General features: G+C 72.7%; 57 protein-coding genes (2 of these 57 running past the window's edge). 47 read left to right on the forward strand and 10 right to left on the reverse strand.

All coding sequences use genetic code 11. The features are described from left to right. The 14 genes from ABEB12_RS03515 to ABEB12_RS03580 all read left to right on the forward strand — a co-directional run. Window position 1, forward strand: partial view of an NAD(P)(+) transhydrogenase (Re/Si-specific) subunit beta gene (locus ABEB12_RS03515; protein ID WP_185058928.1) — a 1-nt sliver only. It extends 1,385 nt beyond the left edge of the window; only 1 of the gene's 1,386 nt is visible here; its start codon lies off the left edge, out of view; the stop codon is cut by the window's left edge — 1 of its three bases falls inside, at window position 1. A gap of 165 nt (window positions 2-166) precedes the next feature. Next, a complete protein-coding gene (locus ABEB12_RS03520; protein WP_185058929.1) occupies window positions 167-577 on the forward strand; it encodes a DUF1707 domain-containing protein in 411 nt (136 codons plus the stop codon). Between the two features lie 159 nt (window positions 578-736). Continuing rightward, complete coding sequence (gene infA, locus ABEB12_RS03525; RefSeq protein WP_185058930.1) at window positions 737-958, forward strand: translation initiation factor IF-1; 222 nt, start codon at window positions 737-739, stop codon at window positions 956-958. Between the two features lie 25 nt (window positions 959-983). Beyond that, window positions 984-1,097, forward strand: coding sequence for a 50S ribosomal protein L36 (gene rpmJ / locus ABEB12_RS03530; RefSeq protein ID WP_010148647.1), 114 nt, complete (start codon window positions 984-986; stop codon window positions 1,095-1,097). Between the two features lie 160 nt (window positions 1,098-1,257). Next, a complete protein-coding gene (gene rpsM, locus ABEB12_RS03535) occupies window positions 1,258-1,638 on the forward strand; it encodes a 30S ribosomal protein S13 (RefSeq protein ID WP_185058931.1) in 381 nt (126 codons plus the stop codon). Then, the gene (rpsK, locus tag ABEB12_RS03540; protein WP_185058932.1) at window positions 1,638-2,045 is read left to right on the forward strand and encodes a 30S ribosomal protein S11; all 408 of its coding nucleotides are present in this window, start codon (window positions 1,638-1,640) and stop codon (window positions 2,043-2,045) included. Before rpsM ends, rpsK begins: the two co-directional genes overlap by 1 nt. Window positions 2,046-2,061: 16 nt before the next feature. After that, window positions 2,062-2,667, forward strand: coding sequence for a 30S ribosomal protein S4 (gene rpsD, locus ABEB12_RS03545; protein ID WP_185058933.1), 606 nt, complete (start codon window positions 2,062-2,064; stop codon window positions 2,665-2,667). 205 nt (window positions 2,668-2,872) lie between these two features. Then, window positions 2,873-3,919 (forward strand): DNA-directed RNA polymerase subunit alpha, encoded by a 1,047-nt coding sequence (locus ABEB12_RS03550; protein ID WP_185058934.1) that lies wholly within the window; start codon window positions 2,873-2,875, stop codon window positions 3,917-3,919. Between the two features lie 160 nt (window positions 3,920-4,079). Continuing rightward, a complete protein-coding gene (rplQ, locus tag ABEB12_RS03555) occupies window positions 4,080-4,706 on the forward strand; it encodes a 50S ribosomal protein L17 (RefSeq protein WP_185058935.1) in 627 nt (208 codons plus the stop codon). A gap of 29 nt (window positions 4,707-4,735) precedes the next feature. Continuing rightward, window positions 4,736-5,554, forward strand: a complete 819-nt coding sequence (gene truA, locus ABEB12_RS03560) for a tRNA pseudouridine(38-40) synthase TruA (RefSeq protein WP_221497817.1) — start codon at window positions 4,736-4,738, stop codon at window positions 5,552-5,554. Between the two features lie 45 nt (window positions 5,555-5,599). Beyond that, on the forward strand, window positions 5,600-6,613 hold the full coding sequence (locus tag ABEB12_RS03565) for a methyltransferase domain-containing protein (RefSeq protein WP_185058936.1): 1,014 nt from the start codon (window positions 5,600-5,602) through the stop codon (window positions 6,611-6,613). An 87-nt stretch (window positions 6,614-6,700) separates the two neighbouring features. Continuing rightward, the gene (gene eccB / locus ABEB12_RS03570; RefSeq protein ID WP_185058937.1) at window positions 6,701-8,155 is read left to right on the forward strand and encodes a type VII secretion protein EccB; all 1,455 of its coding nucleotides are present in this window, start codon (window positions 6,701-6,703) and stop codon (window positions 8,153-8,155) included. Between the two features lie 60 nt (window positions 8,156-8,215). Further along, window positions 8,216-8,554, forward strand: coding sequence for a metalloregulator ArsR/SmtB family transcription factor (locus ABEB12_RS03575; protein ID WP_185058938.1), 339 nt, complete (start codon window positions 8,216-8,218; stop codon window positions 8,552-8,554). Beyond that, on the forward strand, window positions 8,551-9,024 hold the full coding sequence (locus ABEB12_RS03580; RefSeq protein ID WP_185058939.1) for an SRPBCC domain-containing protein: 474 nt from the start codon (window positions 8,551-8,553) through the stop codon (window positions 9,022-9,024). Before ABEB12_RS03575 ends, ABEB12_RS03580 begins: the two co-directional genes overlap by 4 nt. 6 nt (window positions 9,025-9,030) lie before the next feature. Here ABEB12_RS03580 and mycP read toward each other — a convergent pair whose 3' ends face one another. Together mycP and eccD are read right to left on the reverse strand one after the other, a co-directional pair. Then, entirely contained in the window at window positions 9,031-10,446 is a 1,416-nt protein-coding gene (gene mycP, locus ABEB12_RS03585) for a type VII secretion-associated serine protease mycosin (protein WP_185058940.1), read from the reverse strand. Beyond that, complete coding sequence (eccD, locus tag ABEB12_RS03590; protein WP_185058941.1) at window positions 10,443-12,131, reverse strand: type VII secretion integral membrane protein EccD; 1,689 nt, start codon at window positions 12,129-12,131, stop codon at window positions 10,443-10,445. The genes mycP and eccD overlap by 4 nt, the downstream gene beginning before the upstream one ends. 151 nt (window positions 12,132-12,282) lie before the next feature. On the opposite strand from eccD, the gene eccCa reads away from it, so the two are divergent. The 7 genes from eccCa to glmM all read left to right on the forward strand — a co-directional run bounded on the left by eccCa (window position 12,283) and on the right by glmM (window position 20,214). Continuing rightward, window positions 12,283-16,353: a type VII secretion protein EccCa gene (gene eccCa / locus ABEB12_RS03595; protein ID WP_185058942.1), complete on the forward strand. Its 4,071-nt coding sequence runs from the start codon at window positions 12,283-12,285 to the stop codon at window positions 16,351-16,353. Next, a complete protein-coding gene (locus tag ABEB12_RS03600) occupies window positions 16,350-16,943 on the forward strand; it encodes a type VII secretion-associated protein (RefSeq protein WP_185058943.1) in 594 nt (197 codons plus the stop codon). The genes eccCa and ABEB12_RS03600 overlap by 4 nt, the downstream gene beginning before the upstream one ends. Before the next feature lie 161 nt (window positions 16,944-17,104). Next, window positions 17,105-17,416: a WXG100 family type VII secretion target gene (locus ABEB12_RS03605; RefSeq protein WP_221497541.1), complete on the forward strand. Its 312-nt coding sequence runs from the start codon at window positions 17,105-17,107 to the stop codon at window positions 17,414-17,416. 36 nt (window positions 17,417-17,452) lie between these two features. Further along, a complete protein-coding gene (locus ABEB12_RS03610; RefSeq protein WP_185058944.1) occupies window positions 17,453-17,740 on the forward strand; it encodes a WXG100 family type VII secretion target in 288 nt (95 codons plus the stop codon). Window positions 17,741-17,919: 179 nt separating this feature from the next. Then, the gene (rplM, locus tag ABEB12_RS03615; protein WP_185058945.1) at window positions 17,920-18,363 is read left to right on the forward strand and encodes a 50S ribosomal protein L13; all 444 of its coding nucleotides are present in this window, start codon (window positions 17,920-17,922) and stop codon (window positions 18,361-18,363) included. Between the two features lie 38 nt (window positions 18,364-18,401). Continuing rightward, entirely contained in the window at window positions 18,402-18,857 is a 456-nt protein-coding gene (rpsI, locus tag ABEB12_RS03620) for a 30S ribosomal protein S9 (protein ID WP_185061098.1), read from the forward strand. A 7-nt stretch (window positions 18,858-18,864) separates the two neighbouring features. Continuing rightward, window positions 18,865-20,214 carry a phosphoglucosamine mutase gene (glmM, locus tag ABEB12_RS03625; protein WP_185058946.1) on the forward strand — a complete coding sequence of 450 codons (1,350 nt, stop codon included), beginning with the start codon at window positions 18,865-18,867 and terminating at the stop codon, window positions 20,212-20,214. 104 nt (window positions 20,215-20,318) lie between these two features. Here glmM and ABEB12_RS03630 read toward each other — a convergent pair whose 3' ends face one another. Then, window positions 20,319-21,158, reverse strand: a complete 840-nt coding sequence (locus ABEB12_RS03630) for a dienelactone hydrolase family protein (RefSeq protein ID WP_345702507.1) — start codon at window positions 21,156-21,158, stop codon at window positions 20,319-20,321. 60 nt (window positions 21,159-21,218) lie between these two features. On the opposite strand from ABEB12_RS03630, the gene glmS reads away from it, so the two are divergent. The 9 genes from glmS (at window position 21,219) to rimI (ending at window position 29,992) form a co-directional block, all read left to right on the forward strand. Next, window positions 21,219-23,081, forward strand: coding sequence for a glutamine--fructose-6-phosphate transaminase (isomerizing) (gene glmS, locus ABEB12_RS03635; RefSeq protein WP_185058947.1), 1,863 nt, complete (start codon window positions 21,219-21,221; stop codon window positions 23,079-23,081). A gap of 97 nt (window positions 23,082-23,178) precedes the next feature. Next, window positions 23,179-23,439, forward strand: a complete 261-nt coding sequence (locus ABEB12_RS03640) for a hypothetical protein (protein ID WP_185058948.1) — start codon at window positions 23,179-23,181, stop codon at window positions 23,437-23,439. 128 nt (window positions 23,440-23,567) lie between these two features. Then, window positions 23,568-25,061, forward strand: coding sequence for an NAD(P)H-hydrate dehydratase (locus ABEB12_RS03645; RefSeq protein ID WP_185058949.1), 1,494 nt, complete (start codon window positions 23,568-23,570; stop codon window positions 25,059-25,061). 223 nt (window positions 25,062-25,284) lie between these two features. Then, window positions 25,285-26,493: an alanine racemase gene (alr, locus tag ABEB12_RS03650; RefSeq protein WP_185058950.1), complete on the forward strand. Its 1,209-nt coding sequence runs from the start codon at window positions 25,285-25,287 to the stop codon at window positions 26,491-26,493. Then, window positions 26,490-27,638 (forward strand): alpha/beta fold hydrolase, encoded by a 1,149-nt coding sequence (locus tag ABEB12_RS03655; RefSeq protein WP_185058951.1) that lies wholly within the window; start codon window positions 26,490-26,492, stop codon window positions 27,636-27,638. The genes alr and ABEB12_RS03655 overlap by 4 nt, the downstream gene beginning before the upstream one ends. Continuing rightward, window positions 27,635-28,102 carry a tRNA (adenosine(37)-N6)-threonylcarbamoyltransferase complex ATPase subunit type 1 TsaE gene (gene tsaE, locus ABEB12_RS03660; RefSeq protein ID WP_425572194.1) on the forward strand — a complete coding sequence of 156 codons (468 nt, stop codon included), beginning with the start codon at window positions 27,635-27,637 and terminating at the stop codon, window positions 28,100-28,102. Before ABEB12_RS03655 ends, tsaE begins: the two co-directional genes overlap by 4 nt. After that, entirely contained in the window at window positions 28,099-28,815 is a 717-nt protein-coding gene (locus ABEB12_RS03665; protein ID WP_185058952.1) for an HAD-IA family hydrolase, read from the forward strand. Before tsaE ends, ABEB12_RS03665 begins: the two co-directional genes overlap by 4 nt. 18 nt (window positions 28,816-28,833) lie before the next feature. Next, the gene (gene tsaB, locus ABEB12_RS03670) at window positions 28,834-29,508 is read left to right on the forward strand and encodes a tRNA (adenosine(37)-N6)-threonylcarbamoyltransferase complex dimerization subunit type 1 TsaB (RefSeq protein WP_185058953.1); all 675 of its coding nucleotides are present in this window, start codon (window positions 28,834-28,836) and stop codon (window positions 29,506-29,508) included. 13 nt (window positions 29,509-29,521) lie between these two features. Beyond that, the gene (gene rimI / locus ABEB12_RS03675) at window positions 29,522-29,992 is read left to right on the forward strand and encodes a ribosomal protein S18-alanine N-acetyltransferase (protein ID WP_185058954.1); all 471 of its coding nucleotides are present in this window, start codon (window positions 29,522-29,524) and stop codon (window positions 29,990-29,992) included. On the opposite strand, the gene ABEB12_RS03680 is transcribed toward rimI, so the two are convergent. From ABEB12_RS03680 to ABEB12_RS03690, 3 genes are read right to left on the reverse strand one after another with little or no spacing between them, the layout of a single operon-like run. Continuing rightward, the gene (locus tag ABEB12_RS03680) at window positions 29,961-30,371 is read right to left on the reverse strand and encodes a PIN domain-containing protein (RefSeq protein ID WP_185058955.1); all 411 of its coding nucleotides are present in this window, start codon (window positions 30,369-30,371) and stop codon (window positions 29,961-29,963) included. The two genes, rimI and ABEB12_RS03680, sit on opposite strands and share 32 nt — an antisense overlap. After that, window positions 30,368-30,598: an AbrB/MazE/SpoVT family DNA-binding domain-containing protein gene (locus ABEB12_RS03685; RefSeq protein WP_185058956.1), complete on the reverse strand. Its 231-nt coding sequence runs from the start codon at window positions 30,596-30,598 to the stop codon at window positions 30,368-30,370. The genes ABEB12_RS03680 and ABEB12_RS03685 overlap by 4 nt, the downstream gene beginning before the upstream one ends. 31 nt (window positions 30,599-30,629) lie before the next feature. Continuing rightward, entirely contained in the window at window positions 30,630-32,216 is a 1,587-nt protein-coding gene (locus ABEB12_RS03690; protein ID WP_185061101.1) for an alkaline phosphatase D family protein, read from the reverse strand. 369 nt (window positions 32,217-32,585) lie between these two features. Here ABEB12_RS03690 and groES point away from each other — a divergent pair, with 369 nt between their 5' ends. Next, window positions 32,586-32,882, forward strand: coding sequence for a co-chaperone GroES (gene groES / locus ABEB12_RS03695; RefSeq protein WP_028926881.1), 297 nt, complete (start codon window positions 32,586-32,588; stop codon window positions 32,880-32,882). A gap of 117 nt (window positions 32,883-32,999) precedes the next feature. Beyond that, window positions 33,000-34,637: a chaperonin GroEL gene (gene groL / locus ABEB12_RS03700; RefSeq protein ID WP_185058957.1), complete on the forward strand. Its 1,638-nt coding sequence runs from the start codon at window positions 33,000-33,002 to the stop codon at window positions 34,635-34,637. 41 nt (window positions 34,638-34,678) lie between these two features. Here the strand turns inward: groL and ABEB12_RS03705 are convergent, their stop codons facing one another. Then, window positions 34,679-34,975 carry a WhiB family transcriptional regulator gene (locus ABEB12_RS03705; RefSeq protein WP_185058958.1) on the reverse strand — a complete coding sequence of 99 codons (297 nt, stop codon included), beginning with the start codon at window positions 34,973-34,975 and terminating at the stop codon, window positions 34,679-34,681. Between the two features lie 256 nt (window positions 34,976-35,231). On the opposite strand from ABEB12_RS03705, the gene ABEB12_RS03710 reads away from it, so the two are divergent. The 5 genes from ABEB12_RS03710 (at window position 35,232) to ABEB12_RS03730 (ending at window position 40,873) form a co-directional block, all read left to right on the forward strand. Further along, a complete protein-coding gene (locus ABEB12_RS03710; protein WP_185058959.1) occupies window positions 35,232-36,047 on the forward strand; it encodes a hypothetical protein in 816 nt (271 codons plus the stop codon). 178 nt (window positions 36,048-36,225) lie between these two features. Continuing rightward, the gene (locus ABEB12_RS03715; protein ID WP_028926878.1) at window positions 36,226-36,822 is read left to right on the forward strand and encodes a response regulator transcription factor; all 597 of its coding nucleotides are present in this window, start codon (window positions 36,226-36,228) and stop codon (window positions 36,820-36,822) included. A gap of 245 nt (window positions 36,823-37,067) precedes the next feature. Further along, entirely contained in the window at window positions 37,068-37,655 is a 588-nt protein-coding gene (locus ABEB12_RS03720; RefSeq protein WP_185058960.1) for an RNA polymerase sigma factor ShbA, read from the forward strand. A gap of 15 nt (window positions 37,656-37,670) precedes the next feature. Then, window positions 37,671-39,182, forward strand: coding sequence for a hypothetical protein (locus tag ABEB12_RS03725; protein ID WP_185058961.1), 1,512 nt, complete (start codon window positions 37,671-37,673; stop codon window positions 39,180-39,182). 248 nt (window positions 39,183-39,430) lie between these two features. Then, window positions 39,431-40,873, forward strand: coding sequence for a hypothetical protein (locus ABEB12_RS03730; protein ID WP_185058962.1), 1,443 nt, complete (start codon window positions 39,431-39,433; stop codon window positions 40,871-40,873). Window positions 40,874-40,887: 14 nt separating this feature from the next. On the opposite strand, the gene ABEB12_RS03735 is transcribed toward ABEB12_RS03730, so the two are convergent. Beyond that, window positions 40,888-41,277 (reverse strand): DUF5319 family protein, encoded by a 390-nt coding sequence (locus ABEB12_RS03735; protein WP_185058963.1) that lies wholly within the window; start codon window positions 41,275-41,277, stop codon window positions 40,888-40,890. A 161-nt stretch (window positions 41,278-41,438) separates the two neighbouring features. Here ABEB12_RS03735 and guaB point away from each other — a divergent pair, with 161 nt between their 5' ends. Further along, window positions 41,439-42,968 carry an IMP dehydrogenase gene (guaB, locus tag ABEB12_RS03740; RefSeq protein WP_221497543.1) on the forward strand — a complete coding sequence of 510 codons (1,530 nt, stop codon included), beginning with the start codon at window positions 41,439-41,441 and terminating at the stop codon, window positions 42,966-42,968. Window positions 42,969-43,037: 69 nt separating this feature from the next. Beyond that, complete coding sequence (locus tag ABEB12_RS03745; RefSeq protein ID WP_185058964.1) at window positions 43,038-44,168, forward strand: GuaB3 family IMP dehydrogenase-related protein; 1,131 nt, start codon at window positions 43,038-43,040, stop codon at window positions 44,166-44,168. A gap of 114 nt (window positions 44,169-44,282) precedes the next feature. Here ABEB12_RS03745 and ABEB12_RS03750 read toward each other — a convergent pair whose 3' ends face one another. After that, entirely contained in the window at window positions 44,283-45,269 is a 987-nt protein-coding gene (locus ABEB12_RS03750) for a right-handed parallel beta-helix repeat-containing protein (RefSeq protein WP_185058965.1), read from the reverse strand. A gap of 142 nt (window positions 45,270-45,411) precedes the next feature. Between ABEB12_RS03750 and ABEB12_RS03755 the strand changes: the two genes are divergently transcribed. Next, window positions 45,412-46,206 (forward strand): response regulator, encoded by a 795-nt coding sequence (locus ABEB12_RS03755; RefSeq protein WP_185058966.1) that lies wholly within the window; start codon window positions 45,412-45,414, stop codon window positions 46,204-46,206. Here ABEB12_RS03755 and ABEB12_RS03760 read toward each other — a convergent pair. Further along, window positions 46,122-46,421, reverse strand: coding sequence for a 4a-hydroxytetrahydrobiopterin dehydratase (locus ABEB12_RS03760; RefSeq protein ID WP_185058967.1), 300 nt, complete (start codon window positions 46,419-46,421; stop codon window positions 46,122-46,124). The two genes, ABEB12_RS03755 and ABEB12_RS03760, sit on opposite strands and share 85 nt — an antisense overlap. 125 nt (window positions 46,422-46,546) lie before the next feature. On the opposite strand from ABEB12_RS03760, the gene ABEB12_RS03765 reads away from it, so the two are divergent. From ABEB12_RS03765 to ABEB12_RS03795, 7 genes are all read left to right on the forward strand, one after another. After that, on the forward strand, window positions 46,547-47,233 hold the full coding sequence (locus ABEB12_RS03765) for a response regulator (RefSeq protein WP_185058968.1): 687 nt from the start codon (window positions 46,547-46,549) through the stop codon (window positions 47,231-47,233). Continuing rightward, window positions 47,230-48,693, forward strand: coding sequence for an ATP-binding protein (locus tag ABEB12_RS03770; protein ID WP_345702509.1), 1,464 nt, complete (start codon window positions 47,230-47,232; stop codon window positions 48,691-48,693). Before ABEB12_RS03765 ends, ABEB12_RS03770 begins: the two co-directional genes overlap by 4 nt. Before the next feature lie 89 nt (window positions 48,694-48,782). Further along, the gene (locus ABEB12_RS03775) at window positions 48,783-49,169 is read left to right on the forward strand and encodes a (deoxy)nucleoside triphosphate pyrophosphohydrolase (RefSeq protein WP_345702542.1); all 387 of its coding nucleotides are present in this window, start codon (window positions 48,783-48,785) and stop codon (window positions 49,167-49,169) included. A gap of 181 nt (window positions 49,170-49,350) precedes the next feature. Beyond that, a complete protein-coding gene (gene typA / locus ABEB12_RS03780) occupies window positions 49,351-51,258 on the forward strand; it encodes a translational GTPase TypA (RefSeq protein ID WP_185058970.1) in 1,908 nt (635 codons plus the stop codon). Between the two features lie 105 nt (window positions 51,259-51,363). Further along, window positions 51,364-53,358, forward strand: a complete 1,995-nt coding sequence (locus ABEB12_RS03785) for an ABC transporter substrate-binding protein (RefSeq protein WP_345702510.1) — start codon at window positions 51,364-51,366, stop codon at window positions 53,356-53,358. Window positions 53,359-53,421: 63 nt separating this feature from the next. Continuing rightward, on the forward strand, window positions 53,422-55,209 hold the full coding sequence (locus ABEB12_RS03790) for an ABC transporter substrate-binding protein (RefSeq protein WP_185058972.1): 1,788 nt from the start codon (window positions 53,422-53,424) through the stop codon (window positions 55,207-55,209). A gap of 18 nt (window positions 55,210-55,227) precedes the next feature. Then, window positions 55,228-55,562: the beginning of an ABC transporter permease subunit gene (locus ABEB12_RS03795; protein ID WP_185058973.1), read on the forward strand. The gene runs 664 nt beyond the window's last position; 335 of the gene's 999 nt are visible here — the first part of the coding sequence; the start codon lies at window positions 55,228-55,230; its stop codon lies beyond the right edge, outside the window.

Genomic DNA, 55,562 nt, shown 5'->3' on the forward strand with positions numbered 1-55,562 from the left:
ACCCCCTCGACCTGATTCAGTCACTTCAGCAGGGTGGTTCAGTCACTTCTGGCGCCAGAAGTCACTGAACCACCCGCCAGAAGTCACTGAATCGCGATTTTGGGTGGTGGCGGGGCATTGGAAACGGTGTTATGGTAACGGTGTTTCCAATGCGGAGGTGGGAGTCATGAGCGCTCAGGCGTTGCGGGCGGCTGACGTGGACCGGGCGCGGGTGGCGGACCGGCTGCGGCAGGCGCACGACGAGGGGCGGATCAGCCTGGCCGAGTTCGACGAGCGGGTGGCGGCGGCCTATGCGGCCGTCACCTACGACGAGCTCGGGCCGCTGACCGCCGACCTGCCGGCCAGGGAGGTCGGCGTGCGGCGGTCCGGGTGCGGGTCGTCGCGCGGGCGGGCGGTGGCGTTCCGGATCGAGTCGGCGGCCTGGCTGTTCGCCAGCCTGGTGAACCTGATGATCTGGGCGCTGGTGTCGGTCGGCGCCGGTGCGGCGGTGTATCCGTGGTGGATCTGGGTGGCCGGGCCGTGGGGTATGGTCCTGCTGTTGCGCCGGATCGCGCCGCGCCGCTACGCAGGTCGCTGAACTCGCGCACTACCCGGTTTGGGATGGGTGCGCAAGGGCACGTACACTGTTGGTACGGCGCGTTCTTGTGCGCTGGTTCCGTCGTGCCTCCCCGCACTCTCGGTCCCGGTGTAGGCGCGTGCCCACCATAAGACGAGTTCGTTACGAAACGCGGAGGACATGGCCAAGAAGGACGGGGCACTCGAGGTCGAGGGCCGCGTGGTCGAACCACTGCCGAACGCGATGTTTCGCGTGGAGCTGGAGAACGGTCACCGGGTGCTCGCGCACATCAGCGGCAAGATGCGGCAGCACTACATCCGCATCCTGCCGGAGGACCGAGTCGTGGTCGAGCTGTCCCCGTACGACCTGAGCCGCGGCCGTATCGTCTACCGCTACAAGTGACGACGAGTACAAGAAAGCGACGGACGTGAAGGTCCAGCCGAGCGTCAAGAAGATCTGCGACAAGTGCAAGGTGATCCGCCGTCACGGGCGGGTCATGGTGATCTGCGAGAACCTGCGCCACAAGCAGCGCCAGGGCTGATCACCCGCACCCAGCAGTCGACATAGAGGTCCTTCCCGCACCTGCCCGCTCATGAGGAGCGGGTTCGCCCCCGGAATCCAGGCCGGGGCCCGGTCACCGAGGTGAACCGGGGCGGTCGGGAAGCACACCTGGACGAAACAGACGAGGAGAACACCGCCGCATGGCACGGCTATCCGGCGTCGACCTCCCCCGCGAGAAGCGGTTGGAGATCGCGCTGACCTACATCTACGGCATCGGCCGTAGCCGCTCCAAGGACATTCTCACGTCGACCGGCGTGAACGGCGACCAGCGCGCCCGCGACCTTTCCGACGAGGACCTGGCCAAGCTCCGGGACTTCATCGAGAACAGCTACCAGGTCGAGGGTGACCTTCGCCGGGAGGTCCAGGCGGACATCCGCCGGAAGATCGAGATCGGCTGCTACCAGGGCATCCGGCACCGTCGTGGCCTGCCCGTGCACGGCCAGCGGACCAAGACCAACGCCCGTAGCCGCAAGGGTCCGAAGAAGACCGTGGCCGGCAAGAAGAAGGCAGGTAAGAAGTAATGCCGCCGAAGGGTAGGGCCGGTGCCGGGCCGAAGAAGGTCCGCCGCAAGGAGAAGAAGAACGTTGCGCACGGCCACGCGCACATCAAGAGCACCTTCAACAACACCATCGTGTCCATCACCGACCCGCAGGGCGCGGTGATCGCCTGGGCCTCGGCCGGGCACGTGGGGTTCAAGGGCTCCCGCAAGTCGACCCCCTTCGCCGCGCAGATGGCCGCCGAGAACGCGGCCCGCAAGGCGCAGGAGCACGGCATGCGCAAGGTGGACGTGTTCGTCAAGGGTCCCGGTTCCGGCCGGGAGACCGCGATCCGTTCGCTGCAGGCCGCCGGCCTCGAGGTCGGCACGATTTCCGACGTCACCCCGCAGCCGCACAACGGCTGCCGTCCGCCCAAGCGGCGCCGGGTCTAGGGGAGGAGAAGCAGAGATGGCTCGCTACACCGGCCCCATGACCCGCAAGTCCCGCCGGCTGAAGGTCGACCTCGTCGGCGGTGACCAGGCGTTCGAGCGTCGCCCCTACCCGCCCGGCCAGCACGGCCGGATCCGGGTGAAGGAGACCGAGTACCTGCTGCAGTCGCAGGAGAAGCAGAAGGCCCGCTTCGCGTACGGCGTGCTGGAGAAGCAGTTCCGCCGCTACTACGAGGAGGCCAGCCGCCGGGAGGGCAAGACCGGCGACAACCTGCTGCAGATCCTGGAGTCCCGGCTGGACAACGTGGTGTACCGCGCCGGCCTGGCGCGCACCCGCCGGATGGCCCGCCAGCTGGTCAACCACGGGCACTTCGTGGTCAACGGCCACGCGGTGGACATTCCCAGCTTCCGGGTGTCCCAGTACGACATCATCGACGTGCGGCCGAAGTCGCTGAAGATGGACCCGTTCATCATCGCCAAGGAGACCCAAGGCGACCGCCCGGTCCCGGCGTGGATGCAGGTCGTGCCCGAGAAGCTGCGGATCCTGATCCACCAGCTGCCCGAGCGCGCGCAGATCGACACGCAGGTCACCGAACAACTAATCGTCGAGCTTTACTCCAAGTGATCGAAGCCAGGAGGCGCGCTGGCGGCGTTCTCCCTCGCTTGCGTGCTCCAGCACGCGGCGCTCGGTGCGGCCTTGCCAGCCCGCCACCTGGCTCCGATCAGAGCAATACCCCTGAGGGGCGGTAGGGAGCCTCGCAGGTCGCCGGCCCTGGGCCGGCACTCGCGGCGTCAAATAGCGGTCGCCGTGGAACGAAGGAGAAAACGAAGTGCTGATCTCTCAGCGTCCCAGTTTGACTGAGGACACGGTTGGCGAGACCCGGTCACGGTTCGTGATCGAGCCGCTGGAGCCGGGTTTCGGTTACACGCTCGGCAACTCGCTGCGCCGGACCCTGCTGTCCTCCATCCCGGGGGCGGCGGTCACCAGCATCCGCATCGACGGCGTGCTGCACGAGTTCACCACGGTCCCCGGGGTGAAGGAAGACGTCACCGACATCATCCTGAACCTGAAGGAGCTGGTGATCAGCTCCGAGGAGGACGAGCCGGTCACCATGTACCTGCGCAAGCAGGGGCCGGGCACGGTCACCGCCGGTGACATCGTGCCGCCGGCCGGGGTCACCGTGCACAACCCGGACCTGCACATCGCCACCCTGAACGACAAGGGCAAGCTCGAGGTCGAGCTGGTCGTCGAGCGGGGCCGTGGCTACGTGCCGGCGGTGCAGAACAAGGTCTCCGGCGCGGAGATCGGCCGGATCCCGGTCGACTCGATCTACTCGCCGGTCCTCAAGGTGACCTACAAGGTCGAGGCGACCCGCGTCGAGCAGCGCACCGACTTCGACAAGCTGGTGCTGGACGTCGAGACCAAGCCGTCCATGACCCCGCGCGACGCGCTGGCCTCGGCCGGCAAGACGCTGGTCGAGCTGTTCGGCCTGGCCCGCGAGCTGAACGTGGACGCCGAGGGCATCGAGATCGGCCCGTCCCCGCAGGAGGCGGACACCATCGCGGCCTTCGCGATGCCGATCGAGGAGCTGGACCTGACCGTCCGGTCCTACAACTGCCTCAAGCGCGAGGGCATCCACACCGTGGGCGAGCTGGTCGGGCGCAGCGAGGCCGACCTGCTGGATATAAGGAATTTCGGGGCCAAGTCGATCGACGAGGTCAAGATGAAGCTGGTCGGACTGGGCCTCGCGCTGAAGGACAGCCCCCCTGGGTTCGACGCCTCCCTGGCCGGTGGCGGCGACTACGACGGTGTGAGCTTCGACCCGGACCAGCTCGGCGACGACGGCCAGGACTACGCCGAAACCGAACAACTGTAGCCTCCGGCTACCCGTGAGTGGAAAGTGTGGCTATAGCCATACTCGCCACTCACGGGCGCCGAAGGCGCAAACCTCCGTGAGTGGCGAGTATGGCTACGCCTTCGGCGCCGCGAAGCGGTAGCCACACTTTCCACTCACGGGCGTGACGAAGGAGCGCAAAATGCCACAGCCCACCAAGGGGCCCCGCCTTGGCGGCTCGCCGGCGCACCAGCGGTTGATGCTGGCCAACCTGGCCACGTCGCTGTTCGACCACGGCAAGATCACCACCACCGAGGCCAAGGCCAAGCGGCTGCGCCCGTACGCGGAGCGGCTGATCACCAAGGCCAAGCGGGGTGACCTGCACAATGTGCGGGAGATCGCCAAGGTCATCCGGAACAAGACCATCCTGCACCGGCTGACCAGCGAGCTTGCTCCGCTGTTCGCCTCCCGCAACGGTGGCTACATCCGGATCACCAAGACGCTGCCGCGCAAGGGCGACAACGCCCCGATGGCGGTGATCGAGCTGATCACCAGCGAGACCGTCTCCGCCGAGGCGGACCGGGCTCGCCGGGTCGCCGGGTCGCGCCAGGGCAAGAAGGCCGAGACCACCGAGGCCAAGGCGGACGACACCGCCGACGCCAAGGCGGACGAGGCCGCCGAGGCCAAGGCCGAGGAGACCAAGCCCGAGGACGCCACCGAGGCCAAGGCCGAGGACGGCGCCGAGGCGAAGGCCGCCGAGGCCAAGTCCGACGACGCCAAGTCCGACGACTCGACCCAGGCGTCCGAGAAGAAGGACGACGGCTCCTGAACGTCCCCGCTCCGCTCGTCAGGGCGCGGCTGGACATCAGCTACGACGGCACCGACTACTCAGGTTGGGCCGTGCAACCCGGCCGGCGCACCGTGTGCGGCGTCCTCACCGAGGCGCTCAGCACATGTGTGCGCCGGCCGGTTGCGTTGACGGTGGCCGGGCGGACCGACGCCGGCGTGCACGCCACCGGGCAGGTGGCGCACGTGGACCTGCCGGCGGAGACCGAGCTGGGCGATCGGCTGGTGCGCCGGCTGGCCCGGTTGCTGCCGACGGACGTGCGGGTGCGGGCGGTCACCGAGGTTCCGGCGGAGTTCGACGCGCGGTTCGCCGCGCTGCGCCGGCACTACCGGTACCGGGTGGCCGTCGGGCCGCACGGGGCCGAGCCGCTGCGGGCCAGGGACACCGTTTCCTGGCCCTACGGCGCCGATCCGGCCGCGATGAACGCGGCCGCCGAGGGTTTGCTCGGGGAGCACGACTTCGCCGCCTACTGCCGGCACCGGGAGGGCGCGACCACCATCCGCGAGCTGCAGCGGCTGGTCTGGGCGCCGGTGCCGGGCGAGGACGGCGTGCTGGCCGCCGAAGTCAGCGCGGACGCGTTCTGCCACTCGATGGTGCGCAGCCTGGTGGGCGCCCTGCTCGCCGTGGGGCGGGGCCAGCGGCCGGTGGACTGGCCGGCCGGGCTGCTGCGCCGCGCCGAACGGGCCAGCGATGTCGCCGTCGCCCCGGCGCACGGGTTGACCCTGACCGGGGTGGACTACCCGCCGGATGCCGAACTGGCCGCGCGTGCCACGATCACCCGCAGGGTCCGGCTGCCGGCGCACATCGCGCCACGGCCACCCGCACGCTGATCGCGGGCCGTGCGGCCGGCGCGGAGAGCCGAGCTGGGAGTGGCGATGGAGGAGCAGCAGACCGACACGGATGCCCTTGGCGCGTTCGGCACCAACGCGATGCCGGCCCGCGACGAGGACCCGTTCGCCGACCTGGACCCGGCCTCACTGGTGGACCCGGCCGCGCCGACCGCCGCGGTCGCGGGTGCCGCCGCCGCTGGCGCCGCCGCGGTGGCCGCGAGTGCCGCCCCGGAGGCGCAGGACCCGGTGACCCGGCACTACACCCGCAGCGCACTGCTCTCCTCGGTGCTGGACGCGGTCGCGGCGGCCGGCAAGTCGGTCGCGCCGCTGGACTCCGACGACGTGTCGCCGATGGACGAGATGCACACCGGCTCCCGGCTGGCCACCGAGCGGGTCGCCGAGCTGCTCGCCCCCGAGTCCGGTGCCCAGGTCCTGGACCTGGGCTGCGGGCTGGGCGGGTCGGCCCGCTACCTGGCCCGCCACCACGGCTGCCAGGTCACCGGGGTGGACCTGACCAGGGAGAACATCGAGGTGGCCGAGGAGCTCACCAAGCGCTGCGGGCTGGCCGAGCAGGTGAGCTTCCGGCAGGGTGACGTGACCGCGCTGCCGTTCGGGGACGACGCGTTCGACGGCGCGGTGATGCTGCACGTCGGGATGAACGTGGAGCACAAGGCGGCGCTGTGCGCCCAGGCGGCGCGGGTGCTGCGGCCGGGCGGGCGGCTCGTGGTCTACGACCTGATGACCGACACCGAGGACGGCGCCGAGCTGACCTTCCCGCTGCCCTGGGCGAACCACGAGGAGATCAGCTTCGTGGAGCCGGTGGCCGAGTACCGGCGGGTGCTCGGCGAGGCCGGGTTCACCGTGGGTGAGGAGCAGGACCTGCGCGAGCCGGCGCTGGCCCAGTTGGCCAAGCTGCGGGAAATGGCCAAGGAGGACATGCCGCCGATCGGCATGCACGTGGTGATGGGCGACAGCTTCTTCGTGAAGATCCGCAACCTGGGCCAGGCCATCGCGGACGGCCGCCTGGTGCCCACCCTCCTGGTCGCCGAGCTGACTTGAGTTCTTCTCGCCGAGCTCTGCCGAGCTCGGACGGGTAGATTCGCCAAACCGCCACGGCGGTGGGGGTGGCGCGGCTACGGTTTTCGCGTGGCGCGGGAACCGGTGACCCGGGTTCAGCTGGACGCTTACCGCTTCGGTCAGCGTCGGTTGGAGTCCGCGCTGGCCCGGCGTGATCCGGTGCCGCTGCACGAAGAGCTCCGGGGTCAGCGGCGGGTGGTGGCCACCGGGATGGCGCTGGGCATGGTCGCGCTGCTGGGTGCGGTGCTGGTCTCCATGCTTTTCCCCAAGCCGCGGTGGAACATCCACGAGGTGGTGGCCGGCAAGCAGTCCGGCCGGATGTTCGCCGTGATCCACAACCCGGACCGGCTGGTCCCGGTGACGAACCTGGCGGCGGCCCGGCTGGTCCGGTTCGCGGCGGAGAAGGCCAACGCCGGCGGCGGGGCGGCCGGCGGTCCGTCGACCGGTGAACCCAAGCAGATCGACGACGCCGTGCTGGACCAGGCGCCCCGCACCGCGCCGGCGGCCGTCCCCGGCGCGATCGCCGCGCTGCCCGTGCCCAACGCGCGCGAGGGGATGCCCCGGGGGCCGTGGGTGCTGTGCGACACCGACGGGCGCAGCGTGCTGGTCGCCGACGCCACCCCGGCGCCGAAGCTGGACGGTCCCGACGCGTTGCTGCTGACCGGCGGCGGGCGGGACTACCTGGTCATGGGCGGCCTGAAGCACGCGGTGGAGAGCACCGAGGCGCGGTCCGCGTACGGGTTGGCGGACGTGCCAGCCCGGGCGGCCTCCGAGACCCTGCTGGACGTGATCCCCACCGGTGTACCCCTGACCGGCGGCCCGCGCCCGCAGAGCGCCGGCCAGCGCAGCGCCGGGCTGCCCGGGCGACAGGTCGGGGACGTGGTGCGGGTGGTCCGGCCCGGTCAGGGGGATGCGTTCTACCTGGTGCTCATGAACGGTGTGCAGGAGGTCGGCGAGCCGGTGGCGAACCTGCTGCGCGCGGCGAACGGCGCCGACCGGAGCCGCCCGCCGGACAGCCTGCGCGCCGAGGAGATCAATGCCGCGCCTCGCTCCAAGCTGGCCGGCGTGGAGAGCCTGCCGAGGCTGTTCCCCAGGATCGCGCCGGAGACCGCCACGGTGTGCCTGCGCTGGAACGGCCGCCTGGGGGAGATTCTGGCCGGCAAGGCACCCCCGCTGCCCGAACGCCGCACGATGGCCCCGCTGTCCCAACAGGACGGGGCCGGGCCGAAGCTGGACGCGGTGGCTTTCCCGGCGAAGACCGCACTGGTCGCCTGCGCGGTGGCCCGGGAGTCGGACTGCCAGCGTCCGAGGCGCGGCGGGGAACGGGTGCAGGGCGCGCTCTGGCTGCTGTCCGAGACCGGTGCGGCCTACCCGGTGGCCAACACGGACACGGCCGATGCGCTGGGCATCGCCGAGGCGATCCCGGTGCCGGTGGAGGCGCTGCGCCTGCTGCCCACCGGCTCCACCCTGGACGTGGCGCAGGCCCAGCGAACGGTGGACGTCCTGGTCGCGCAGACGAACTAAAACTCGGTAAGTACCCGCGAACGGTTGACTCTGACTTACCGTTCGTGCAGACTTACCGACATGCCCGCGAGCACCGCCGCCGTACTGGACGCCCTTGGCGACGCGACCCGACGTTCGATCCTGGATGAGCTGGTCGACGGACCGCTGGCGGTGGGCGTGCTCGCCGGGCGGCTGCCGGTCTCCCGGCCGGCGGTCTCCCAACACCTGCGGGTGCTGAAGAACGCGGAGCTGGTGGTGGAGTCGGTCAACGGAACCCGCCGCCTGTACCGGATCAACCCGCCCGGCTTCGAGGTGGTGCGCCGCTACTTCGACCGCTTCTGGGCGCAGACGCTGGACAACTTCGCCGCGCTCGCCGAAGCCGAGGCGGCCAGGGACAACCCCGAGGAGTCAGACCGATGAGCATCCAATCCACCACCGAGGTGACCGTGCGCCGCGAGGTCCTCGTGCCGCTGCCGCCGGACCGGGCGTTTGCGCTGTTCAGCACCCGGATGGGCGAGTTCTGGCCCAAGACGCACTCGATCGGCTCCGCGCCCCAGGCCGACGTGCTGATCGAGCCGAGGGACGGCGGCCGCTGGTACGAACGCGGCACGGACGGCAGCGAGTGCGAGTGGGGCCGGGTGGCCCGCTGGGCCCCGCCGGGCGAGCTGGTGCTGCTCTGGCAGATCAACGCCGACTGGGCCTACCAGGCCGACTTCGAGACCGAGGTGGAGGTGTCGTTCACCGGGCAGGCCGACGGCACCCTGGTGACGATGCGGCACCGGCACCTGGAGCGCTACGGCGACCGGGTGGCCGCGATGCGGGAGAGCCTCGAGTCCGCGGGCGGCTGGGACGCGATCCTGGACGCGTTCGCCGCGCTGTCGCGGGAGTAGTCGCGTCTACCGGGAGCGGTTGCCGGGTGTGCGCACGCGGGCGGCGCCGATGGTCCCGGCGGTCAGGCACGCGAGCAGGGCCAGCACACCGCCCCACACGGCGGCCGGTCCGGCCGGGGGCGGATGGGGTGAGGGGGCCAGCAACAGACGGCCATCCGCGGCGCCGGCCGGGTCGGAACGGGGCGGGGCGAGCACGGCGGGCTGACGGGTGAGCGCCTCGAGCGGGTTGATCGTGCCGTAGCCGAGGGTGTCGGAGCGGCCGGCCGAGTGCTGGCTGGCGGTGGCGGTGATCCGGTCGATGATCTGGCCGGGGGTCAGGTTCGGGTAGCGCGCGTGGATCAGTGCGGCCAGCCCGGACACCGCCGGCGCGGCGAAGCTGGTGCCGTCGATCGCGGAGACCTGCTCCAGGCCGTGCAGCTTCTCGGTCACCGCGCCGGTCACGCCCAGCGAGGCGACGCCCTCGCCGGGGGCGGCGACGTCCAGCCACGGGCCGGGGACGGTGAACGAGGACGCCCCGCCGCCCGGCCCGATGGATGCCACCGCCAGCACGTCGTCGTCGAACCACGCGGGAAACGGCACGATGCCCGGGTTCGGCCCGGTGCGGCAGGTGGTCGAGGTGTTGCCGGCCGCCGCGACCACCACCGCGCCGTGCCGCACCGCGTGCCGGATGGCGGCGCGCAGCGCGGCGGCGCCGACCGCGTCGGCCGGCGCGCAGGCCACCTCGGAAATGTTGATCACGTCCGCGCCCAGGTCGGCCGCCCGGCGCACCGCCCGGGCCAGCGAGGCGATGTTGCCGGCGGTCCCGGTGCCGCCGGCCGGGTCGGAGTAGGACTCGCTGGTCTGCCGGACGGCGATCACGTCGGCCTCCGGGGCCACCCCGGAGAACCCGGTCACCGGGTCCGGCGCGGCGGCGGCGATGCCGGCGACCGCCGTGCCGTGCGCGTCGCAGTCCTGGGTGCCGTCCCCGGTGGCCACGAAGTCACCGCCGGCGTAGAGGCGCCCGCGCAGCAGCGGGTGCGGGTTCACCCCGGTGTCGATCACCGCGATGCGCACCCCCTTGCCCTTGGTGCCGGCCGCCCGCCAGGTCTCCTCGAGGTTCAGCAGCTGTTGGCCCCACAGGTACGGCTTGGCCGTCTGCTCGGTGAGCACGGTTGGCGTGGTGGCGCACACCTTGTCTCCCCGGCGCACCCCCGGCACCGGGGTGGGCGTGCCGCTGGGCAGATACCGGGCATCCGGCGGGGGCGGCGCGGGGGCGGGCGCGGAAAGCGCGGTCGGCCCGGGGGCGGGCGCGGTGGGAGCGACGGCCGCGGTGGGTGCGACGGCCGCGGTGGGAGCGACAGTAGCGGTCGGCGCGGCCGCCGGCGAGGTGCCGGCCAGCACCAGCGAGACCATGACCAGCGCGGCGCCCAGCGTCGGTTTCACAGGCCGCGCAGCTTCGAGTAGAGGTCCAGCACGGCCAGCGCCAACGGGAAGGTGGCGACCACCAGGATCGCCTCCACCACGTCGGCCGTCCGGCGGGCCACCGGGGACGACTCCCGCCGCCCGGCCAGCCACACCAGTCCGAACGCCACCGCGCCCGCCACCAGCAGCCCCGGCGCACCGATCAGCCGGGCCAGGTCGGGGCCGCGTACGGCCAGCCCGGCGGCCAGCCCGGAGCCGGCGAGCAACCCGGCGGCCATCGGCGCGGCGGAAGCGGCCGCCGTGGCGTAGCACCGCGAGCGCAGCATCAGCGCGCACACCACCACCGAGGCGAACGCCGGCCCGGCCCAGCCGCCGGTCCCGGCGGCCAGCAGCGCACCGAACCCGGCGACCGCCGACGCCCCGATCACCAGCCCGGCCAGGTACGTGTGCGCCAGCTGGGCCTGGTAGCGGATCTCCTCCGGGGCCGCGAAGTCCCACTGCTGGTCGGCCGCGATCATGTCCTCCGGGCTGGTCGGGATCACCGGTGGCGGCAGTCCGGCCAGCCGCACGCTCACCCGGGGCAACAGCGGCAGCAGGCCGACCGCGACCGCCGATGTCGCCGCCGCCAGCCCGCCGAACGAGGCCACGTCGAACACCCCCAACAGCGCGGCGAACGAGGTCAGCCCGGCCGCCAGCACGGTTGCCACCAGTGCGGGCGCGGCGGTGGACAGCAGGGCGACGGCGGTCGCCGAGGCGGCCGCCGCCAGCGCGCTGGCCAGCAGCAGGTGCCCGGCGCCGGGGGTGCCGGGCAACGCGGCCAGCCCGGTGACGGCGGCCAGCGGCACGGCGGCGAAGGCCAGCGCCACGGCCACCGACCCGGCCACCCGGTCCGGTTCGTCCGCGCCGGACCCGGCAGCGGCCGCCCCGGAGCCGCCACCGGCGCTGCCCCGGGCCCCGGCACCGGCTACCGGGCCGGCGGCCCCCCGGACACCGGCGACGGAGGCGCCTCGGGCCCCGGCGGCCGAGGTGTCGTTTCGCCCCTGCGCGGCGCGCATCGCCCCGGCGAGCATTCCGACCACCGCGAGGCCGCCGATCACCGCGGCCACCGGGTTCGCCGCCGGATCGGTCAGCCCGCGTGCGCCGGCCAGCAGCACCGATGCGCCCAACGCGGCGAGCAGCCCGGCGATGATGCCGGCGGTCCGGCGGCAGCGTTCGGTCCAGGGCAGCACGGCGAACGGCTCCGGCTCGGCGCCGGCGGCGGAACCCCAGGCGCCCGGCTCGCCGTTGGCCGGCGCGACGGCCTCGGCCACCGCGTCCACCGGGTCGTCGAACACCGGTGGCGGGGGCGCCTCGGCGTTGCGGCGCAGCCGCAGCAGGTCCCCGTCCAGCACCCCCAGCCCGGCCAGCGTCGCGCCGGGGGGCAGCGCCGCGCCGGCGGCGGCGGCCAGGCACCAGCTGGCCGGGGCGTCCGGGTGCGGCACCGGCAGCGGGCCGGTGTGCGGGTTGGGCTGGCCGGGGACCTCCCCGGCCAGCTCGGTGAGCATCGGCACCAGCTCGGCCACGGTCAGGTCGGTGGGCAGGGCCAGGTCCATCCGGGTCTGCGGGGCGAGCACGGTGACCCGGCAGAACTGGCCGCCCTCCACCCGCGGCGAGGGCTGCACTATCTGCGTCTCCGGACCGGCCAACCCAGCGTTCGGCCTGGTCATGGTGCCTCCCGAGGCATGGCGAGATCACGGTCTGTCCCGGGCGGATGGGTTTTCCCAAACGGCCCCGGCGACCTCGGTCGGCTTCTTAGTATTGCCGGGCCCGATCGGCCGTGAGGGCGGTTTGGGAAACGGATTCTTTCGGGAGGCGCCGATGAGTACCCGCGTGGTGCGCCGCGCGCCCCGCCGGCCGGCGCCCCGGTTGCCCGGCGGCGAGCTGCCGATGGAGCCGCCGCCGGAGCCGGCCAAGCCGGTGCCGGCCGGGCTCGGTCAGAAGCTGATGCCGGCGTTGATGATCCTCGGCTCGGTCGGGTTCATCGTGGTGATGGGCATGCAGAACCCGTCCAGCCCGACGTCCTGGGTGTTCGGCGGGATCTTCGCGCTGTCCACCATCGGCATGATGGCCGGCGGCATGGGCCGGGGCGGCAGCCAGCGGGCGGAGACCGACGAGAACCGCCGTGACTACCTGCGCTACCTGGCCCAGGTGCGGCGCCGGATCCGGGAGGTGGCCGCGCGCCAGCGGGCGTCGCTGGAGTGGACCCACCCGGACCCGGCGGCGCTGCTCGGCCTGCTCCAGTCGGACCGGCTGTGGGAGCGCCGGGACACCGATCCCGACTTCGCCCAGCTGCGGGTCGGCCGGGGGCGGCAGCGGCTGGCTACCCGGCTGGTGGCGCCGCAGACCGGGCCGCTGGACGAGCTGGAGCCGGTGTGCGCCTGGGCGTTGCGCCGGTTGCTGCGGGCGCACGCCGTGGTGCCGGACCTGCCGGTGGCGGTGGCCTTCGGCGCGCTGCGCCGGGTCAGCCTGCACCCGCTGGCCGGTCCGCACGGCCGGGCCCCGGCGCTGGAACTGGCCCGGGCGGTCCTGGCGCAGTACACGGTGTGGCACAGCCCGGCGAACGCGCTGGTCGCGGTGATCGCCTCGCCGGCCGCGATGCCCCACTGGGACTGGGTGAAGTGGCTGCCGCACGCGCAGCACCCGGCGCTCACCGACCAGATCGGCGCGCTGCGCATGGTCAGCTCGGCGCCGGGCGACGTGCTGGACTGGCTGACCGCGATCCCGGGCGGCGGGACGGAGGGGGCGGCGCGGCTGCTGGTCGTGGTGGACGGCGTGGACGTGCGGCGGGCTGGCGCGCAGTGGCTGGACCGCCCGGAGGTCACCGTGTTGCGCGTCGCCGAGCTGCCCACCTCGCCCACCACCGCCACCGAGGGCGTGCCGGCCGGCGGGGAACGCGGCGAGCTGGCGCTGCTGGTGGACGCCGAACGGCTGGGCGCCGGCGTGCAGACCGGGCGAGGACCGGTGGATACCCGGTGGATCGGCCGGCCGGACGGCCTGGGCCTGGCCGAGGCGAGCGTGCTGGCCCGCCGGATGGCCCGGTTCCGCGCCCCTCGGGAGAGCGAGCCGGACACCGGCCGCCCGCTGCGCGGCACCGTCGGCCTGCCCGAGCTGCTGGGCATCGACGACCCGGCGACGGTGGCGCTGGCCCGGGCGCGCTGGCGGGATTCGCCGGTGGACCGGCTGCGCGTGCCGATCGGCATCGGCGAGCACGGCGAACCGGTGCTGCTGGACATCAAGGAGTCCGCGCAGGGCGGGTCCGGGCCGCACGGGCTGTGCATCGGCGCCACCGGCTCCGGCAAGTCGGAGCTGCTGCGCACGCTGCTGCTCGGGCTGGTCGCCACCCACCCCTCGGACGAGCTGAACCTGGTGCTGATCGACTTCAAGGGCGGCGCGACCTTTCTCGGCATGGCCGGGCTGCCGCACGTCTCCGCCGTGATCACCAACCTGGCCGACGAGCTCTCCCTGGTGGACCGGATGGCCGACGCGCTGGCCGGGGAGATCAACCGCCGGCAGGAGCTGCTGCGCAAGGCGGGCAACTTCGCCAGCGTGGCCGACTACGAGCGGCACCGCCGCACCGCCCCTCGGACCGGCGCCGGGCTGCCGCCGCTGCCGGCGCTGTTCATCGTGGTGGACGAGTTCTCCGAGATGCTGGCCCAGCGGCCCGAGCTGGTGGACCTGATGGTGACCATCGGCCGGCTGGGCCGCTCGCTGCAGATGCACCTGTTGCTGGCCTCGCAGCGGCTGGACGAGGGCCGGTTGCGCGGGCTGGAGTCGCACCTGTCCTACCGGATCGGGCTGCGCACGTTCTCCCCGGCGGAGTCGCGCGCGGTGCTGGGCGTGCCCGACGCGTACAACCTGCCGCCCATGCCGGGCTCCGGCTACCTGGCGCTGGGCACCGACGAGCTGGTCCGGTTCCGCGCCGCCTACGTCTCCGGGCCGCGCGCGGCGACCGCCGGGCCGGCCTCGGTGGCCGGTGCGCCCCGCCGGCCGGTGGCGTTCAGCTCGACCCGGGTGGGGCCGGACCCGCGCGAGCGGGATTCCGAACCGACCCTGGTGTTCGACGGCGCGCTGGTTCTGGCGGACGGGTCGCCGGGCACGGGGGCGTTCCCGGTGTCCAGCGGGCCGGCGAACGCGCCGAACGCGCCCAGCGTCATGGACGAAATGGTGACCGCCCTGATCGGCCAGGGGCCGCCGGCGCACCCGGTCTGGCTGCCGCCGCTGGAGGAGCCGCCCGCGCTGGACACCCTGCTGCCCGCGCTGGGCCGGGGCCCGCGAGGGCTGGGCACCCAGGCGCCGGGCGAGCTGCGGCTGGCGCTGGGCCTGATCGACCGGCCGTTCCACCAGCGCTGGGACCCGCTGTGGGTGGACCTCTCCGGGGCGGCCGGGCACGGCGTGGTGGTCGGCGCGCCGCAGTCCGGAAAGTCCACCGTGCTGCGCACCCTGATGCTCGGCCTGGCGCTGAGCCACACGCCGCGCGAGCTGTCCATGTACGCGCTGGACTTCGGCGGGGGCATGCTGGCCGCGCTGTCCGGGCTGCCGCACTGCGGCGGGGTGGCGGACCGCCAGCAGCCGGACCAGGTGCGCCGCACGGTCGCCGAGCTGACCGCGCTGCTGGCCGACCGGGAGCGCTCCTTCCGGGCCGCCGGCATCGACTCGGCGGCCGAGTTCCGCCGCCGGAAGGCGCGCGGGGAGTTCGCCGATCCGCACGGCGACGTGCTGCTGGTGGTCGACGGGTACCTCACGCTGCGTAGCGAGTACGAGGAACTGGAGCAGCAGCTGCTGCCGCTGGCCACCCGGGGGCTGTCCTACGGCATCCACCTGGTGGTGTCCGCGAACCGGTGGACCGAGCTGCGCCCCGCGCTGAAGGATCTCCTGGGAACCCGGGTCGAACTGCGCCTGGGTGATCCGTCCGACTCGGATTTCGACCGGCGGCGTGCGGCGTCGGTGCCGGCGAAGCCCGGCCACGGGCTGACGGCCGACGGCGCCCAGTGCGTCATAGCCCGGCCCATGATCGACACACTGGGTGACGATCTCGCAGCCACCGTGGCCGCCCTCGCCGACGCCTGGGAGGAGCCGCCGGTGCCCTCCGTGCGGCTGCTGCCGGACCGGATCGACTACTCGGAGGTGCTCGCCCTCGCCGGGTCCGGGTCCCCGCACGTGCTGCCGATCGGGGTGGACGAGGCGCGGCTGGAGCCGGTACTGCTGGACTTCGACGCCGACCCGCACCTGATCTGCCTGGCCGACGACGAGTCCGGCAAGACCAACCTGCTGCGCGTGCTGGCCGGCGGCGTGGTTCGCGGGCTGGACCCGGAACGGGCGCGGATCGTGCTGGTGGACTACCGGCGCACGCTGCTCGGCCAGGTCCCGGACAGCCACCTGATTGGTTACGCCAGCGGCGCCAAGGTGGCCGCCGAGGTGGTCCGGGACATCGCCGACTCGCTGCGCCGGCGTTTGCCCGGCCCGGACGTGACCCCGGCGCGGCTGCGGGACCGGTCCTGGTGGTCCGGCCCGGAGCTGTACCTGTTGGTGGACGACTACGACCTGGTTGCCGGGGCCGGCGCCGGGGCGGCCGGTTCGGCCAACCCGCTGTTGCCGCTGATGGAGTTCCTGCCCCAGGCCAAGGACGTCGGCCTGCACCTGGTGCTGGCCCGGCGCTGCGGCGGGGTCGGCCGGGCGATGTTCGAGCCGGTGTTCAGCCGGCTGCGGGAGCTGGCCACGCCGGGGCTGATGATGAGCGGCCCGCCCGACGAGGGGCCGATCCTGGACGGGCTCCGCCCGGAGCCGCTGCCGCCGGGGCGGGGCGTGCTGGTCGGCCGCCGGTATGGCAAGCGGCGCATGCAGGTGGCCTGGTACGAACCGGATCTGGAAGGCCCGGGTGACGGCGGGTGACCCTCGGCGCCGGGCTGATTCCGCCGCAATCCCGGGCGCGCGGGGAATGGGTCACGCCGGCCCGGGCGGGGTTGGCGGCCGCGTTGGTCACCGCCGCCGTGCTCTGGTTCGCGGACGTCGCCGTGCCCGAGCCGGTGGCGGGTGACCTGCTCGCCCAGTACGGCTACGCCGCGCGGCTGCCCGAGGGCTGGGCGCACACCGGCGGCGAGCCGTCGGCGCGGCGGGTGGTGCTCACCCCGGTGGCGGCGCCGCGCGGCGTGGAACTGATCGCGCTGGAACGCCGACCGCTGGGCTACGACGCGCGGGCCGAGCCGGCCCGGGCGGAACGGGAGCTGGTGGACCGGTACCACCGGGCGATACGGGACGGGGCGGTCCTGGACCGGCTGGACCCGCGCGCCCGGTTCGCCGGCCGGGCGGCGATCAGCTACCGCCAGCTCCTGCCGGGGCTCGGCGCGGAGGTGGACTGGTACGTGGTGTTCGACCGGGACAACCAGCTTTCCGTCGGCTGCCAGCACACGCCGCCGGGCGCCGGACCGGTGCGCGAGGCCTGCGCCCGGGTGGTCGCCACGGTCCGCCCGCTGCCCGGCTGAGGCCGCTATGGCTCTGCGTGGAGATACGCAACACCCACCGGTGTTCGCAATCGCACACGAAACCGGTCGTTCGGCCGTGCCGGGAAGGGGCCGGCTGCCAGCGTGACGGGCACCAGCACCGGCCGCCCGGCCGGTGCCGCGGCGAGAGGCAGTGATCGAGGATGGCAGGCAGGTACGGGACCACGACCGAGGAGATGCAGCGCGCCGCGCAGCATGTCCTCCAGGTGAACGAGCAGGTGCAGGGCCGCCTCGCCGGCCTGAGGGGCCAGCTGGAGCCGCTGGCCGGTGCCTGGCGCGGCGAGGCGGCCACCGCGTTCCAGCAGCTGATGATCCGCTGGGACACCGACGCGCGGAACCTCAACGAGGCGCTGCGCGGCATCGGCGAGGCGATCTCCGGCTCCGGGCGCAACTACCAGCAGGCTGAAGAGGCGCACACCCAGTCCATGTCGCAGATCCGCTCCGCGCTCGGCTGAGCCGCGCGACCACCGACCAGAGTTCGAGGAGAGCAGATGCCCGAGATCTTGGTGACCTTTGGTGAGATCGGTAACGCCCAGCAGAGCGTGGTGACCACCGCGCAGCAGATGAACCAGCAGCTGGAGGACCTCAAGCGGTTCCTGCAGCCGATGGTGGCCACCTGGACCGGCGCGGCGGCCGAGCAGTACCAGGCCCAGCAGCGCAAATGGGACACGGCGGCCGCCGACCTGAACCAGGTGCTCTCCCAGATCGGGGTGGCCCTGGGGCACGCGAACGAGCAGTACCAGCGGGTCGAGCAGGCCAACGCGGCCCGGTGGACCTGAGTGACGTGGGGCGGTTGCGGGGCCCTCGTTGCGGGCCCTGCACCCACCCGTTTTGACCCTGCCGGAACGCGACGCGTATCCTCGGAGGTCGTTGTGCCGAGGACGTTCGGTTGGACTCGTGGTCGAGCTGGTCCGGGCACCCCAAAGCTCCCGCTGGTAAGAGACGACGAGGTAGGTCCGTGCGCACGTTCAGTCCGAAGCCCGCCGAGGTCGACCGGGCCTGGCATGTCATCGACGCGACCGACGTCGTGCTCGGCCGGCTGGCCACCCACGCCGCCACCCTGCTGCGCGGCAAGCACAAGCCGATCTTCGCCCCGCACGTGGACACCGGTGACTTCGTGGTCATCGTGAACGCGGAGAAGGTGGCCGTCTCGGGCAACAAGCGCGAGGACAAGTTCGTCTACAAGCACAGCGGCTACCCGGGCGGCCTGCGCCAGCGCTCGGTCGGCGAGATGCTGGACAAGCACCCCGACCGGCTGGTGGAGAAGGCGGTGAAGGGCATGCTGCCGAAGAACAAGCTGGGCCGGGCGATGGGCAAGAAGCTGAAGGTCTACGCCGGCCCGACGCACCCGCACAGCGCGCAGCAGCCCCAGCCCTTCGAGATCACGCAGGTCAGCCAGTGAGCGACGAGCAGAACGCAGAAGTGGAAGAGGCACAGCAGGTGAGCACCCCCGTCGAGGAGACGCCGGTCAGCGAGAAGGCGCCGGAGAAGGTCGCTGAGAAGGTCAGCGGCAAGCCGGTGCAGACCGTCGGCCGCCGCAAGGAGGCCGTGGTCCGCGTCCGGCTCGTCCCGGGCAACGGCAGCTTCCGGCTGAACGGCAAGGACCTGGCGACCTACTTCCCGAACAAGGTGCACCAGCAGCTGGTCAAGGACCCGCTGACCACCTTGGACAAGGCGGAGTCCTACGACGTGCTGGCCAGCCTGCGCGGCGGCGGCATCTCCGGGCAGGCCGGCGCGCTGCGCCTGGCCATCGCCCGCGCGCTGATCGAGCTGGACAGCGAAGACCGCCCGGCGCTCAAGTCGGCCGGTTTCCTGACCCGGGACGCGCGGGTCAAGGAGCGCAAGAAGTACGGCCTGAAGAAGGCCCGCAAGGCCCCGCAGTACAGCAAGCGCTGATCGGCCGATGGGCCGGCTGTTCGGTACAGACGGCGTCCGGGGCCTGGCCAACGTCGAGCTGACTCCCGAGTTGGCGCTGTCCGTCGCATCGGCGGCGGCGCAGGTACTCGCGGAGAAGGACCGGTCGCACCGACCGGTCGCCGTGGTCGGCCGGGATCCCAGGGCCAGCGGGGAGATGCTCGAGGCGGCGGTTGCCGCCGGGCTCGCCTCGGCCGGGGCGGACGTGCTGTGCGCCGGGGTGTTGCCCACCCCGGCGGTGGCGCACCTGGTCGCGGATCTGGGCGCCGACCTGGGCGTGATGATCTCCGCGTCGCACAACCCGATGCCGGACAACGGCGTGAAGCTGTTCGCCGAGGGCGGGCACAAGCTGCCGGACGCGGTCGAGGACGCCGTCGAGGCGCGCCTGGACGCGCCGCGTACCCGTCCCACCGGCGCCGAGGTCGGCCGCGTGCGGGAGCTGAAGGACGCCGGCGAGCGTTATCTTCGTCACCTTCTGGTGGCCGGCCTGCACGGCTCCCCGGTGGCCTCGCTGGCCGGGCTGCGCGTGGTGGTGGACTGCGCGAACGGCGCCGCGTCCACGCTGGCCCCCGAGGCGTACCGGCGGGCCGGCGCCGAAGTGATCGCCATCAACGCCGAGCCGGACGGGCTGAACATCAACGAGGGGTGCGGGTCCACGCACCTGGACGTGGTCGCCGGCGCCGTGCGCACGCACGGCGCCGACCTGGGCATCGCCCACGACGGTGACGCCGACCGCTGCCTGGCGGTGGACGCCTCCGGCGCACCAGTGGACGGCGACCAGATCATGGCGGTGCTCGCGCTGGCCCTGCGGGAGAGCGGGGAGCTGCGGGCGGACACGCTGGTGGCCACGGTGATGAGCAACCTGGGCCTGCACCTGGCGATGAACCAGGCCGGCATCACGGTGCGAACCACGGCGGTGGGCGACCGGTACGTGCTGGCCGAGCTGCGCGCCGGCGGCTACACGCTGGGGGGCGAGCAGTCCGGGCACGTGGTGCTGCCCGGCCACGCCACCACCGGTGACGGCCTGCTCACCGCGCTGCGGCTGATGGCCCGGATGGCGTCCACCGGTCGCGGGCTGGCCGAGCTGGCCGGCGTGGTCGAGGTGCTGCCGCAGGTGCTGCACAACGTGCGGGTCGCCGACAAGGCCGCCGTCGCCGACGCGCCCGAGGTACGTGAAGCGGTCGCCAAGGCCGAGGCCGAGCTGGGTGACCACGGCCGCGTCCTGCTCCGCCCCTCCGGCACCGAACAACTGGTCCGCGTCATGGTCGAAGCCCCCACGAGTGAGGAAGCCGACCGAGTGGCCACCGCGTTGGCCGCGGTAGTCGCATCCACCCCCTGATCCAGTCACTCCGGCACACCGATTCAGTCACTCCGGCACACCGATTCAGTCACTTTGGCCTGCTGAAGTGACTGAATCAGCCTGCTGAAGTGACTGAATCGGGGTTAGCGGGCCAGGAGGATTTCGGTGCGTTTGAGGTCGCCGTAGGCGACCTCGTCCAGCTTGCCGTCTCCGGTGAAGACGCGGAGCAGGAAGGCGGTCAGGAGGGCGCGGGAGAGGCGTGCGGTGCCGGTGTGCGGCTTGCCGGCGAGCAGCGTGTCGAACCAGTTCCGCCCGGACAGGAAGCCGAGGTGGTTGGCCTTGGGCAGGTTGCGCAGCAGCACCGGCCCGGCCCACTCGGTGGCCACCGGTTCCGCGTTCCCGGGCAGCGGGCTGACCTGGTCCTTGCCCGCCGCGAGGTGCAGCGCGGGCGCGTGCACCCGTTCGGCGGCCGCGATCGCCGAGGGGTAGGTCTCGGAGAGCGCCAGCGTGGCCACCGCCGCCACCGGCTCGCCGAGTGACTCCCGGTCGGCCGCCGCGAGCACCGCGCAGCCGCCGCCCATGCCGTGCCCGGCCAGGGCCAGCCGGGTCGGGTCCACACTGATCCTGCCCTCGCCCAGCCGGACGTTGGCGCACACCTCGAGCGTGGTGCGCAGGTCGGCGCTGAACCGGGCGTGGCTGGGCACCGGGCCTCGGAACGTGCCGGGCGCGGCCGCCACGATGCCCCAGGAAGCCAGGTGGCGCAGCAACGGCAGGTACCGCTGGGGGGTCTGCATCCAGTCGTGGCCGAACGCCACCGCCGGCCGGCCCAGCCCGGTCGCCGGGGTGTAGAGCACGCCGGGCAGCCCGACCAGCCCCAGGTCACCGCGCAGCACCGGGTGCGGGCCGTCGCCGCCCAGCGCGGCGATTGCCTTCTTGGCCGATCCAGGCAGGTCCGGCGCCTTCGGTGCTCGGGTACGAACCACGGCCCAGACGCTATCCCATCAGGACGAGGCGCCCATTTGCCCCTCGTTAGAGTGGGGCGCATGTGCGGAATCGTGGGCTACGTAGGCAGCCGGCCGGCGCTGGACGTCATCCTGGACGGCCTGCGCCGGCTGGAGTACCGGGGCTACGACTCGGCCGGGGTGGCGGTGCTGGACGGCGCCGGAGGGCTGGCCGTCGAACGCAAGGCCGGCCCGCTGGCCAACCTGGAGACCCGGCTGGCCGAGGTCGGCACCACCCAGTTCAACGGGACCACCGGAATGGGGCACACCCGCTGGGCCACCCACGGCGGACCCACCGACCGCAACGCCCACCCGCACCGGGACAACGCGGGCAAGGTCGCCGTGGTGCACAACGGCATCATCGAGAACTTCATCGCGCTGCGCGCCGGGCTGGAGGCCGACGGGGTCGAGCTGACCAGCGACACCGACACCGAGGCCACCGCCCACCTGGTGGCCCGCGCCTACGACGAAGGCCCCACGGCCGGTGACCTCGCGGCCAGCGTGCGTGCGGTCAGCCGCCGGCTGGAGGGCGCGTTCACCCTGCTGTTCACCCATGCCGACCGGCCGGGCGAGATCGTCGCGGCCCGCCGGTCCTCACCGCTGGTGGTGGGCCTCGGGGACGGGGAGACCTTCCTCGGCTCGGACGTGGCCGCGTTCATCGAGCACACCCGGGACGCCGTCGAGCTGGGCCAGGACCAGGTGGTCACCATCACCGCCGACGGCTACACGGTCACCGACTTCGCCGGCGAGCCGGTCGAGGTCAAGCCGTTCCGGGTCACCTGGGACCTGGCCGCCGCCGAGAAGGGCGGCCACGACTACTTCATGCTCAAGGAGATCGAGGAGCAGCCCACCGCGATCGCGGACACCCTGCGCGGACACCTGATCGACCGGCGGATCGTGCTGGACGAGCAGCGCCTGGCCGACGCCGACCTGCGTGACGTGGACAAGGTGTTCGTGGTGGCCTGCGGCACCGCCTACCACTCCGGCCTGCTGGCCAAGTACGCCATCGAGCACTGGACGCGCCTGCCCGTGGAGGTCGAGCTGGCGTCCGAGTTCCGCTACCGGGACCCGGTGCTGGACCGGCAGACGCTGGTGGTCGCGATCTCCCAGTCCGGCGAGACCATGGACACCCTGGAGGCGGTGCGCCACGCCAAGGAGCAGAAGGCCAGGGTACTGGCCATCTGCAACACCAACGGCGCGCAGATTCCCCGCGAGTCGGACGCGGTGCTCTACACCCACGCCGGCCCGGAGATCGGGGTCGCCGCGACCAAGACGTTCACCTCGCAGATCGCCGCCACCTACCTGGTCGGGCTGGCCCTGGCCCAGGCCCGGGGCACCAAGTACCCGGACGAGGTGGCGCGCGAGTTCGCCGAGCTGGAGGCCATGCCGGCGGCGGTGGCTTCCGCGCTGGAGGCGGTGGACGCCACCCGCGAGCTGGCCTACGACCTGGCGCTGTCCCGCGCGGTGCTCTTCCTCGGCCGGCACGTGGGATACCCGGTGGCGCTGGAGGGCGCGCTCAAGCTCAAGGAGCTGGCCTACATGCACGCCGAGGCGTTCGCCGCCGGCGAGCTCAAGCACGGCCCGATCGCGCTGATCGAGCAGGGCCTGCCGGTGGTCGTGGTGATGCCGTCGCCGAAGGGCCGGGCGGTGCTGCACGCCAAGCTGCTGTCCAACATCCAGGAGATCACCGCGCGGGGCGCGCGCACCGTGGTGATCGCTGAAGAGGGTGACGAGACGATCCGCCCGTTCGCCCACCACCTGCTCGAGGTGCCGGCCGTGCCGACGCTGCTGCAGCCACTGGTGTCCACAGTTCCGTTGCAGGTCCTGGCGGCGGAGATCGCCCGCGCGCGGGGTTACGACGTGGACAAACCGCGCAACCTGGCCAAGTCCGTAACCGTGGAGTGATAAAGCGTTATTCAGATTTCGGGGAGGGCTCCCAACCGGTTCCTGGTCGGATAGGTCATGGGTGGTAGAGACCACCGACCTTCAAGGGGAGCCCGACATGAACAACTTCGCCAACGACGACCGGCGCAGCACCGGCGAGGTCGCGGCGGCCGCCGCCGCACTGATCCGCATGCTGGGCACCGAGGACCAGACCGTGCGGACGGCCGCCGAGGCCGCTCTGTACCCCATGATCCTGGAACACTGGGAGATCGTCTACGCCGAGATGGCGCGCGCCCGGGTCCGCTCGGACGACCCGGCGGCGATGCAGCGGATGCGCAACGCGTTGCGCCCCAGGGAAGCCCTGCGCCTCGTGCGTTGATCCGCACGATGTCTCCCGCGTGCGCCGGACTGGGCACACGCTCGGCGAGTGCGGAGCGCGCTGCGTTTCCCGCGTGCGCCGGACTGGGCGCACGCTCGGCAAGCGCGTTCCGCGCTAGCGTGGGGCCCGTGCTTGGGATGTGGGGTGCGGACCGGATCCGGGCCGCTGAGGACGTCTTGCTGGCCCGGACCCCGGAGGGGGCGTTGATGCGGCGGGCGGCCCACGGGGTGGGCCGATACGCCGCCGACCTGCTCCGCGAACACACCGGCGGGGTGGCGGGCCGCCGGGTGACGCTGCTGGTGGGCGCGGGAAACAACGGCGGGGACGCGCTGTGGGCCGGCTACGAACTGCGCCGAGGGGGCGCGCGGGTGACCGCCGTGCTGCTGGCCCCGGACCGGGCGCACCCGGCCGGGCTGGCCGCCTTCCGCCGGGTCCGGGGCCGGGTGCTTACGGGCGACTCCGCCGGAGCGGGCATCGGGCGGGCGCCCGACGGAGACACCGCCGGGGACGCGGTCGCCGGGGCGCACCTGGTGATCGACGGAATCGTCGGCATCTCCGGCCGGGGGGCGCTGCGCCCGGCGGCGGCCGAGCTGGTCGCCCGGGCGGAGGCGGCCGGGGTGCCGATCCTGGCGGTGGACCTGCCCAGCGGGGTGGACCCGGACACCGGCGCGGTGGACGGCCCGGCGGTGACCGCGACCGCCACGGTGACCTTCGGCGGCCGCAAGCCGGTGCACGCGCTGGCCCCGCACCACTGCGGGCCGGTCCGGCTGGTGGACATCGGCCTCGCGCCGCACCTGCCGGACCCCGACCTCTACCAGCTGGAAGCGGCCGACGTGGCGGCGCGCTGGCCGGTGCCCGGGCCGGCCGACGACAAGTACACCCAGGGCGTGGTGGGCATCGCGGCCGGTTCGGCGGTGTACCCGGGGGCGGCCGTGCTGGCCACCGGGGCGGCGGTCGCCGCCACCTCGGGCATGGTCCGGTTCGCCGGCGGCGCCGCGGACCAGGTGCGTTCGCGCTGGCCGGAAGTGGTCGCGGCCGGATCGGTCGCCGACACCGGGCGGGTGCAGGCGTGGACCGTCGGACCGGGCATCGGAACCGGGGGCACCGGCCGGGACGTGCTGGCGTCGGTGCTGGACGCCGGCCTGCCGTGCTGCCTGGACGCCGACGCGATCACCCTGATCGGCGCCGACCCGAACCTGGCCGACGCGGCCTACGAACTGCCGGCCGTCTACACCCCGCACGACCGCGAGTTCGCCCGGCTGACCGGCGCCGAGGTGGGCCCGGACCGGGTCGGCGCGGCCCGGGCCGCCGCCGCCAAGCTCCGGGCCACGGTGCTCCTCAAGGGCAACGTGACCGTGGTCGCCGCCCCGGACGGGCGCGCACTGGCCAACCCCGCCGGCTCCTCCTGGGCCGCCACGGCGGGTTCCGGGGACGTCCTCTCCGGCCTCATCGGCGCCCTGCTCGCCGCCGGCCTGGACCCGTGGTGGGCCGCCGGCTGCGCCGCCTTCGTGCACGCCCGAGCCGCCCAGATCGCCGCCGGCCCCCCTCCCGGCATCCCCATCGGCGCGAGCGCACTCCTAGCGGCCATCCCCGAAGCCATCCGCCAAACCCGCACCCCCTAACCCCGATTCAGTCACTCCAGCACGCTGGTTCAGTGACTTCAGCACGCTGGTTCGGTGACTTCAGCACGCTGATTCAGTCACTCCAGCACGCTGATTCAGTCACTTCAGCACGCTGGTTCAGTCACTCCAGTACCCCGGTTCGGTGACTTCGGCCGGCCGATTCGCCCCCAGGATGAGGGCGGGCTCACAGAAGCTACGAGCCGGGGATGAGACCATGGAGAGCATGTCCGTCATTGAGGGGCCCGGCGCCACATCGCCGGGAGACGGCGCGCTGACCGGGGCCGACGCGGCGACACCACGCGCCGAAGCGATCGTCGACCTGGCCGCGATCGAGCACAACGTGCGGTACCTGGCGTCCACGGCGGCGGCGTCCGGCGCGGCGATGATGGCCGTGCTGAAGGCCGACGGGTACGGCCACGGGGCGGTGCCGGTGGCCCGCGCCGCACTGCGGGCGGGCGCGACCTGGCTGGGTGTCTGCACGATGGGCGAGGCGCTGGCGCTGCGTGCGGGCGGGATCACCGCGCCGGTGCTGAGCTGGCTGGACCTGCCGGACGACGACTACCGGCCGGCCGTGGCCGAAGGCGTTGACCTGTCCGTGGCCTCGGTGCGCCAGCTGGCCGCCGTGCGCCTGGCCGCCGGGCGGGCCGACCGGCCGGCCCGGATCCACTTGAAGATCGACACCGGGTTGAGCCGCAACGGCAGCGCGGCCGCGGACTGGCCGGAGCTGGTGGACGCCGCCGCGAAGGCCGCCGCCGACGGATCGGTCGAGGTGCTCGCGGTCTGGTCCCACCTGGCGCACGGTGACGAACCGGCGAACCCGACGCTGGACGCCCAGGCGCAGAGGCTGGACGCGGCGTGGCGGGTGGCCACCGAGGCCGGGCTCAACCCGATCCGGCACATCGCCAATTCGGCCGCCACGATGACCCGGCCGGACCTGCACTACGACCTGGTCCGCGCGGGAATCGCGGTGTACGGGCTGGATCCCCTCGGCCGTCCGGTGGCGGACACCCCGCTGCGCCCGGCGATGACGTTCCGGGCCCGGGTCGCGCTGGTGAAGCGGGTGCCCGCCGGCGAGGGCGTCTCCTACGGGCACGAGTGGAGCACCCCGGCGGAGACCACCCTGGCGCTGCTGCCGGTCGGCTACGCGGACGGCGTGCCGCGCCGGCTGGGCAGCCGGCCGAGCGGGGTGGGAGGCATGCGGGTGCTCATCGGCGGCCGCTCCCGGCCGGTGGTCGGCCGGGTGTGCATGGACCAGGTCATGGTGGACTGCGGTGACTACCCGGTCGCCGAGGGTGACGAGGCGGTGTTGTTCGGCCCCGGTGACCGGGGCGAACCGACCGCCCAGGACTGGGCCGACGCGCTGGGCACGATCCACTACGAGATCGTTACCGGGTTGCGCGCCGGGCGGGTGTCCCGCACGGTGGCGGAGTGAACCGAAAACGCCGGATCGCCGGCGGGGTTATCGGTGGCGTCCTGGGCGCCGCCGCGACCGGGGCCGCCGTGGGCGTGGCCACCCGGTGGTCCCGCCTGTCCAGGGAACGCCGGGCGATCGAGGCGGACAGCGGCGCGACGCCCGAGCTGGGGCTGCTGCCGCCCGGCACGCCGTGGTCGGTGACCGCGGACGACGGCGTGCGGCTGGACGCCGAGGTGGTCGAGCTCACCGGTGGCCCGAACGGGGGCCGCAAGCGGAACGACGGGCCGTCACAGACCGTGGTGCTGGTGCACGGCTTCGCGCTGGACCGCCGGTGCTGGCACTTCCAGCGCCGGGCGCTGGCCGAGCTGGCCGACCCCCGGGTGCGCCTGGTGCTGTTCGACCAGCGCGGGCACGGCCGGTCGGAGCGCCCGCCCCGGGAGAGCTGCACCATCGCCCAGCTGGGTGAGGACCTGGACGCGGTGCTGCGGGCGCTGGCCCCGGAGGGGCCGGTGGTGCTGGTCGGCCACTCCATGGGCGGCATGGCGATCATGGCGCTGGCCGAGCGGCACCCGGAGCTGTTCGCCGACCGGATCGCCGGCGTGGCGCTGCTGTGCACCTCGGCCGGGGAGATCGGGTCGCAGGGCCTGCCGGCCACCTTCATGTCCCGGTACAACCCGCTGACCAGGACGGTCGGCGCACTGGCCGGATGGCAGCCCCGGCTGGTGGAGCGGGCCAGGCGGCTGATCGGCGACCTGGTGTGGGGCGTCACCCGGGCCTACGCCTACGGCGACAGGAAGGTGGCGCACTGGCTGGTGGACTTCGTGCACCAGATGATCAGTGCCAACGCGGTGGATGCGCTGATCGACTTCGTGGACACGCTGAACACCCACGACCGGCTGGCCGCCCTGCCCGCGCTGGCCCGGTGCCGGACGCTGATCGTGGCCGGCGAGGCGGACCGGATGATCCCGCTCCGGCACGGTGAGGTGATCGCCGCCGAGCTGCCGGATGCCACCATGGTGCGGCTGCCCGGGGTCGGCCATATGGCGATGATCGAGCAGCCGGAACAGGTGAACGAGGCGCTGGCCGAACTGCTGCGCCGGGTGGCCGCCGACCGGCCTGGCGGGGTGGTCGGCGCGCTGCGCAAGCTGCGGAAACGAGCATGACGATGATGACCGAGGAAACCACCCGGTACGAGTTGCCCACCGAGGCGGACACCGAGGCGCTGGGCGCGCGCATCGGCGCGCGGCTGGACAAAGGGGACGTGGTGCTGCTGGCCGGGCCGCTCGGCGCCGGCAAGACGGTGTTCGCCCGGGGGATCGGGCGCGGGCTCGGCGTGACCGGTGCGGTCACCTCGCCGACCTTCGTGATCGCCCGCGAGCACCCGCCGGCCCCGGACGGCCGCGGCGTGGCGCTGGTGCACGTGGACGCCTACCGGCTCAACTTCGGCGCCAACGCCCGGGCCGAGCTGGACGACCTGGACCTGGACACCGACCTGGCCGCGGCGGCCGTGGTGGTCGAGTGGGGCGAGGGCCTGGCCGAGACGCTGGCCGACCGGCACCTGCTGGTGCGGCTGACCAGGAGGGACGACGACAGCCGGGTGGCCGAGCTGACCTGGACGGGCGCATGATCGAGGCAGTGATCTTCGACTGGGGCGGCACGCTGACCCCGTGGAAGGAGATCGACCTCCTGACCCAGTGGCGGGCCTACGCCGACATCCTGCACCCGGATGACGACCCGCGCGCGGCCGAGGTGGCCCGGGCGCTGGTGACCGCCGAGCAGGGCCGGTGGGCGCGGATCAAGGCGACGCACCGGGCGTTCCGGCTGGCCGAGGTGGTGGCCGACGCGGCCGAGGCGCTGGGCCGCGACGTGCCGTACCGGGAGGAGGCGCTGGCCGCCTACCGGGAGCGCTGGGTGTTCGCCACGCACACCGACCCGGAGGTGGCGCCCACCCTGGACGCGCTGCGGGCCCGCGGCGCCTCGCTGGGCGTGCTGTCCTCCACCGCGTGGCCGGCCGCCTGGCACGAGGACTGGCTGCGCCGGGACGGCGTGTTCGACCGGTTCGACGCCTGCGTGTGGAGTTCCGACCTGGACTGGACGAAGCCGCACGCGGAGGCGTTCCAAGCCGTCCTGGCCGCCGTCGGCGTGACCGACCCGAGCCGGGCGGTGTACGTCGGTGACCGCCCGTTCGACGACGTCTCCGGGGCCAAGGCGGTGGGCATGCGCGCGGTGCTGGTGCCGCACAGCAACATCCCGGAGGACCAGCGGGTGCCGGTGGACGTGCACCCGGACGCGGTCATCCAGCGCCTCTCCGATCTCCCGGCCGTACTCGCCGACTGGTGACCGTCGTAGGCTGACCGCGTGCATGTGTTGGCCCTGGATACCTCGACGGACGTGGTCACGGTCGGTCTGGTCCGCCTGGACGCGGCCGGGCCACAGGTGCTGGCCGAGCTGGTCCGGCCGGGCGCCCGGCAGCACGGCGAGCAGCTGATGCCGGCCGCGCTCGAGGTCTGCGCGCGGGCCGGTTATCCGCTGGCCGAGGTGGACGCGGTGGTGTGCGGCAACGGGCCGGGGCCGTTCACCGGGCTGCGCGTCGGCCTGGTCAGCGCGGCCGCACTGGGCGACGCGCTGGACGTTCCGGTGTACGGGGTCTGTTCGCTGGACGCGGTCGCGGCGGTGGCCGCGCCGGGTGACCCGCTGGTGGTGGTCAGTGACGCCCGGCGGCGGGAGGTGTACTGGGCGGCCTACGACGGGGCCGGCCGGCGCACCCGCGGCCCGGAGGTGTCGGCGCCGGCCGCGCTGGCCGGGCGCATCGGCGAGCTGGGCGTTCACCGGGTGGCCGGGCCGCTGGCCGGCCGGTTCGCCGCCGAGTCCGGGCTGGCCGAGCTGCCCGGCCTGGTGCCGACCCCGGCCGGGCTGGTCGCGGTGGCCCGCGCCGACCTGCTGGCCCGCCGCGCCCCGGACCCGCTGGAGCCGCTGTACCTGCGCCGCCCGGACGCGGTGCCGCCGGCCGCGCGCAAGCGGGTCACCGCCTGAGCCGGCCGCCCAGATGACCAGCCCCACCATCACCGTCGGCCCGCTGTACCGGCAGGACGCCGAGGCCTGCGCCCAGCTGGAGAAGCTGCTGTTCCCCGGGGACGACCCGTGGTCGGCGCGGATGTTCCGCGACGAGCTGGCCGTCGGCCACTTCTACCTGGCCGCGCGGGACGGCACCCGGCTGGCCGGTTACGGCGGACTGGCCCTGATCGCCGGGCCGCCGCACGCCGAGACGGAGATCCACACCATCGGCGTGCACCCGGACTACCAGCGCCAGGGCATCGGCCGCCGCCTGCTGGCCGGCCTGCTGGCCCGCGCCGACGAGCTGTCCGCCGTCGTGTTCCTCGAGGTCCGCACCGACAACGAGCCGGCGCTGGCGCTGTACGAGGACACCGGTTTCGAACGGCTGGGCCTGCGCCGCAACTACTACCGCCCCAGCGGCGCCGACGCGTTCACCATGCGCCGCCCGGCTCGACAACCGTGAGCTTCGGAAAATAACGCCGGAAAACGCCGCGGTCCCGGGTCAGTAGTCGATCGGCCTGGTGGGTGCCGTGCGCTCCAATCATGAAGTCGGCGACAACCCGGCTTCGTGGCCCGCCGGCTCGCCGATAAGCGCGCCAGGCTTCCCCGGCGGCCGAGGCCGAGAGCATGTTCAGCGCCGAGAACTCGGCGCCGAGCTCGCGCAGAGAATCATCGGCGGCCTTGGGATCGCCGAAGTAGGCGACGATCTCGGCCCACACCGCATCGCAAATCACCAGCCGGCCGGTGTCCAGACTCCGACTCACCGCATCTCGGGCCGCCGGCCCGAACTGGTCGTCTACGAACAGGTCTATCAGCACGTTGGTGTCAATGGCGGTGATCACGGCAGTTCGACGGGTCCGCGAATCTCATTCAGGAACTCGTCCGCGCTCTGGCCGCCCCGGAGGATGCCGTACACGCTGTCCACGGGGTCGCGCTGGCGTACCTTGTGGGCCACCAGCCGCCCGTCCTCCACGGCGAACTCCAGCGTCTCGCCGGGCTCGATCCCCAGCTCCCTGCGGAGCTGCTTGGGGATCGTCACCTGCCCCTTTTCGGAAACCGTCGCTTTCATACTCGAAGAGTAGGAATTCCTACCTCCGACGTCAAGTCCGGTTCAGCCCTGCCTTGCGGTCCTCGATGACGAAGCTGGCGCGGGTTTCGGCCGGGGCGTCGGGGCGGGAGACATAGGGCACCACGCGGAAGTCGGCGGTGATCGTCTCCGGGGTGATCCGGGTGCGCACGTACCCGCGCCGGTTGTTGAAGAACCTGATGTGCGGGTTCTCCTTCAGGACGCCGGCGGTCTCCGGGCGGTCCTCCGAACCGTCCCCGCCGGAGGCGATCGACGAGCTCACCAGCTCGGTGCCGACCACCGGCGAGGCCGGGTCGTCGAACCGGGTCTTCACGTCCGCCGCCCAGTGCGCGTGCACGTCGCCGGTGAGCACCACGGGGTTGCGCACCTTCGCCTCGGTCCAGCCGTTCACCACCCGGTCCCGCTGGCCGACGTAGCCGTCCCAGGCGTCCGGGTTGTACACGCGCGCGCCGTCCCGGGGGATGGCCAGCTGGGACAGCATGACCTGCTGGCCGAGCAGGTCCCAGCGGGCGGTGGAGCCCCGGAACCCGTCCAGCAGCCAGGACTCCTGCTCCGCGCCGAGCAGGCCGCGGGCCTGGTCGGTGCGCTCCGGGCAGTCGCTGGGGTACTTGTCCCCGCACGGCTGGTCGCCCCGGTACTGCCGGGTGTCCAGCATGTGGAAGTTGACCAGCCCGCCCCAGGCCACCCGCCGGTACAGCCGCATGCTCGCACCGGTGGGCCGGGCGTTCGCGCGCAACGGCACGTTCTCGTAGTAGGCGCGCAACGCGGCCTCCCGGCGGGCCGGGAAGTCCGGGTCCGGCTTCTCCGGAACCATGTCGGCCCAGTTGTTCTCCACCTCGTGGTCGTCGTAAACCAGCAGCCACGGCGCGATAGCGTGTGCGGCCCGCAGGTCCGGGTCGGCGTGGTACTGGGCGTACCGGCGCCGGTAGTCGGCCAGGGTGCGCTCCTCGTCGCCCAGGATGGGCCGGACCACGGGGGTGCTCCCCGAGGGTTGCGCGCCGTACTCGTAGGTGTAGTCGCCCAGGTGCAGCACCAGGTCCGGGTGCTCCTCGGCGATCCGCCGGTACGCGGTGAACAGCCCCTGCTCGTAGCGGGCGCAGGAGGTGAAGCACATGGTCAGCGGGCTGAGGGCCGGGCCGGCCGGGGTGGTCCGGGTGCGCCCGGCCGGGGAGACCTCGCCGCCGGCCCGGAACCGGTACCAGAGCTCCCGGTCGGCGGGCAGCCCCACCGGTTCCACGTGTACCGCGTAGCCCAGCTCGGCCCCGGTGCGCGCGGTGCCGCGTTGCAGCACCTCGGCGAACCGCTGGTCGGCGGCGACCTCCCAGTCCACGTCGATGGTGTCGGTCGGGCCGCCGGGCATGCCGCCCAGCCCGTCCGGGTGCACCGGGTCGCGGGCCAGCCGGGTCCACAGCACCATCCCGTCCGGCCCCGGGTCCCCGGAGGCCACGCCCAGTGTGAACAGCCCCGAAGGCGCCGGTGCGGCGGGCGCGGGTGCGGGAGGCGTGGCGGGCGCGGGTGCGGGCGTGCACGCGGCGGCTCCCACGGCGAGCGTGGACAACGCGCCGACGCGCAACGCGGTACGGCGGGAGACGGGTGTGATGGGCACGGTCCCAGCAAAGCGTGCGCCGGCTAACGGCGGGTGAACTCCGCACCGGTTGTCAGGAGTTGGGTGATCGTCGTTCGTGGCGGTTGAGCCTCGAATTTCGCGGCGGAAGCGCCGCTGACGGCGATCACGCCCGGGGCGGCGGGCCGGAAGCCGGGCGGATGGGCGGTCCACCGGTTCTGGCCTGGTGATCGTCCGGGCCGGGCACCCGGCGCGCCGAGGGGTGGACGTTGAGCGTTGGCACTCTCGTGGGTAGAGTGCCAACTACGCGGCAGCACGGAGCCCCGGCACCCGCGACGGCGGGGCGCCGCAGCCGACGTTCGAGAAGAACAGATCGCAGAACCCCAGGAAGGGGAGGGCACACTCGTGGCGAGCGTGAACATCAAGCCGCTCGAGGACAAGATCGTCGTGCAGGCCAGTGAGGCCGAGACGACGACCGCGTCTGGCATCGTTATCCCGGACACCGCCAAGGAGAAGCCCCAGGAGGGCAAGGTCCTGGCGGTGGGCCCGGGTCGGGTCGACGACAACGGCAACCGGGTTCCGGTGGACGTGAGCGTCGGCGACGTCGTGATCTACTCCAAGTACGGCGGCACCGAGGTCAAGTACAACGGCGAGGAGTACCTCATCCTCTCCGCCCGCGACGTGCTCGCGGTCGTCAACTGACACCTCGGATCAAGTAGCAACGACGCCGCCCCGGCCCCGGCTGGGGCGGCGTCGTCGCCGTTTAGGACGGAGGCGCGGGCAGCGTCTCCCCGTTCGGCTGCCGGTAAAAGGAGAGAAATGCCAAAGCAGATCAATTTCGACGAGTCGGCGCGGCGGGCGCTGGAACGCGGGGTGAACCAGCTCGCCGACGCGGTCAAGGTCACCCTCGGCCCGAGGGGCCGGCACGTGGTGCTGGACAAGAAGTTCGGCGGCCCCACGGTGACCAACGACGGTGTCACCATCGCCCGCGAGGTCGACCTGGAGGACCCGTTCGAGAACCTGGGTGCCCAGCTGGCCAAGACCGTGGCCACCAAGACCAACGACGTGGCCGGTGACGGCACCACCACGGCGACGGTGCTGGCCCAGGCGATGGTCGCCGAGGGGCTGCGCAACGTGGCCGCCGGGGCCAACCCGTCCGCGCTCGGGCAGGGCATCGCGGCGGCCGCCGACAAGGTGGCCGAGGTGCTGTCGGCCAAGGCCAAACCGGTGTCCGGCAAGAAGGACATCGCCCAGGTCGCCGCCGTCTCCTCCCGGGAGGTGGAGATCGGTGAGCTGGTCAGCCAGGCCATGGACGCGGTCGGCGAGAACGGCGTGATCACCGTGGAGGAAGGCTCCACGCTGGCCACCGAGCTGACCCTCACCGAGGGCCTGGCGTTCGACAAGGGCTACCTGTCCCCGTACTTCGTCACCGACTCCGAGTCCATGGAGGCGGTGCTCGAGGACGCCTACATCCTGTTGCACCGGGAGAAGATCAGCGCCATCGCCGATCTGCTGCCGCTGCTGGAGAAGGTGCTCGGCGAGGGCAAGCAGCTGCTCATCGTGGCCGAGGACGTCGAGGGCGAGGCGCTGTCCACCCTGGTGGTCAACTCGATCCGCAAGACGCTGCGGGTGTGTGCGGTGAAGGCGCCGTACTTCGGCGACCGGCGCAAGGCGTTCCTGGACGACCTGGCCATCGCCACCACGGCGCAGGTGATCAACCCGGAGATCGGGCTGAAGCTGTCCGAGGCCGGCCTCGAGGTGCTGGGCAAGGCCCGTCGCATCGTGGTCACCAAGGACGACACCACGATCATCGAGGGTGCCGGGGCCAAGGACGACGTGCAGGCCCGGATCGCCCAGATCAAGGGCGAGATCGAGACCACCGACTCCGAGTGGGACCGGGAGAAGCTGCAGGAACGGCTGGCCAAGCTGTCCGGCGGCGTTGCGGTGATCAAGGTCGGGGCGGCCACCGAGACCGCCCTCAAGGAGCGCAAGCACCGCATCGAGGACGCCGTCGCGGCCACCCGCGCGGCGGTCGAGGAGGGCATCGTGCCCGGCGGTGGCTCCGCCCTGCTGCACGCGGCGGCCGAGCTGGCCGACGGCCTCGGCCTGAAGGGCGACGCGGCGACCGGTGTGGCCATCGTGCGCCGCGCGCTGGAGTCCCCGGTCCGGTGGATCGCCAACAACGCCGGTCAGGAGGGCTCGGTCGTGGTCGCCAAGGTGGCCGGCCAGGACTGGGGCAAGGGCTTCAACGCCGCCACGCTGACCTTCGGTGACCTGGTTGCCGACGGCATCGTGGACCCGGCCAAGGTGGCCAAGTCGGCGGTGATCAACGCCGCGTCGATCGCCCGCATGGTGCTCACCACGGAATCCACCGTGGTGGACAAGCCGGAGGAGCCGGCGCCCGCCGCCGGTGGGCACGGCCATGGCCACGGGCACGGCCACGGCCCTGGTTTCTGACGCGATCAGACCGGGCCGTCACGCAGAAGCGGCAGCTCCCCTCAGTGGAGGGTGAGCTGCCGCTTTCGCGTGCGGATCAGGCCGTCGCGCTCGGACTCCGAGAGGCCGCCCCAGATGCCGTAGGGCTCCTGGACGCGCAGCGCGTGCCGGCGACACTCCTCCAGCACCCCGCAGCCGCCGCACACGGCCTTCGCCCTGGCTTCCCGGTTGCTCCTGGCCGGGCCGCGTTCCCCTTCCGGGTGGAAGAAGAATGCGCTGTCCATACCACGACAGGCGCCGTTGAGCTGCCAGTCCCAGATGTCCGCGTTGGGTCCTGGCAGCCTGCGCGTGTCAGCCATGTTTCCTACCCCCGGTACACCTACCGTGGGCTCGAGCCTGAAGTGCAGGTTCGCCGCCCGATTTGAACAAGCATTTGACGGTCACATTAGGTTCGGGTTTCGGGTCTGACAAGACTCTGGTGCTAAGCAGTGCTCACGATCAGCTTGTCCGGGTGAATCGGCTGGCAGAGGGGTTGACATGGGCTTATGCCCGGTCCGGGCCGCCTTCGGGGACCAGCCTGAGGCACAGCTCACAGTCCGGTCGGGTGACACCCCGGTGGAACGGTGGTTAGCCGCCGTGGTGTTCGGCGCCCGCGGTGACTACGCCGCCGCCGCCACGCTGCTGGCGACCCTGCTCCGGGCAGCCGACACCCCGGCCGCCGTCCGGGCGCACGCCGCCGTCACCCGTGCGGCCCATCTGCGCCAATTGGGCGGGCACCGGGCCGCGCGGCGGTTTGACGGGATGGGCCTGGCCCTGGCGGGCCAGGCCCCTGTGAGTGATTTGTATGGCTATAGCCATACAAATCACTCACAGGCCCCGGCCGCGGACGCGGCCGGGGCAAAAATCGACGCCCTGATCGGCCTAGCCGCCGACGCGATCGGGTTGGCCGACCCGGACCTGGCCGAACGGCTGCTGGACCTCGCCCGTGACCCGGCCGGGGGTCACCCGTCCTGGCGCCCGAAAGTGCGCTGGCGGTGGGTGCGCGCCGAGCTCTCACTCACTCGTGGGCGACCCGCCGAGGCGCTGGAGTACGCGGAGGAAGCGGTAGCCGGGTCCCGGGCGGCCCGCGCCACTCGCCACGAGATCAAGTCTGAGCTGCTGCTCGCGGTTGCCCGGGCCGGCGCGGGTCACCCGACCGCCGAGCTGGCGGATGAACTCACCGGACTGGCCGAGCGTGCGCACACCGCCCGACTGGACACCCTGCAATGGCCCATTCAGCTGATGCTGGCCGACGTCAACCGGTCCACCCGGCTGGGCCGTTCGGGCGACCACCGCCGCCGCGCAACTGAAATTCTGGCCCGGATTCGGGTCCGAACAGACCCACAAGGGCGCGTCGTGATGGACCGCTCACCCTGGGTGCCCAAGGTGTGAGACACTGCACTGCTCCATTCGGACGCCTGTCACCCACCCGAGAGCTGCCGCTCACCGCAATCTTCCCGAATGGAGTGCAAAAATACGCCCTGATCGTGTCAAGGCGGGTACTCTGCCAGCCGATAAGGGGGAGATATGTCACCCGGCTGCAGGAAGCAGCTGTTTGGAAGGAGTCCCTGTGACGACGGTACTGATCTGCGACGACCGTCGCAGCGTTCGTGAGGGGCTCACTCGCGTGATGTCCGCGGTGCCGGGGGTGCACCGGATCGATTGTGTGGCGCACGGTGACGAGCTGCTGGCGCGGTACTCCCGCCAGCCGGTCGACGTCGTGCTCGTGGGCACTCAGCGCGCTGTGCCCACCGGCGTCGAGGCGACCCGTCGCCTCGTCGCGGCGCACCCTCAAGCCAATGTCATCGTCTTCGGTGCCCCCGATGACGCTGGCAGCATCGCAGCGGCCATTGCCGGGGGAGCTCGCGGCTACCTGCGTTGGGACGCCTCGCGCCCCGAGCTGGTTGCCGCGCTGGCGCACACGCTGGCGAGCACCGCCGTTCCGACCCCTCGTGCCCCCACTGATCCCGGTGTGCAGCTGACCGAGCGTGAGCTGCAGGTTCTACGCGGGATGAGCCAGGGCAAGAGCAACGGTCAGATCGGTCGTGAGCTGTACCTTTCCGAGGACACGGTCAAGACCCACGCCCGCCGGCTGTTCCGCAAGCTCGGTGTGCGAGACCGCGCGCAGGCTGTCGCGCACGGGTTCCGCCGGGGCCTGGTTTCCTAGGTTCCGGGGGTTGGTTGCGTTCGGCGTCCGCCGTTTGCCGTGAGTGCCGGATACCGGATGAGGTGATGTTGGTAGCCTCATCCGGTTTTCGGTGTGCTTACGATCAAATTAGGCTCGAATTAACCCGAGCACACCGGCTAGCGTGTAGCTCCCCGGGGGTAATGGGGTTGTCCTGGCGCACGGCGCTGTAGGTTCGCCCGGGCACAGGAGGGGCCGTGTCGGTGACACCTGGACGACTGACTGCGATGAGTAGTGCGAGTAGTGCGCGAGATGGTTCGAACGACGAGTTCGACCAGTACCTCGGCGCCGCGATCCGTGGCGACCGCGTCGCGGTGGACTACGTGCTGCGCACGATTCGCCCGCTGGTCGTCCGCTACTGCCGGGCCCGCCTCGGCCGCTCGGAGCGCACCTTCGCCTCGGCCGACGACGTGGCCCAAGAGGTGTGTATGGCGGTGCTGACGGCGCTGCCCAGCTACCGGGACCAGGGCCGCCCGTTCCTCGCCTTCGTGTACGGCATCGCGGCGCACAAGGTGATCGACGCGCATCGCGCGGCCGGGCGTAACAAATCCGACCCGGTGGCCGACATACCGGACAGCCCACAGGTGGGCGACGGGCCGGAGCAACAGGCGCTGCGCTTCGAGTCCGCCGGCGAGATGGGCCGCCTGCTCGAAGTGCTACCGGAGAAACAGCGTGAAATCTTGGTACTGCGGGTGGTGAACGGGCTGTCCGCCGAAGAGACCGCGGAGGCGGTCGGCTCCACCCCGGGTGCCGTTCGGGTTGCGCAGCACCGGGCGTTGGCCCGCCTGCGCAAGGCCATGACCGAGGGCCGGTAGGGGAGGTGGTCCGTGATGAGTAATCGCTTCGGTCGCGGTGGCCGCTCCTCCAGGGGCGGCAGAGACGGCCGCTTCGGCTCGCCGTACGACTTCTCCACCGAGGACGCCGCCGACGTCACCGAGCGGCTCGACCCGGTGGACATGATGGCCATCCGGGCCGACGAGGAGCTGCTCGACCTGCTGGCCGCCGGCGGCCAGGCCGGCCCCCGCCCCGGTGGCGGCGCGGTCCGGCCGATGGCGCCCGGCCGGGGACCGAGGGTGCCCGGCCCGCGCACCGGCATGGGCGCCGGATTCAACGACGACCAACAGCTGTTCGCCATGCTGGCCTCGTGGCGCGCCGACGTGCACTCGGAGCCGTTCCCCGAGCTGGTCAGCGTCGAGGAGGCGTCCGAGGCGATCGTCGCCGGCCAGCGGGCCGCCAACCGGGGCCGGCGCCGGCTGATGCCGGTGACCGCGGCCGCCGCCGTGGTCCTGCTCGGCATGGCCGGCGTGTGGGCCGGGGCGACCAATGCGCTGCCCGGCGACCCGCTGTGGGGGGTCTCCCGGGTGATCGACGGCAACCGGGCCAAGTCGGTGGAGGCGCAGTACCGGGTGACCTCCGCGCTGACCGCCGCCGAGCAGGCGCTGTCCGAGGGCCGGGTGTCCGAGGCGCGCGCCAAGCTGGCCGAGGTGCAGCCGGACCTGGACAAGGTGCACGACCAGCAGCAGCGCGAGAAGCTGAGCAAGCGCAGCCAGACCCTGCTGGACTCCACCGAGGAGAGCCGCGAGGGCGAGCGGGTCGACCTGGACGAGAGCGGCGCCCGCCGGGACCGCGACCGTGATCGGGACCGCGACCGCGACCGGCGCGAGTCCGGCGAGAGCGGCCGGCCCGGCTCCGAGTCGAGTGACCCGAGCCACGACCCGTCGGTGCTGCGCGAGTCCGATCCGTCCCGGCCCTCGCACGAGGTGCCTTTCCCCGAACAAATGCCTAACCCGAAACCCTATCCGGGTAATGAAGGGTCTCGGCCTTTCCCGATGCCCAACCCGAACCCGTTCCCGGGTCCGGAAAAGCCGCATCCGACGACCAGGCCGGAGGAACCCCGGCCCTATCCGCTCCCGGGTGGGGAGCAGATTCCGACCAATCCGGCGAATCCTGGCCTGCCGTTCCCGGGTGGCAACAGGCCGTATCCGTTCCCCGGCCCGATGCCGTTCCCGCAGCAGCCAGTGCCGAAGACCACGCAGCAGCAGCCGGAGCAGCAGCACCAGGACCGGACCACCAAGCCCGCGCCGAGCAACCGGCCGAGCCAGGAGAACCGTCAGCCGAGCGGCGGTGAGCGGACGACCAGGCCGAATTCGGAACACCCGGACCGGGGCCAGTCGGATCACCCGCGGCGCGAGTCCGGTTCGGACTCGGGTTCCGGCGGCAACTCGAACCAGCGCGAGGGCGAGCGCGGCGGTTCCCGGCCGGAAAACGGTACCGGCGCGGACCGGGGGCCGAGCGGCGAACAGCGGCGCGGCGAGCCCGATTCCGGTAACGGCGGCCAGTAGCCCGTCCGCGATTACGTTCGGTATTTCCCCGTGCTCTCAGGTGCGCTAAGTGGGACACCTTATTCCCGAATGTGCGTCCAAATGGCGGAATGAGTTCGCCTTTATGCCCAACCGCAAATCAAATTGATCCAGGTCACTCGACGGGGCGTAACACGTTGGTGTGTCCCGCCGATGTACAGGACAGTTCGCCGCGCCGAAGCGGGGTGCGGGCGAAGCGACGTCGATCGTTTGATGGAGGTGGTCTGTAGATGCGTGACGAACGTGGCAAGCGGAGTCGCCGCGGTCGCGCCGGCCGCCGTTCCCAGTCGGTCGGGCTTGGTTCTCCCTATGACTTCTCCACGGATGATGCGGCGGACGCGCGGGTCGACCCGGTGGACCTGTTAGCCATCCGGGCGGATGACGAGCTGCTCGACCTGGTGGTTGCCGGTCGGAGCGCGGGGACCGGCGCCGCGGGGCCGGTCGGACTGGGCACGGACCCGAGGTTGGGCGCGGGTATTCACGACGACCAGCAGCTGATCGCGCTGCTGGCCGCGTGGCGGGCGGACATCGACTCGGAGCGCTTCCCCGACCTGGTGACGGTCGAGGAGGCATCCGAGCTGATCACCGAGGGGGCTCGCCGGTCGCGGCCGAGGCGCCGGCTCATGCCGGTGGCATCCGCCGCCGCCGTGGTGGTGCTCGCCATGTCCGGCATCGCACTGGGCGCCGGGAACGCACAGCCGGGTGACGCGCTGTGGGGCGTGTCCCGGGTGCTCAACGGCGACCGCGCCAACTCCGTGGAGGCCGCGTACAAGGTCACCTCCGCGCTCACCGAGGCGCGCCAGGCGCTGGCCGAGGGCCGGGTGACCGAGGCGCGCGCCAAGCTGGCCCAGGTGGAGCCCGAGCTGGCCAAGGTGAAGGACGGCGACGAGCGCGCCCAGCTGAGCCGGCGCAGCGCCAACCTGCTCGAGTCCACGGACCAGAGCGAAGAGGGCGAGAGCACGCAGACCGACGAGGACGGCGTGCGGGTGACCAGGCCCAACCGGCCCGACGAGCCCGGCTCCGGCCACTCGACCGACCCCCGGTCCGGCCGGCCGGACCCGTCGTCCGACCCGAGATCCTCGGACCCGAGGTCGTCCGACCCGAGGTTCGCCGATCCCCGGTTTGCCGATCCCCGGTCCGGCGAGCCCAGCGCGGACGTGCGGTCCACCCGGCCCAGCACCGATCCGAGGAGTGCCGAGCAGCCTCGGCCCACCCGGCCCAACCCGAGCACCACCGAACCCGAGCCGTCCGCCGATCCCCGGTCCGGCCAGCCAGGTCCCGGACAGGGGCCGGGATCCGGCACCGGCCAGGGACCGGGCTCCGGACCGAGCGAGGGGCCGGGCGCGGGGCAGGGCCCCGGTTCCGGACCGGGCTCCGGCCCAGGCCAGGGCCCCGGTCCGGAAACCGGCGACAAGCCCGGTTCCGGGACGAACCCGGGCGGCGGACCGACGCCGGGCGCCGGCGGACCGAAGCCGTCCAACACCAGCCGGCCCGGGGTGGAGAACCGGCCCGGCGGCCCGATCACCACCCGGCCGGTGGCCACCACCCGGCAGACTGGTCCGGTGCGGCCGACCACGGCCGAGCACGAACAGCAGCAGCGTGAGCAGCGCGACGACCCGCGCACCGGTGAGCGCCGCCCCCCGCCGCAGGACCAGCAGACGCAGGAACGCTGAGAAAAAGCTGAGAGTCAGCTCACGCTGAACACGGCGTCGGCGTAGCCGCGGCAGTAGTCCCAGGTGACGTAGTGGCTGGGGTCAGGGTCGAAGGCCGGCTCGTGCTTGCGCATGTGCCCTTCGTCCAGCAGCTGGCGGAGGCTGGCCCGCAGCAGGTTCCACTCGTGGAAGTGCTGCTCGCCGCAGTCCACGCAGTCCACCACCAGGCCCCGGATGCCGCGTTCCTCCAGCAGCGCCTGGTAGACGGCCAGGTCGCTGAGATCCTCCACGATCTCCTCGCGCTCCTCGGCGGTCAGCGGCTCGGGCGCCTCGTCCTCGGGCAGGCTGTCCAGTGCCCGCGCGGGGTCGTTCGGGTCGCCCGCAAACGGGTCGGGCGGAAGGGCATCCTGCGGCACGCGTAACACGGTACCTGCATTCGACTGAGCCGGTGGCGGCGGTGACCCAACAAAATACGGCCGTGACCTGGACGTGATCCCCTCGGGGCGGCGGCGCCGGCCGAGCCCGCGCGGCCGTGTGGGCCGCCCCGATAGGATCGGGTAACCGCGACCGAGGGGTGGATCATCGCATGTCCGTCGAGCTGACCACCGAGCCGACCGCCGGGCTCCCGTCCAAGTTCGCCCGCCTGGGGCTGACCTTCGACGACGTGCTGCTGCTCCCGTCCGAGTCCGACCTGCTGCCCAGTTCCGCCGACACCAGTACCCAGCTGAGCCGGAACGTGCGGCTGCGGGTGCCGCTGGTGTCCAGCGCGATGGACACGGTGACCGAGGCGAGGATGGCCATCTCGATGGCCCGCCAGGGCGGCATGGGCGTGCTGCACCGCAACCAGTCCCCGCAGGAGCAGGCCGCGCAGGTCGAGGTGGTGAAGCGGTCCGAGGCCGGCATGGTCACCGACCCGGTCACCTGCGCGCCGGACGCCACCCTGCGGGAGGTGGACGCGCTGTGCGCCCGCTACCGGATTTCCGGCGTCCCGGTGACCCACCCGGACGGCACGCTGCTCGGCATCATCACCAACCGGGACATGCGGTTCGAGGTCGACCACTCGCGCAAGGTCAGCGAGGTGATGACCCGCCAGCCGCTGGTCACCGCCCAGGTCGGGGTGACCGCCGAGGCGGCGCTCGGCCTGCTCCGCCGGCACAAGATCGAGAAGCTCCCGATCGTGGACGGCGCGGGAATCCTGCGCGGGCTGATCACCGTCAAGGACTTCGTGAAGACCGAGCAGTACCCGCTGGCCACCAAGGACCCGGACGGCCGGCTGCTGGTCGGCGCGGCCGTCGGCGTCGGCGAGGACGCGGTGGAGCGGGCGATGCTGCTGACCGAGGCCGGCGTCGACGTGATCATGGTGGACACCGCGCACGGCCACTCCCGCCGCGTGGTCGAGATGGTCGCCCGGCTGGCCAAGGAGACCGGCGACGGGGTGGACGTGGTCGGCGGGAACGTGGCCACGCGGGAGGGCGCGCAGGCGCTGGTGGATGCCGGCGCGGACGGCGTCAAGGTGGGCGTCGGACCGGGCTCCATCTGCACCACCCGCGTGGTGGCCGGGGTGGGCGCGCCGCAGATCACCGCGATCTACGAGGCCTCCCTGGCCTGCGCGCCGGCCGGTGTGCCGGTGATCGGCGACGGTGGCATCCAGTACTCCGGGGACATCGCCAAGGCGATCGCCGCCGGGGCTAGCTCGGTGATGCTTGGCAGCCTGCTGGCCGGCACCGCCGAGGCGCCCGGCGAGCTGATCCTGGTCGGCGGCAAGCAGTTCAAGACCTATCGGGGCATGGGTTCGCTGGGCGCGATGCGTTCGCGCGGGAACGACACCGGCGGCAAGTCCTTCTCCCGGGACCGCTACGCCCAGGACGACGTGCTCAGCGAGGACAAGCTGGTGCCGGAGGGCATCGAGGGGCGGGTGCCGTTCCGCGGCCCGCTCAGCCAGGTGATGCACCAGCTGCTGGGCGGCCTGCGCTCCGGCATGGGCTATACCGGCGCGGCCACCATCCCCGACCTCCAGCAGGCCCAACTGGTCCGCATCACCCCCGCCGGCCTCAAGGAAAGCCACCCCCACGACATCACGATGACCGTGGAAGCGCCGAACTACGTAACCCGCTGACCCTCGCTGATTCAGTCACTTCAGCAGGCTGGTTCAGTCGGTTGGGCATGCTCGCATACGCTTGCCGGCGTGCGTGACCTAGTAGAGATCGGGATGGGGCGTAGCGCCCGGCGGGCCTACGACCTGCAGGACATCGAGATCGTGCCGTCGCGGCGCACCCGCACCTCGCAGGAGGTGTCCACCGCGTGGCAGCTGGACGCCTACCGGTTCGAGATCCCGCTGGTGACCCACCCGACGGATGCGATCGTGTCCCCGGCCAGCGCCATCCGCATCGGCCAGCTGGGCGGCCTCGGGGTGCTGAACGCCGAGGGGCTGTGGGGCCGGCACGCCGACCCGGAGTCGGCGCTGGCCCAGCTGGTGGACGCGGTGGCCAAGGAGGACGTGCCCGGTGCGGTGCGGTTGTTGCAGCGGCTGCACACCGCGCCGATCCGGGACGACCTGCTGGCCGAGGCGCTGCGCCCGGTGCGCGAGGCCGGGGTCACCGTGGCCGCCCGGGTCAGCCCGCAGCGCGCCCGCGAGCTCACCCCGGCGCTGCTCGCGGCCGGCGTGGAGATCCTGTTCGTGCAGGGCACCATCATCTCGGCCGAACACGTGTCGGCCAGCGAGCGGGAGCCGCTGAACCTCAAGCAGTTCATCAACGACCTGGACGTGCCGGTGGTGGCCGGCGGGGTCGGCGACTACCGCACCGCGATGCACCTGATGCGCACCGGCGCGGCCGGCGTGCTGGTGGGCTACGGGCAGTCCCTGGCCACCACCACCGACGCGGTGTTGGGCATCGGGGTGCCGATGGCCACCGCGATCGTCGACGCCGCCGCCGCGCGCCGCGACTACCTGGACGAGACCGGCGGGCGGTACGTGCACGTGATCGCGGACGGCGGCATCACCTGCTCCGGGGACATCGCCAAGGCGATCGCCTGCGGGGCGGACGCGGTGATGCTCGGCGAGCAGCTGGCCGACGCGGACGACGCCCCGGCCTCCGGCCTCTACTGGACGCCGGCCGCCGCGCACCCCTCGCTGCCCCGCAGCGAGCTGATCGGCCTGGAACCCGCCGGCCACAACTTGGACACGGTCCTCTTCGGCCCGGCCGACTGGCCCGACGGCTCGGTCAACCTGTTCGGCGCCCTCCGCCGCGCCATGGCCAAAACCGGCTACTCCGACCTCAAGGAGTTCCAACGGGTCGGCCTGACCATCCGGAGATAGCGCCTCGACATATCGCTGGTTCCGCCACCCCATATCGCGGGTTAACCCAGGCGGTGTCGCGGATTCACGCCTGGCGGAATCCGCGACACCGCCTGGTGGTGCCCGCGATATGGGTTAGGGGGCGCCGCCGGGTTCGGGGCCCTGGTAGGCCTCCTGCGAGGAGTCGTCCATGCCGACCTCGTAGCCGATGGACGGGTTCAGTTTGTTGCCTCGGATTACCGCGCCCGTGGAGTCGTTCTTGAGGGCGAAGGCCTTCTTGATCGTGCCGGCGATCTCGTTGCCGATGATCTGCGCTTCCTCGAAGTCGTCGAGGTAGATGGCCTGGCCGGCCCGGTTCTCGCAGTAGTTGTTGCGGAAGATCAGCTTCTCCGAGTTGCCCTCGCCGATGCCGTCCCCGGCCGAGCTGTCCGGGCCCTCGGCGATCAGGCAGATGTTGTCGATGTCCTCGCACCGGTTGGCCTCGATGCGCACGTTCTGGCTGGGCGGGCGTTTCTCGTCGGTGGCGAAGGTCTGCATGCAGTCCGCGTGCCGCTTGTCCTGGCCGACGGTGTCGGAGATGGTGTTCCGCTCGATCACCAGGTCCCGGCCCCAGAAGCGGATGCCGTCGCCGTCGTTGTCCCTCGGCGAGCGGATCGTGTTGTTGGTGAACCGGATGTTGGTGCCGTTCAGCGACGCGCCGGGGGCCTCCGGCTTCTGCAGCGCCAAGCCGTCCACCACGACGTTGCTCGCCTCGATGCTGATCCCCGAGCTGATCGCCCGGCCGCCGCCCAGGATGGTGATCGGCCGGTCCGGGGTGCCGGAGTTGCGCAGCATCAGCCGTTCGCCGGACACGTTGCCGGTCAGGCAGATGCGGTCACCGGGCAGCGCGCTGCCCAGCGCCTGCCGGGCGCCGGCCGGGTCGGAGGCCTGCTTGGTGCAGTTGGCCAGCGCGGCGGGCGGGCCGGCGCCCGGGGTGCCGGGCGGCGCCGCCGGCGCCGTCGGCCCGCCGCCGCCGGGCACGGTCGGGGTCGGGGCCGAGCAGGCGGTGGCCAGCGCGGCCACGGTCAGCGCGATGGCGCTGGCCAGCAGGGCGGCCGAGGAGGCGGGGCGGTTCAGGCGCATGCCCCGAAGCTATGAACGGTGCGGTTACCGGCTCGGCTGGATCAGGTTAGCTGCCGGTAAAACGTCCTCCGGTTGGAGCATTTTGCCGTCGCCTAACCGGCGCTGGCCTGGGGATAAGGAAGCCGTTCCTAGCGTCGGTGGCATGGGAGCCCAGCTGCTGGTGGTGGAGCGGGACGAGACCATCGGCAGCATCCTGGCCACCAGCCTGACCGGCGCCGGCCACCGCGTGATGTGGCGGCGCACCGGCCCGGCGGCGCTCGCCCAGGCCGCACGTACCCGGTTCGACCTGGTGCTGCTGGACCTCGGGCAGCCCGGGGAGAGCGGGATCGAGCTCTGCCGGCGGCTGCGCGCGCAGGCCCCGGACGCGGTGCTGATCGTGCTGTCGGTGCGGGCCGAGACCCTGGACGTGGTGCTCGGGCTGGACGCCGGCGCGGACGACTTCCTGGCCACCCCGGTGCCGTTGCGCCGGCTGCTGGCCCGGGTGGGCGCGCACCTGCGCCGCCGCCCGGCGGCTGCACCCGGCACCCCGCCGGTGGAGCTGGGTGACCTGGTGCTGGACCCGGTGGCCCGGCGGGTGACCGTGGCCGGCCGGGAGCTGTCGCTGCGGGCCAAGGAGTACGACCTGCTGGCCCGGTTGGCCGAGCAGCCCGGCCGCACGGTGTCCCGGGACGAGCTGATCGCCGACGTGTGGGACCCCCGCTGGCGTGGGCCGACCAGCACCCTGGACGCCTACGCGCGAACCCTGCGCGCCCGGCTCGCGGCGGCGGGCGGCCAGGTGCCGGTGGTGGTCACCGTGCGAGGTCGCGGACTGCGCCTGGACCAGCGCGCCGACCCGGACGCTCTTAGCGGCTCTCAGTCTTCGGCGGCCTTGCCGAGCACTTCGGAGATCAACCCGGCCATCCGCAGGTCCAGGGCGGTGATGCCGCCGGCCGAGTGAGTGGAGCAACGGAAGGTGAGGGTGCGCCAGCGGATGTCGATGTCCGGGTGGTGACCCTCCCGCTCGGCCACCTCGGCAACCTGGTTGACCACGGCGATCGCGGCCGGGAAGTCCCGCAGCGCGGCGTCGAGCACGATGGCGTTCGAGTCGCGTGACCACCCGGGGAGATCTTCCAGGCCGGCGGTGACGGCGGCTTCTTCCAATAGATCAGCCATGGGGGCATGCTGCCGCACCCGGGCGGCTTGGTCACGGGCTGGTGCGGAAGTCGTAAGCTGAGAAACTGAGAACAAGCTGAGAAGCCCAAATCTCAGCCACAGGATATCCGCGTAGCGTCCCTGACGTGCCAAGAGTACTGGTGGTGGATGACGAGGTCGGCGTGCGGACCGCCCTCGGACGGGGGTTGACCGCCGAGGGTCTGGACGTGGTGACGGCGGCGGACGGCCCGACCGCGTTGCGCGCCGCACTGACCGGCAGCTTCGACCTGATCCTGTTGGACATCATCATTCCCGGGCTCTCCGGTTACCGGGTGCTCGAGCAGCTGCGGGCCGAGGGCGTCGACACGCCCGTGTTGCTACTCTCGGCCAAGGACGGCGAGGTGGACCAGGCCGACGGGCTGGACCTCGGCGCGGACGGCTACCTGGTCAAACCGTTCTCCTTCATGGTGCTGGTGGCCCAGGTGCGCGCGCTGCTGCGGCGCCGGGAGGCGGAGCGCGGCCAGCCGGGCCGGCGGCTGCGGCTGGGCGAGCTGATGGTGGACCCGGCGACCAAGCAGGTGGCCTGGGGCGGCCGGCAGGTGGAGCTGTCCCCCCGCGAGTTCTCCGTGCTCTACGCGCTGGCCAGCCGGCCGGACACGGTTCTCAGCAAGGACGAGCTGCTGCGCATGGCCTGGGGCGGCGAGGACGCCGCCAGCCGCAACGCGGTGGAGGTCTACGTCGGCTACCTGCGGCGCAAGCTGCAGGCGGTGGGCGCGGGGCACCTGTTGCGCACGGTGCGTGGCCACGGGTATCGGGTCGGGGCCACGGGGTGAATCCGCCGGCGGTGCTCACCGGTTGGTGGAGCCGCCGCAGCCTGCGGGTGCGGATCACCCTGGCGGTCGGCGGTGTCGCGGTGCTCGCCCTCGGCGCGCTGGCCTGGGTGGCCGCCCAGCTGATCGGGATCACCATCGCCGGCGGGGTGGACGTCGAGCTGGCCAAGGCCGCCGCCGCCGCGACCGGCCGGTTGACCGAAGGGGTCCCCGAGGACTCGGTGATGCCCGACGCGGTGGACGGCATCTCCGGGCAGATCGTGGTCCGGGTGACCGACACCCAGGGCCGGGCGCTGGACGACGGCCCGCCGCTGGGCCTCGACTCGAACCTGCTGCACCGGCTGACCGAGAGCAACGCGGTCACCGAGCACGGGCCGGACGGCCCGACCCGTTGGCTGGGCGTCGCGGTGGTGGCGCCGGACGGCTCGCACCGGCTGATCCTGGCCAGCGCCGACCTGGTCGGTTACCCCTCGGTACTGCGCCGGGGGGCCATCGGGCTGTGGTTCGCCGCGCTGCTCGCCGCCGTCGGGGTGACGCTGGCCGCGTGGACGGCGGCCGGGCTCGCCCTGCGCCCGGTGGACCGGATGCGTTCGGCGGCGGTCAGCCTGCCGCCGGGGGAACGCCTGCCGGTGCCCACCCCGAAGGACGAGCTGCGGGCGCTGGCGGTGGAGCTGAACGAGCTGCTGGCCCGGCGGGACAACGCGTCGGCCCGGCTGGAGCGCTTCACCGGGGACGCCGCGCACGAGCTGCGCTCGCCGGTGGCGGCCATTCGCGCGCAGGCCGAGGTGGCGGTGCTGCACCCCGACCCGGAGCTGGTGGAGGAGACACTGCGCTCGGTGGCCACCGAGGCGGCCCGGCTGTCCGAGCTGGTATCCGACCTGCTCGCGCTGGCCAGGGCGGACGCCGGCGCGCGCCCGCCGGCCAGCTCGGTGGACCTGCTGGAGGAGGCGGACAAGGCCATCGGCCGGGCCGAGGTGACCGTGGACTGCCTGGGCACGGCGCCGGTGGACGGGGTGCCGCCGGAGATCGAACTGGTCACGCCCGACCCGGTCTGGGCCGCCGCCTCGCCCGGTGAGGTGGCGTTGGTCCTGGACAACCTGCTGGCCAACGCGCGCCGGTACGCCAGCGCCAAGGTGCGGATCTCGGTGCTGCCGGCCGGGCGGGCGGTGCGGCTGCTGGTGGACGACGACGGGCCGGGCGTGCCGCCCGAGGACCGGCGCCGGGTGTTCGACCGGTTCACCCGGCTGGAGGCCGGCCGGGGCGGGGTGAGCGGCGGGGCCGGGCTGGGCCTGGCGCTGGTCGCGGCCCTGGTGACCGGCCGCTCCGGCACGGTGCGCATGACCACCAGCCCGGCCGGTGGCGCGCGGGTCGAGGTGCGCTGGCCGGCCGGTGAGCCGCCGGCCTGGGCGCGTGCGGCGGCCGAGGACCCGTGGCCGGTGGCCGGCCCGCGCGAGGCGTGGTGACCCTGCCCCCGGGCGCCGCGAGCGCGTTGCGGTAATAGTGGTCCGCGTGGCGGACGTTTCTGATGGGATCTGCGGTGTCGAGTGAGGACGTGGTCGTGGTCGGGGCGGCGATCGTGCGGGAGGGGCGGCTGCTGGCGCAGCTCCGGTCCGAGCCACCCGAGGTGGCCGGGCGCTGGGAGCTGCCCGGCGGCCGGGTGGAACCGGGTGAGTCCGAGCCGGCCGCGCTGCGCCGGGAGTGCGCCGAGGAGCTCGGGGCGCTGGTCCGGGTGACCCACCGGATCGGGCCGGACCTGCCGCTGCACGCCGGATACCTGCTGCGGGTGTACGCCGCCGCGCTGCTCGCCGACTCGCCGGAACCGCGTCCGGTGGAGCACGCCGCGCTGCGCTGGGTGTCGGCCCCCGAGCTGCCGGGCCTCGACTGGCTGGACGCGGACCGCGTGCTCCTCCCCGACCTGGCCGACCTGCTCACCGGCTGACCGCTGCCCCAAGAGTGATCGCCGTCCGTGGCGGATTAGCGTCGAAATTCGACGCTGAACCACCAGAGACGGCGATCACCCTGGGCGAGGCCGAGGTGGGGTGCGACACGGCGGGCGGATCTGTCGCGGGGGGCCAGGTATCCTGGGCATACCGCCTCTTTGACCGACCAGGAGTACACGCGTGCCTACTCAGGCTCCGGACCGTCCGCACACGGCCGTCCGCACCGACCTGCGCAACGTGGCCATCGTTGCGCACGTCGACCACGGAAAGACCACGCTGGTGGACGCGATGCTGCGCCAGTCCGGGGCGTTCGGCGACCGCGCCGAGCCGCTGGACCGGGTGATGGACTCCGGTGATCTCGAGCGGGAGAAGGGCATCACCATCCTGGCCAAGAACACCGCGGTGCGCTGGCGTGAACTGATGGTGAACGTCATCGACACCCCCGGCCACGCCGACTTCGGCGGCGAGGTGGAGCGCGGGCTTTCCATGGTGGACGGCGTGCTGCTGCTGGTGGACGCCAGTGAGGGGCCGCTGCCGCAGACCCGGTTCGTGCTGCGCAAGGCGCTGTCGGCGCACCTGCCGGTGGTGCTGGTGGTGAACAAGACCGACCGCGCGGACGCCCGCTGCGAGGAGGTCGTCAACGAGTCGCTGGAGCTGCTGCTCGAGCTGGCCGACGAGCTCCAGCTCGGCGAGGACGTGACGACGAACCTGCTGGACCTGCCGGTGGTCTACGCCAGCGCCCGGGCCGGCAAGGCGTCCCGGATCCGCCCGGTCGACGGCACCGTGCCGGAGGCGGACGACCTCACCGCGCTCATGGAGGTGCTCGCCGAGGCGGTGCCGCCGCCCGCCGACGACCCGGACGCCCCGCTGCAGGCGCACGTCACCAACCTGGACGCGACCACGTACCTGGGCCGGATCGGGCTGTGCCGGATCCGCGCCGGGCGGCTGCGCCGGGGCCAGACGGTGGCCTGGTGCCGCGCGGACGGCTCGGTGCAGAGCGTGAAGATCACCGAGCTGCTGCGCACCCAGGCGCTGGAGCGGGTGCCGGCGGACGACGCCGAGGCCGGGGACATCGTCGCGGTCGCCGGCATCCCCGAGCTGATGATCGGCGACACGCTGGCCGACCCGGAGGACCCGCGCGCGCTGCCCCGCATCGAGGTGGACGAGCCGGCCATCTCGGTCACCGTCGGCATCAACACCTCGCCGCTGGCCGGCCGGGACGAGGTGTCCGGCACCAAGCTCACCGCCCGCCTGGTGCGCAACCGGCTGGACAGCGAGCTGGTCGGCAACGTGAGCCTGCGGGTGCTGCCCACCGAGCGGCCGGACGCCTGGGAGGTGCAGGGCCGGGGCGAGCTGGCGCTGGCCATCCTGGTGGAGCAGATGCGCCGGGAGGGTTTCGAGCTGACCGTGGGCAAGCCGGAAGTGGTCACCCGGACCATCGACGGCAAGCTGCACGAGCCGTACGAGCGGCTGTCCGTGGACGTGCCCACCGAGCACCTCGGCGCGATTACCCAGCTGCTGGCCGCGCGCAAGGGCGAGCTGATCCAGATGACGCACGGCGAGACCCGGGTGCGGGTGGACTACGCGGTGCCGTCGCGGGGCCTGATCGGCTTCCGCACCGAGTTCCTCACCGTGACTCGCGGGGCCGGCATCGCCGCCCACGTCTTCGACGGATACCGGCCGTGGGTGGGTGAGCTGCGCACCCGCCGCTCGGGTTCGCTGGTCGCCGACCGCACCGGCCCGGTGACCACCTACGCCTGCATGCAGCTGGCCGACCGGGGCACCATGTTCGTCGCGCCGGGTACCCAGGTGTACAGCGGCATGGTGGTCGGCGAGCACACCCGGGGCGACGACCTCGAGATCAACATCTGCCGGGAGAAGAAGCTCACCAACGTGCGCAGCTCCACCGGTGAGGAGCTGGAGCGGCTCACCCCGCCGGTGATCCTCTCGCTGGAGCAGGCGCTGGAGTTCTGTGCGCCGGACGAGTGCGTGGAGATCACGCCCAGCGCCATCCGGGTGCGCAAGGTCGAGCTCGACCCGCACCTGCGGGCGCGCGCCCGCGCCCGCTCCAAGGCCGCCGCCCGCTGAGACCCGCCGTCAGCCCACCTAGTCCGCCCGTCGCCGGGCGGATGCGGGGTGTCCCGGTGCGTTTGGGAGGATGCCAGCGGGTCGGGGGTGTAGGAGGAGGTGTTTGTGCGACGGGCTGGGGTCGGTGCGGTCGGTGCACTTCTGGTCGCCGTGCTGAGTCTGCTCGCGGCGTGTAGCAACGAGCTCCCGCCGGAGGCCGTTCCGGCGGCTCCCGCGCCGCCGCCGCTACCCATGCCGGCCACTCCTGAGCAGGGCAAACGGATCCTGGTCGGGGTCGACGACCTGGGTACCGGGTTCAACCCGCACCTGGCGTCCGACATCTCGCCGGTGTCCACCGGGGTGGCCTCGCTGGTGCTGCCCTCGGTGTTCCGGCCGGGCCCGGACGGCTCGCGGCAGCTGGACACCACCGTGGTGAGCAGTGTGAAGGTGGCCTCCACGGCGCCGTTCATGGTCAGTTACGAGATCAACCTCGCCGCCGCGTGGTCGGACAATGCGCCGATCGCCGCCGAGGACTTCGTCTACCTGTGGCAGCGCATGCGCTCCGAGCCGGGCGTGGTGAACAACGCCGGCTACCGGATGATCACCGAGGTGCGCTCGCGGGCCGGCGGCAAGGCGGTGGACGTGGTGTTCGCCCAGCCGTACCCGCAGTGGCAGACGCTGTTCGACAACCTGCTGCCCGCGCACCTGCTCAAGGACGCGCCGCGCAGCTGGGCGACCGCGCTGGCGGAGAGCATCCCGTCGTCCGGCGGCCCGTTCGTGCTGAGCGCGGTGGACCGGGCGCGCGGGCAGCTGGTGCTGGCCCGCAACGACCACTACTGGAGCACCCCGGCCGTGGTGGACAGCCTGCTGCTGCGCCGGGTGGACGCGAACGCGCTGGCCGACGGGCTGCGCGGGACGGACATGCCGCTCGCGCAGGTCTGGCTGGACCCGGACACGCAGGCGGCGCTGGCCCAGCTCGGCCAGCCGGCGAAGCTCCAGCCGGTGGCCCAGCCGATCGTGGTGCAGCTGGGCATGCGCGCCGACTCCGGGGTGCTCGCCGACCAGCGGGTCCGTCAGGCGGTCGGCGCACTGCTGAACCGGGATACCTTGATCAAGATCGGCACGGCCAACGGGCTGGGCGGGGTGCGGGCGGACGCCCAGCTGCTCGCTCCTTCGGAGCGCGGCTACCACCCGACCGTGCCCGCCGGCGCGCCGACCCGGCCGGACCCGGTGCTGGCCACCCACCTGCTGAACGCGGCCGGCTACACCCGCGACGCCCAGGGCCGGTGGAACCGCCAGGGCCAACCGCTGACCATCACGGTCGGGGCGCCGGCCGACCGGCCGAGGTTCTCCCAGATCGCCGAGGAAGCCGTCCGGCAGCTGGACGCGGCCGGGGTACAGGCGCGCGCGGTCACCGCCAACGGCTCCGCGCTGCTGGCCGACCCGACCGTGGTGCCGACCTCGCCGACCAGCGCGTCCGCCGCGCCTTCCGAGTCCGCCGCGCCGTCCGGTCCGCCGTCGCCCGGGATGAGCCGGGTGGCCAGCAGCTCGGTGGCGCCGAAGGCGGCGCCCATCCCGCCGTCCGGTCAGCCGGTGCATCCCACGCCGGTACCCGGCGCCCCCGGCGCCGCCGCACCGGGCGCCGGGGCGCAACCGGGGGCACCGGTGGCCACGCCGGCCCCGTCCAGCTCCGGCGCGGCACAGTCCGGGACGCCTTCTTCCGGCGCCGCCGCGCCCGCCCCGGCCGGCGTGGTGGTGGACCTGCAGGTGATGCCGAGGGGCCTCGGCGCCGATCTGGCGACCTCGGCGGTGTCCAACTACGGCTGCCCGCCGGGAATGGCGGGCGTGGCCACGCCGGCCCGCAACTCCACCGGGTTCTGCCTGCTCAGCCTGCAGCCGACGTTGGACGCGCTGGTCGGTGGCGCGCTCTCGCCGGAGCAGGCGGCCGGCGGGGTGGAAGCCACCCTGTGGGCGCAGCTGCCGGCCATCCCGCTGTTCCAGCCGGTGACCACGCTGGTCACCGTGCCGAGGGGGGACGAGCTGACCGGCGGGGCGAGCCCCGGCCCGCTCACCATCGGCCCGCTGGGCACCGCCGGCCGCTGGCAGCCCAGCATCCAGTAGTGGATCGTGTTATCACCCAGTAGGGTCCGCCAATAGCGAAATGCCGTTGCGGAGGGGGCAGCGATGGGGGTACGCGCACGGACCGCGGTCGGGGCGCTCGGGGTGGTTGCCGCCCTGGCGCTGGCCGCCTGCTCCGCGGGCACAAATGAGGCCGGGGACGACGTCGGCCGGGAGCAGAACCTGGCGCCCGGCGCGATCGGCGCGGTGGACCAGCCGTACAACCGGCCCAAGGTGGCCGACATCGGCGAGGTCAAGGTCACCGTCGAGGAGAGCTTCCAGGACTACAACAACAACACCGGCGCGGCCAACAGCCTGGCCAACGACTACTTCAAGCCGATGTGGGCGCCCTCGCCGTACTTCCTGGACAGCGACCTGAACCTCAAGATCGACCGTGACTACATGGAGTCGATCACCGTCAAGTCGGCGAACCCGCAGGTCGTGGAGTACAAGTGGCGGCCGGAGGCGGTCTGGTCGGACGGCGCCCCGGTCGGCTGCAAGGACATGTACCTGCTCTACCTGGCGGCGGTCAGCCCGACCAGGGCGTTCGACTCCGCGCCGCACGGCTACAACCAGATCTCCAAGTTCGACTGCTCGCCGGACGGCAAGACGGTCACCGTCACCTTCGGCACGCCGTTCGCGGACTACCGGGGCCTGTGGTCGGCGGCCTGGCTGGCCGGCGGGCAGCTGCTGCCCGCGCACATGCTGGAGCAGCGCACCGGGATCCCGGACATCACCAAGGTGCCGGTCGACAAGGACACCCCGGAGGCGCGCCGGGCCGGGCAGTTCTTCACCCAGGGCTGGAGCGACTTCGACCCGTCGGTCGGGCTGTCCGCCGGGCCGTACCGGATCGAGAGCGCGGTGCGCAACCAGCGCATCGTGCTGGTGCGCAACGAGCGCTGGTGGGGCAACCCGGGCGGCCCGAGCAAGATCACGACCACCGCGGTGCGGGACGCGCAGGCGGCCGTGCAGCAGATCCAGAACAAGGAGGTCGACGTCACCGGGTTGCAGGCCGACCCCACGGTGTCCGAGCAGCTGCGCGCCTCCGGCGAGTTTCGCCTCTACGCGCGCGGCGGGCAGACCTACGAGCACCTGGACTTCAACATGGCCCGGCCGCTGTTCCGGGACCACCCCGAGCTGCGCAAGGCGGTGGCCGCCTGCGTCAACCGGCAGGACATCGTGGACAAGCTGGTCAAGGGGGTCGACCCGAACGCCAGGCCGCTGGGCAACTTCCTGATCAACCCGAACGAGCCCGGCTACCAGGACCACTACGCCGGCGTGGGCGCCGGCAACGCCGACCAGGCCCGCAAGCTGCTCACCGACGCCGGCTGGGCGCCGGGGCCGGACGGGGTGCTTGCCCGCAACGGCCAGCGGGCCAGCTTCCGGATCGGGCACAAGCTGGTGGACCGGCGCAACCAGACGGTGCAGCTGATGGCCGGCAGCTGCCGGCCGGCCGGCATCGAGATCACCGATGCCGGGCAGGAGGCGTTCAACGACCAGATGCTGCCGGCCGGTGAGTTCGACGCGGCGCTGTTCGCCTGGGTGGGCACGCCGGTGAAGTCGACGCTCACGCCCAACTACACCAGCAAGGCCAAGGGCGGGGTGGCCAACTACAACGACTACTCGAACGCCAAGGTGGACGAGCTGCTGGCCCGGGCGAACACCGAGCTGGACTTCCCCACCCGGCTGGCCACCTTCAACGAGGCCGATCAGCTGATGTCGCGGGATATGCACAGCCTCCCGCTGTTCCAGCTGATCGACTTCTCGGCCGCGCAACGTAACATTCAGCCGGTCAGCTACCTGAGTACCGGCGGGCCGTTGTGGAACGCGTTCGCCTGGCAGAGAACCGGCTGACGGGGGAGGCACAAGCTCGTGCTCCGGTACGTGATCCGGCGGGTGTTGATCGCGGTCCCGCTGCTGATCGTGGCCTCGGTGTTGACGTTCGCGCTGACCACGGCGATGGGTGACCCGCTAGGCGAGTGGAAGATGCTCCAGCCCCGGACCCCGGAGGAGATCTCCGCCCAGTACGAGCGGATCGGGTGGAACCGGTCGGCCCCCGAGCGCTACCTGGACTGGGCCGGCGGGTTCGTCACCGGTGACTGGGGCACCACGATCACCCCGGGCAGCGGGACCGAGGACGTGCGCTCGGAGATCGGCCGGGCGCTGGGGGTCACGCTGCGGCTGGTGGTGGCGGCCGAGGTGCTGGC

Source organism: Actinospineispora eucalypti, assembly GCF_039543365.1.
Lineage (GTDB): Bacteria > Actinomycetota > Actinomycetes > Mycobacteriales > Pseudonocardiaceae > Pseudonocardia > Pseudonocardia eucalypti.

What these genes read in the sequence shown, in the direction of transcription:
- ABEB12_RS03520 (WP_185058929.1), top strand. Translation starts at nt 167, where the DNA reads ATGAGCGCTCAGGCGTTGCGGGCGGCTGACGTGGACCGGGCGCGGGTG.
- infA (WP_185058930.1), top strand. Translation starts at nt 737, where the DNA reads ATGGCCAAGAAGGACGGGGCACTCGAGGTCGAGGGCCGCGTGGTCGAA.
- rpsM (WP_185058931.1), top strand. Translation starts at nt 1,258, where the DNA reads ATGGCACGGCTATCCGGCGTCGACCTCCCCCGCGAGAAGCGGTTGGAG.
- rpsK (WP_185058932.1), top strand. Translation starts at nt 1,638, where the DNA reads ATGCCGCCGAAGGGTAGGGCCGGTGCCGGGCCGAAGAAGGTCCGCCGC.
- rpsD (WP_185058933.1), top strand. Translation starts at nt 2,062, where the DNA reads ATGGCTCGCTACACCGGCCCCATGACCCGCAAGTCCCGCCGGCTGAAG.
- rplQ (WP_185058935.1), top strand. Translation starts at nt 4,080, where the DNA reads ATGCCACAGCCCACCAAGGGGCCCCGCCTTGGCGGCTCGCCGGCGCAC.
- ABEB12_RS03565 (WP_185058936.1), top strand. Translation starts at nt 5,600, where the DNA reads ATGGAGGAGCAGCAGACCGACACGGATGCCCTTGGCGCGTTCGGCACC.
- ABEB12_RS03575 (WP_185058938.1), top strand. Translation starts at nt 8,216, where the DNA reads ATGCCCGCGAGCACCGCCGCCGTACTGGACGCCCTTGGCGACGCGACC.
- ABEB12_RS03580 (WP_185058939.1), top strand. Translation starts at nt 8,551, where the DNA reads ATGAGCATCCAATCCACCACCGAGGTGACCGTGCGCCGCGAGGTCCTC.
- eccD (WP_185058941.1), bottom strand. Translation starts at nt 12,131, where the DNA reads ATGACCAGGCCGAACGCTGGGTTGGCCGGTCCGGAGACGCAGATAGTG.
- eccCa (WP_185058942.1), top strand. Translation starts at nt 12,283, where the DNA reads ATGAGTACCCGCGTGGTGCGCCGCGCGCCCCGCCGGCCGGCGCCCCGG.
- ABEB12_RS03605 (WP_221497541.1), top strand. Translation starts at nt 17,105, where the DNA reads ATGGCAGGCAGGTACGGGACCACGACCGAGGAGATGCAGCGCGCCGCG.
- ABEB12_RS03610 (WP_185058944.1), top strand. Translation starts at nt 17,453, where the DNA reads ATGCCCGAGATCTTGGTGACCTTTGGTGAGATCGGTAACGCCCAGCAG.
- glmM (WP_185058946.1), top strand. Translation starts at nt 18,865, where the DNA reads ATGGGCCGGCTGTTCGGTACAGACGGCGTCCGGGGCCTGGCCAACGTC.
- glmS (WP_185058947.1), top strand. Translation starts at nt 21,219, where the DNA reads ATGTGCGGAATCGTGGGCTACGTAGGCAGCCGGCCGGCGCTGGACGTC.
- ABEB12_RS03640 (WP_185058948.1), top strand. Translation starts at nt 23,179, where the DNA reads ATGAACAACTTCGCCAACGACGACCGGCGCAGCACCGGCGAGGTCGCG.
- alr (WP_185058950.1), top strand. Translation starts at nt 25,285, where the DNA reads ATGTCCGTCATTGAGGGGCCCGGCGCCACATCGCCGGGAGACGGCGCG.
- tsaE (WP_425572194.1), top strand. Translation starts at nt 27,635, where the DNA reads ATGACGATGATGACCGAGGAAACCACCCGGTACGAGTTGCCCACCGAG.
- ABEB12_RS03665 (WP_185058952.1), top strand. Translation starts at nt 28,099, where the DNA reads ATGATCGAGGCAGTGATCTTCGACTGGGGCGGCACGCTGACCCCGTGG.
- rimI (WP_185058954.1), top strand. Translation starts at nt 29,522, where the DNA reads ATGACCAGCCCCACCATCACCGTCGGCCCGCTGTACCGGCAGGACGCC.
- ABEB12_RS03685 (WP_185058956.1), bottom strand. Translation starts at nt 30,598, where the DNA reads ATGAAAGCGACGGTTTCCGAAAAGGGGCAGGTGACGATCCCCAAGCAG.
- groL (WP_185058957.1), top strand. Translation starts at nt 33,000, where the DNA reads ATGCCAAAGCAGATCAATTTCGACGAGTCGGCGCGGCGGGCGCTGGAA.
- ABEB12_RS03705 (WP_185058958.1), bottom strand. Translation starts at nt 34,975, where the DNA reads ATGGCTGACACGCGCAGGCTGCCAGGACCCAACGCGGACATCTGGGAC.
- ABEB12_RS03720 (WP_185058960.1), top strand. Translation starts at nt 37,068, where the DNA reads ATGAGTAGTGCGAGTAGTGCGCGAGATGGTTCGAACGACGAGTTCGAC.
- ABEB12_RS03725 (WP_185058961.1), top strand. Translation starts at nt 37,671, where the DNA reads ATGAGTAATCGCTTCGGTCGCGGTGGCCGCTCCTCCAGGGGCGGCAGA.
- ABEB12_RS03730 (WP_185058962.1), top strand. Translation starts at nt 39,431, where the DNA reads ATGCGTGACGAACGTGGCAAGCGGAGTCGCCGCGGTCGCGCCGGCCGC.
- guaB (WP_221497543.1), top strand. Translation starts at nt 41,439, where the DNA reads ATGTCCGTCGAGCTGACCACCGAGCCGACCGCCGGGCTCCCGTCCAAG.
- ABEB12_RS03750 (WP_185058965.1), bottom strand. Translation starts at nt 45,269, where the DNA reads ATGCGCCTGAACCGCCCCGCCTCCTCGGCCGCCCTGCTGGCCAGCGCC.
- ABEB12_RS03755 (WP_185058966.1), top strand. Translation starts at nt 45,412, where the DNA reads ATGGGAGCCCAGCTGCTGGTGGTGGAGCGGGACGAGACCATCGGCAGC.
- ABEB12_RS03760 (WP_185058967.1), bottom strand. Translation starts at nt 46,421, where the DNA reads ATGGCTGATCTATTGGAAGAAGCCGCCGTCACCGCCGGCCTGGAAGAT.
- ABEB12_RS03790 (WP_185058972.1), top strand. Translation starts at nt 53,422, where the DNA reads ATGGGGGTACGCGCACGGACCGCGGTCGGGGCGCTCGGGGTGGTTGCC.